Origin of the sequence: Bradyrhizobium sp., assembly GCF_022844465.1 — a bacterium.
In the GTDB taxonomy this organism is placed as follows: Bacteria; Pseudomonadota; Alphaproteobacteria; order Rhizobiales; family Xanthobacteraceae; genus Bradyrhizobium.
In genome coordinates this window covers 1-57,671 of the sequence record NZ_JALHLP010000013.1, presented here as the reverse complement: position 1 = coordinate 57,671, position 57,671 = coordinate 1, and the positions used below count along the sequence as shown (strand labels likewise).

The window sequence follows — 57,671 nt, the reverse complement described above, 5'->3', positions numbered from 1 at the left end:
GGCTTTTCGCACTACGACGCTGCGTTTGCGGCCATTTCGCATATCCTCGAGCAAGGGTACCGGCGCACGGGTTTTCTCGGCGCGCGGATGGACCCCCGCGTGCAGCGGCGGTTCGACGGCTATCGCGACGCCATGAAAGCGGCCTTCCTGTTTGACCCCAATCTTGTCGTCACCACCTCCATGCCAACCGCGGTGACGCTCGGCGGGGCGCTGTTTGCCGATCTCCTTGCTAAAGCGCCCGACATCGACGCTGTGTTCTGCGTCAACGACGACCTGGCCCTTGGTGTCCTGTTCGAATGCCAGCGCCGCCAGATATCGGTCCCGCGCGACCTCGCCATCGTCGGCTTCAACGACCTGGAATTCATGGCTGCCGCCGTCCCCTCGCTCACCAGCGTGCGCACCAATCGGTATGAGATGGGCCGGCATGCTGTCACCATGGTGATCGATGCGATCGAGGGCCGCCGCCCGGAGCAACCGGTGCTCGATCTCGGCTTCCAGCTGATGGTGCGCGAGAGCTCGACGCCGCACGGGGCATAACCACTCGCTTCCACGGTGACGCGACCCGCGTCAAAAAATGGTAGCGCTATCTTCCGGGGCGACTTAGGATCGGGCCGGCTGTTTGAGCATGGTGCGATCGCTGCCGTGATTTCAGCCGCCGGTAGTTTGCAGTGCGGGAGGATCCAATGAAAAAAAACGACAACAAGGTTGCCAGCAATGGCAAGGGTCGGAGACTTCGTTCCCTCGAATGGTTCAACAATCCACACAACCCCGGAATGACCGCGCTCTATCTTGAGCGTTACCTCAACTACGGATTGACCCGCGAAGAATTGCAGTCCGGCAAGCCCATCATCGGCATCGCGCAGACCGGCAACGACCTGTCGCCGTGCAACCGGCATCACCTGGAACTGGCGCACCGGGTGCGCGAAGGCATCCGCGCCGCCGGCGGCATCGCGATGGAATTTCCGATGCATCCGATCCAGGAAACCGGAAAGCGCCCGACCGCAGCGCTCGACCGCAATCTCGCCTATCTCGGTCTGGTCGAAATCCTGTTCGGCTACCCGCTCGATGGCGTGGTTCTGACCACCGGCTGCGACAAGACCACACCAGCCTGCCTGATGGCAGCGGCGACAGTCAATTTGCCTGCCATCGTGCTCTCCGGCGGCCCGATGCTGAACGGCTGGCATCAGGGCCAGCGCACCGGTTCAGGCACGGTGGTCTGGAAGTCCAGGGAAAGGCTGGTCGCGGGCGAGATCGACTACGAAGAGTTCATGAACATCGTGGCCTCCTCTGCCCCCTCGGTCGGCCACTGCAACACCATGGGCACCGCCTCCACCATGAATTCGCTTGCGGAAGCGCTCGGCATGTCGCTGCCCGGCTGCGCGGCGATCCCCGCGCCCTATCGCGAGCGCGGCCAGATCGCCTACGAAACCGGAAAGCGGATCGTCGAGATGGTCTGGGAGGATCTGAAGCCCTCCGACATCCTGACCCGCAAGGCATTCGAGAACTGCATCGTGGTCAATTCGGCGATCGGCGGCTCCACCAATGCGCCGATCCACATCAACGCGCTGGCGCGGCATATCGGCGTCGAGCTTTCGATCGACGACTGGCAGAAGCACGGCCACGACGTTCCACTGCTCGTCAACATGCAACCCGCCGGCTTCTATCTCGGCGAGGAGTATCATCGCGCCGGCGGCGTTCCGGCGGTTGTGCGCGAGCTGATGGCGCACAAGCGCATCCATGCCGACGTCATGACCGTCAACGGCCGCACCATGGGCGAGAACTGCCGCGAGGCGGCGAAGCCCGACGGCGACGTGATCTGGACCTACGACAAGCCGCTGGTGAAAGACGCCGGCTTCCTGGTGCTGCGCGGCAATCTGTTTGATTCCGCGATCATGAAAACCAGCGTGATCTCGAAGGAATTCCGCGACCGCTACTTGATCAATCCCAGGGATCCGAACGCGTTCGAGGGGCGCGCCATCGTGTTCGAAGGACCCGAGGATTATCACGACCGGCTCGACGACCCTTCGCTTGGCATCGACGAGCATTGTATTCTGTTCATCCGTGGCGTCGGGCCGATCGGCTATCCCGGCGGCGCCGAAGTCGTGAACATGCAACCGCCGGCGGCGCTGATCAAACGCGGTATCCTGTCGCTGCCCTGCATCGGCGACGGCCGACAATCTGGCACGTCAGGTTCGCCGTCGATCCTCAACGCTTCGCCGGAAGCCGCCGCTGACGGCGGACTTGCGATCCTCAAGACCGGCGACAAGGTTCGCATCGACCTCAACAAGGGAACCGCGAACATCCTGATCCCGGATGCGGAATTGCGCCAACGCCACGACGAGCTGAAGGCGAAAGGTGGCTTCCCCTACCCGGCCAACCAGACGCCCTGGCAGGAGCTGTATCGCTCCACGGTCGGCCAGCAGTCCACCGGCGCCTGCATGGAACTCGCCACGCGCTACCAGGACATTGCCGGTCGGGTCGGGGTAGCGCGCGACAATCATTGAGCCACGGTCATTCCGGGGCGCGACGCAGTCGCCAACCCGGAATCCATACTCCCGATCGTGGCGATGGATTCCGGGTTCGTGCTTCGCACGCTCCGGAATGACGAAAGAAACGAGGAGAGAAAACATGTCAGACCGCCTGAAGGGCAAGCGCGCTTTCGTCACTGCGGCCGCAGTTGGGATAGGCCGAGCCTGTGCGGTGGCGTTCGCACGCGAAGGCGCGCACGTGTTCGCCACCGACATCGACGAAACCAGGCTCGCCGCTCTCAAGGGCGAAGGGATCGCGGAAGTGGCAAGGCTCGACGCCCGTGACAGCGCTGCCGTCGCCGCCATGGCCAAGCGTGCCGGCAAGACCGACATCCTGCTCAACGCCGCCGGCTTCGTACACCACGGCTCGGTGCTTGATTGCTCGGACGAGGACTGGGATTTTTCGTTCGACCTCAACGTCAAGTCGATGCACCGCACGATCCGTTCGTTCCTGCCGGGCATGCTGGAAGGCGGCGGCGGTTCGATCGTGAACATTTCTTCCGCCGCCGGCGTGTTCAAGGCCGCGCCCAACCGCTACGTCTATGGCGCCACCAAGGCCGCGGTCGCCGCACTGACGCGGGCGGTCGCGATCGACTTCATCACCAAAGGCGTGCGCTGCAACTGCATCTGCCCCGGCACCATCGAGACCCCTTCGATGCTCGATCGCGCCGCCGCCGCCGGCCCCAACGGGCGCGAAATGTTCATCGCCCGGCAGCCGATGGGCCGGCTCGGCACGGCCGAGGAGATCGCTGCGCTTGCCGTCTACCTCGCCAGCGACGAAAGCACGTTCACCACGGGTGTCGCCCACATCATTGACGGCGGCTGGACGCTTTAGCTTGGGAGAAATGCCATGAACAAGATCGACCTGAACGGCCGTTGCGCCGTCGTCACCGGCGGGGCTCAGGGGTTCGGCCGCGCGATCACCGAGCGCTTCGTCGCCTCGGGCGCGAAGGTCGCGATCTGGGACCACGACCTGCCATTTGCGGAACGGACCGCCAAGGAAATCGGCGCTGGTGTCTCGGCCTTCAATGTCGACGTCTCCGACCTCGCCGCGGTCGAGAAGACCCGCGACGAAACGCTGAAGGCGTTCGGCAAGATCGACATCCTGGTCAACAACGCCGGCATCGCCGGCGTCAACAAGACGGTGTGGGAGACCGACCTCGATGAATGGCGCAAAGTGCTGCGCATCAATCTCGACGGTCCCTTCATCTGCTGCAAGGCGGTGGTGCCGGCGATGCTGAAGCAGAAATACGGCCGCATCGTCAACATCGCCTCGATCGCCGGCAAGGAAGGCAACCCCAACGCCGCGCATTATTCGGCCTCGAAGGCCGGACTGATCGCGCTGACCAAGTCGCTCGGCAAGGAACTTGCGCAACACGACATTCTCGTCAACGCGGTGACACCTGCGGCAGCACGGACCGCGATCTTCGACCAGATGACGCAGACCCATATCGACTTCATGCTGTCGAAGATTCCGAAGGGTCGCTTTGTGCTGGTGGAAGAACTCGCGGCGATGGTCGCTTGGCTGGCGTCGGAGGATTGCGCGTTCTCGACGGGCGCGGTGTTCGACATTTCCGGCGGTCGGGCGACCTATTGAGATGGGCGAAATCCGGGAAGGCGGATGCCTCTGCGGCGCGGTCCGCTTCAGGGCCGAGGGCGAACCAGCCAATGTTCGTATCTGCCATTGCCGTATTTGCCAGAAGGCCATGGGCTCGCCGTTCTTTGCCCGCGCGCTGTTCGACCAGCGGGCGCTTGCGGTGGAGGGCGAGACCGCGCGCTACCCATCCTCGCCGGCGCTGGACCGGGAGTTCTGCAAGAATTGCGGAACGCGGCTGTTTTCCCGGCGGACCAACGGGACCATGGTCGGCGTCGCGCTGGCCGTCTTCGACGACCGCAATGCCTTTGCGCCGACCGAGCACATCTGGGTGTCGGAAAAGATGGCGTGGGTTCGGCTCGACGACGGCTTGCCCCAATATCGGGAGTCGATTCCGTAACCCGGATGGAGCGCCAGCGAAATCTGGGCTAAGGTGCCGCTTGAACCGGAGCGGACCGCTTGAACATCACGCTATACGGCATCTCGGTCTGGATTCTCCCGCTCCTCATCGCCATCACCTTCCACGAGGCCGCCCACGCCTTTGTGGCCTACCGGCTCGGCGACAGCACCGCCTGGCAGCTCGGCCGCGTCAGTTTCAACCCCTTCAAGCACATCGATCCGTTTGGCACCGTGCTTCTGCCGGGCCTGTTGCTGCTGGCGGGTTCCCCGTTCCTGTTCGGCTACGCCAAGCCGGTTCCGGTCAACTTCCGGAACCTGCGCCATCCCCGGCTCGACATGGTTTGGGTGGCGTTGGCCGGACCCGCCACCAATATCATCCTGGCGGTGGTCACCGCCCTCGCATTCCATGCCCTGCCGCTGGTGCCGGCAGAGGCCGCCAAATGGACCGCGGACAATCTCAAGAACGCGTTCCACATCAATATCGTGCTGGCGATCTTCAACATGCTGCCGATCCCGCCCTTGGACGGTGGCCGGGTAGCGGTCGGGCTGCTGCCGCGGGTGCTGGCCTACCCGCTGTCGCGGCTGGAGCCCTGGGGTATGCTGATCTTGATTGCGCTCCTGATCCTGCTCCCGGTCGTCGGCGCGCAACTTGGCCTGAATCTCGATGTTATCTCGACGATACTGCGGACACTGACCGGCTATGTGATCGACGCGCTTCTCTTCATCACCGGCAATGCTTAGTCTCACGTAAAGAGGGATAGGACAGAAAGGAATCGGCTACGGGCCATGGTGATCAAAGCCGCCGATATGTTGATCGCACGACGCGCCGATACCCGCGCGAGGGCGGATTTTGCGACCTGGAAGATGCTGGCCAAGCTCAACGGCGCCTCCGCCCTGCCCGCCGAGGCGCAGGACTTTCTCGCCAGCTACAAGCAAATGCTCGCGAACATGACGGATGCGGACGCTTCCGAGGCGACCATTCAGCTGATGTACAAGCGCTATTATGCGGAGATGGGCGGCACCGGCGCGCCACCCGAAATTCATTCACGCTCGGGCGAGACGAGCCCTGATAACGGTAACGTCACCGCCTTCCGCCGACCGCCGGCCCATCCCAAGCCGGCGACATCAGGACCGCCGGCCAAACCACGGCTGCCGGTGGCGATGATCTTCATCTGCCTTACCGTGGTCTATGTCAGCATCCGCTATTTCTGGCGCTGACGCCGCCCCTTCGTCCACCCAACCATCTTCCGGCGAATTCACCGCGAGGCGGAATATCGTGGATGATATTGATTTTCCGGCATGACTAGGCGGTCGACGCCCCGCCGGGCATAATGCGAATGTCAATTTTGCCGATATCCAAGAATCGAACGACCAAAAGCATCCCGGGAGGAAACATGAAGCGATCCATTGCAGCCTTGATCATGACGACAAGCCTGGTGCTTGCCACCGGCGCCTTTGCGCAATCGCTTGAGAAGGTCGTCAAGGTCGGGAGTTTGGGCGACCAATCCGGCCTCTACGCCGATATCGGTGGTCCCGGTTCGGTCGTCGCCGCGCAAATGGCGATCGAGGATTCCGGACTTCTCGCCAAGGGCTGGAAGATCGACCTGATCTCCGCCGATCACCAGAACAAACCCGACATCGGCAGCAACATCGGCAAGCAGTGGATCGACGTCGACAAGGTCGACGTGTTCGTCGATCTCGCCAGTTCCGGCGTGGGCCTCGCCATTTCCAACCTCGCCAGAGAGAAGAATGTCGTCAACCTGAACTCGGGCTCGGCGACCTCAGACCTCACGGGCTCGCAGTGCTCGCCAAACACCGTTCATTGGGTCTACGACACCTGGATGCTCGCCAACGGCACCGGCAAGGCGCTGGTGAAGTCCGGCGGCGACAGCTGGTTCTTTCTCACCGCGGACTACGCGTTCGGTCACGCGCTCGAGCGCGACACCGCAGCCGTCGTGACCGCCAATAACGGCAAGGTGCTCGGCGGCGTCAGGCACCCGCTCAACAATTCCGACTTCTCGTCCTTCCTGCTGCAGGCGCAGAGCTCGAAGGCCAAGATCATCGGGCTCGCCAACGCCGGCGGCGACACCACCAACGCGATCAAGCAGGCGGCTGAGTTCGGCATCGTCGCCGGCGGGCAGAAGCTCGCGGGCATGCTGCTGTTCATCACCGACGTCCATTCGCTCGGGCTGAAGGTCGCGCAGGGGCTGAACTTCACCGAGACGTTCTACTGGGACATGAACGACCAGACCCGCGCCTTCACCAAGCGTTTCAACGAGAAGCACAAGAAGAGTCCGCCGACCATGATCCAGGCCGGTATCTATTCCTCGCTGATCCACTACTTCAAGGCGCTGGAAGCGCTCGGCGGCAATCCCCGCGACGGCCGCGCCGTGGTCGCCAAGATGAAGGAAATGCCGACCGACGATCCGTTGTTCGGCAAGGGCTCGATCCGCGCCGACGGCCGCAAGATCCACCCAGCCTATCTTTTCGAGGTGAAGAAGCCCGCGGATTCAAAGTATCCGTGGGATTATTACAACCTCGTCGCCACCATCCCCGCGGCGGAAGCCTTCATCCCGCTCGACAAGAGCGCATGCCCGATGCTGAAGAAGAGCTGATCGAAGCCGGTCAGCTCCTGCCCTTGACGCGGAAGATCACCGGCAGGGTGAAGCTCAACCCTTCATCGGCGATCAAGGGCGGCGGCGCCGGCACCGGGTCGGCGCGATGCACCATCGCCAGCGCCGCCGCGTCAAACGCGGCGTCGCCGGATCCCTTTTCGACGCTGGTCGAGAGCACGCGGCCCATCCGGTCGAGGGTGAAGCGAACGTGGATCTCGGCGGATTTGTGCGCGCGTTCCGCCGGGTAGCGCTTGTGCTTGTCCAGATGGGCAACCAGTTCCTTCTGCCAGGTCGCGCGCAGGCGGCCCGCGGGATCTCCTGCGCCGACCGCCGGTGCCGTCGAGCGCTGCCGCTGCGGAAAGGCGTCCGAACTCGGCGTTGCGGTCGCCTCGGCGGCCACCGACGCGATGGAAGCGGTCGTCTGCACCGCTGCGGGCTTTGGATCATCTTCCCTTGGCTTTTTCGACTCGTCCGGCGTCACGGTCCGGTCGGCTTGATCCGTTTCGGTGGGCTTGTCCTGCGGCAGCTCGGTTTCCTTGACCTCCGCCTTCTGCTCGGCAAGCTGGGGCGACGCCATCGAGGCATCGCTCTCGGGGCCCGGCGGCAGCTCGGCGGTTTCGCGCCGCACCGAGGCCAGCTCGATCCCGATTTCGATCGCCGGCGCACCGAGCGCATCTTCGGATTCGACGCTTCGCAAATGCGCGATCGCCAGCGCCGCGCCGCCGACATGCAACGCAAGCGCGGTCAGCGCGGCGAACACCCACAGCCGCCGCGACGGCCTGATTTCGTCAATCCCGGTCACGGCTTTACCGCCGACGCATCCGGCACGCCCTCGAGCGCGACCAGCTTGATCCTGGAATAGCCGCCGGCGCGCAGAATCTCGAGAACCGCCATCAGTTCGCCATAGGGCACGGCGCGATCGGCGCGCAGGAAGATGTGGCGATCCCTGCCGCCGTCAGCCATCGCGTCGAGTGAGCGCACCAGATCGACCCGCTTGACCAGGTCTTCCCCGATCGCGACCGCCAGGTCCGGTTTGATGCTGACATAGGTCGGCTTGTCCGGCTTCTTCTGCGGGGTCGCCGTCGATGTCGGCAGATCGATCGGCAGGTCGACGGTGGACAATGGCGCCGCCACCATGAAGATGATCAGGAGCACCAGCATGACGTCGATGAACGGCGTGACGTTGATCTCGTGCGATTCCGCGAAATCGCCGTCGTCATCAAGGCCAGTGTCTGTGATCGACGCGCCCATCGCCTACTCCGCCGCCATGCGTGAATGGGTATCACCGACATGGGTTCGGTCGAGGTCACGCGACAGCAGCCGTCCGGCGGCGCCGGAGGCGCGGCCGACCAGTTCCAGGTAGCCCCTGGTGACGCGCGTGAAGTGATTGTAGATGATCACGGCGGGAATGGCCGCGACCAGGCCGATGGCGGTGGCGAGCAGCGCCTCGGCGATGCCGGGCGCCACCACCGCCAGATTCGTGGTCTGCGATTTCGAAATGCCGATAAAGCTGTTCATGATGCCCCAGACGGTGCCGAACAGCCCGACAAAGGGCGACGTCGCGCCGATCGTCGCCAGCAGGCCCATCCCGAGCCGGATTCGGCGCGCTTCGGCGCGCACGATCTCGGCAAAGCTCGAAGCGGCGCGCTCCTTGATCCCGGCGTCGCTGGAAATTCCCGCCGAAAGCCGCGCCTCGCGCTTCGCCGCCGCCAGCAAGGACGACAGCACATCGCCCCCGGCCCCCAGCGCGCGTTGCGCGTCCGACAGCGACCTCGCGTCGGCGATCGCCGCCAGCCCGGCGCGCAGCCGCCGCCGAACCACCGACAATTCGATCATCTTGGCAATGAAGACGGTCCAGGTCAGGAGCGAAGCAAAGGCGAGACCGATCATCACCGCCTTGACCACCACGTCGGCCGACATGAACATCGACCACGGCGACAATTCGCGGAGTTCGCCGGTGGCGGCCCTTGGCGATCTTGCCTCGCGCTCGGCCGGCGCGGCGGGCGCATTGGTCGCCTCAGCCGGCGTGGGGGCAGCGCGCTCGACGGCGGCCGCTGGCGGCGCCGCGTTTTGCTGCGCCGGCGACGGCGAAACCGGCGACAGGATCGCCAGCGCCGAGATCATCGCAAAGGTCGCGCGGCGAAGTGAACGGTTCATGGATCGGCCCGGTGACGAACGAGGTTAAGGTCAATGCAGGTCAATTTGACCGTTTGGGGGCCTGTCGCCCTATCCGCGCCGCCAAGGTCGCGACTCGACGCGTCGAGATCGATCAGACCGGGTCGCGCGGGACAACCGGTATCATGCCCCGCAGCCGGAAAAAAGCCGCCATCCGCGTCCTTCGCGCCGGCGGTTTCAGATGTCAGACGGTGCGCGCCAGGGCCGAAACGCCCCTTCCTTCCGTGCTTGCCAAGGCCCGGACCGAGCGAGTAGAACGGCGCACCGGTGACAGCGGAGCAAGATCCCGCTGCAGCGGATTGCCCGGACAATTCGATAACATGTTGATGTCGCGGAGCAATTCTTGGGGAATGGTGTAACGGTAGCACAACAGACTCTGACTCTGTTTGTCTAGGTTCGAATCCTAGTTCCCCAGCCAAACACCCCACCGCTGCAGCAACTCTTATGAAACGGGCGTTTCTTGCAAGGGTCAAGGAGGCCTTTCACCCCCGTCTTTCACCCCTCTCCGTCCTGTCTGAATAGGCTTGTCTGCAAACCCTCAATCCGGATGCAGCCACTCTGTCACGAAGCTTATAGCGACGTGTGTGAAGTCCCTCAGGCCAGTTGTTCAGGACCGCCCATTGCAGCCCTCGAACTTGCACAACCATCGAACAAGCAGCTCGGCCTCACTCCCGCTTACCGAGGCACCTCGATCCAGCTCTCGAAATATCTTCGCGACCGGACCCTCCAAGGCATCGCCAAATGCTTCTGACGCGTTGACGAGCCGCCGCTCTAGTTCGCTCGGGACTTTTGGCGGTGAAGGCGTGCCGCAGACCAATATTCCATGGATTGGTGATGCGAAGTTCCCGAGCGAGTTTTGATGCCGGGTATGCTATCGAGCAGTATGGGACAGACACCCGACACAGACGAACCGGTAGTTGAAGCGAAACCAGGCAATCAACCTGAGGATTTGACCGGACGTGCACTCCAACTACGTATTCGGCAGCAGGAGTTGCTCGCCGAACTTGGGGTCCTGGCCCTGCAGCGTACGAGCTTCACCGATCTGCTCGATCACACTGCGCGCATGACGGCCGAAGGCCTGGACGCCCAGTATTGCAAGATCCTGGAGTACGTTCCGGCAGACAAGCGTTTGCTTGTTCGCGCAGGCGTCGGCTGGGGTGAGGGTGTGGTTGGCAACGCGACCGTCGGAGCCGATTTGGGTTCACCGGCTGGCTACGCCCTTCACACCGGTAAGCCCGTGATTTCCAACCATCTCGAAAACGAAGAACGATTTCGAACTCCGGAACTGCTCGCCGAACACGGAATCCGACGAGCCATGAATGTCATTTTGCAAGGCGATGGCTCGCCATTTGGAGTGCTCGAAGTCGATAGCCAGCTTGAAGGAGAGTTTGGCGAGAATGACATCGCTTTCCTGCAAGGTGCGGCGAATATCCTTGGTATGGCGATCGAGCATCAGCAGTACGAGCGCAAACTGCAAGCTGCACTGGAGCGTCATCAAATCTTGCTCAAGGAGGTCAACCACCGTGTCAAGAACAGCCTTCAAGTTGTGTCGAGCATGCTTCACCTACAGGCGAATACCGTTGGTGATCCCGCATTGAGCGAACGGCTCATGGAAGCATCCACCCGAATCTTGGCAGTCGGCCGCGCTTACAATCGCCTCGCGTACAATGCCGACTATGAGAACATAGAATTGGTCGCGTATCTGCGGGAAGTCGTCGAAGATTTGGAGGCGGCAGTTGCGCCCTGCAAGATCCAATTTGATACACCCAGGGAAATCCAGTTCGCGGCAGACCGCGCCATCCTTGTCGCGTTGATTGTCAACGAGCTGATCTTGAACGCCGGTAGACATGCCTATGTCGATTCCGCGGATGGGGTGATCCGCCTACAACTCGCTCTAAGCGACGACAAAACGATCGCGATTTCGGTTAGCGATGACGGAGTTGGATTACCCACCGACTTTGACCCGGCTCTCACCAAGCGGCTGGGTACTCGCATTGTTCGAGCGTTGGCAGGTCAGCTGGGGGGCGAACTGACGAGGCAACAGTCGACTGGAGGCACCCATCTAACGCTCGTCGTGCCGTTACATGTCGTGGCCAATTGAACGCGCGAGACGATGGACGACGTAAGTCGGCCCGCACTCCTTGTCGCCTCTTGACCCAATACGAGCGATTGATCGACATGTATGAGTAAATGAATCGCCGGTGGATCACCGCGCGTTCGCCGGCGCGTGCGCGTGCCACAGATCGGCGCGCCAGTGCAGCACGATCGCCAGCATCAAGGCGAGGCCGGCCGCCGCGTAGAGCGTTGCGGTGGTGGCGAAGCCGACCTCGTCGATCAGGCTGCCGGCCGCCAGAAGGCCGAGCGGCAGGCCGTAGATCACCATCATCCGGACGCCCATCACTCGGCCGCGGAAACTCTCGCTCGCGGTCCGCATCAGGATGACCGCGATCGAGATCATGGCGAGGCTTTGCGAAAAGCCCGCCACCACCAGGCAGGCGATCGCGGTCGGCATCGTCTGCATCTGGGCGAACACCAGCAAGGTGACGTACCAGACGACAATGGCGCCGATCATCAGCCGCGCCATCCTGACATCGCGGACCAGGCTCAAGACGATCGAGCCGGCCAGCGAACCGATCGCAAAGCTCGCCGACAGGTATCCGAGCCCGGTCTGGTTGGTGCCGTAGATCGCCTTGGCGATATAGGGTAGCAGGCCGTTGGAGATCGGGTACGCGGTCAGGTTGGCGAGGAACGCCACCCACAGCGCGGCTTGCATGCGCGGGGTGGTCCAGACATAGGCGACGCCCTCGGTGAGGTCGCGCAGCGGCGAGCGCCGCATCGCTTCCTGCACGGCCTCACTTGCGGGTTCCGGCGTGGCCGGCGCCGTCACGCAGAGCGTCAGCGCGGTCGAGGCGACATAGAGGCAGACGATCGCCACATAGGCCGGACCCATTCCCAGTGCTGCGAACAATCCGGCGCCGCTCAGCGCGCCGGCGATGCGCGCGGTGTCCATGGTGGTCCGGGAAATGCTAATCGCTCCGATCAACGCGTCGCGCGGCATGATGGTCGCCACCAGCGCGCCGCGCACGCCAAGATCGGATGGCCGGACGATTCCCATGAACGCCGCGACGATCAGGACATAGACGGGAGCGAGGTGGCCCGACAGCACCAGCGCCATCAGCACGGCCGCCAGCACCGCGTAGCTGGCGCGCATCATCGCCAGCAGATCGCGGTGGCCGATGCGATCACCGACGACGCCGAACATCGGCGCGACCAGCGTACCGACATAGCCAAGCGAAGCAAACAAGGTGAGCAGCAGGACCGACCCGGTCTCGACCAGCACGTACCAGCCAAGAATCAGCGTCTCCATCTCGAAAGCCCACGAGGTGAGCAGATCGGCAGGCCATTGAAAACGGTAATTCCTGACACGGAACGGAGCGAGCGCGGAAGGCCGCGCGGGGTCGCTCAAGACGCGCTGTCGCGGTGCATCGCGTACCACCCTGCCCTGTTTCTTGTTCTTGCCTCAACGTCGATAGCAAGCCGCGTCCGGCGTTTCAAGCAGCCGACACCGCCTTGCCGCCATGCGCGCGCAACAGCCCGCGAACCTCGACGGACGGCACCGCCGGGCTGAACAGGTATCCCTGCATCTCGGTGCAGCCGAGGACTTGCAACAGGCTCCGCTGCTGCTCGGTCTCCACCCCTTCGGCCGTCGTCGTCATGTCGCTGGCGGCCGCGATGCTGACCACCGCCTGGACGATCGACGACGAGGCGGCGGAACCGGCGAGATCCCGGATGAAGGAGCGATCGATCTTGATCTTGTCGAACGGAAAACGGTGCAGATAGCTGAGTGAGGAATAGCCGGTGCCGAAATCGTCCAGCGCAATCCGGACGCCGAGCTCGCGCAACTGGTGCAGCACGACCAGCGCGGCTTCGTCGTCGCGAATGAGCACAGCCTCGGTGACCTCAAGCTCCAGCCTGTTTGCGGGGAGTCCGGAACTGGCGAGCGCCGCGGCCACATTGAGCGCCAGGGTCTGGCTCCTGAACTGAACCGGCGAGACATTGACGGCGATACGGACATGATCCGGCCAGTTCACCGCCTCGGCGCACGCGGTGGCGAGCACCCATTGCCCAAGCTGATTGATGAGACCGGTCTCTTCCGCAACCGGAATGAACTCGGCAGGCGAAATTATGCCGCGTTCGGGGTGCCGCCATCGCAGCAGCGCCTCGCAGCAACTGACATTGCCGTTCGCGATATCGCCATCCTCGATGGCGATCACCGGCTGATAATAGACTTCGAGACCACCCTCGCTGATCGCCTGACGCAGTTCGAGTTCGAGGCCTCGCCGCGCCCTGGCCCGTTCATCCATGCCGGCTTCGAAGAACCGGTAGGTCCGCCGTCCGTCACCCTTGGCGCCGTACAGCGCGAGGTCTGCGTTGCGCAAAAGCTGGTCGAGGTCCAGACCGTCGCCGGGGGCCAGCGCGATACCGATGCTGGCGTCGGTCGTGATCAGATGCCCCAGGCACTCGAAAGGATGCCTGATGGCAAAATGAATTTCCTCCACCAGCCGGGTGGCTTCCGACGAATTCCTAATGGCGGTTTGAATCACGGCGAACTCGTCGCCGCCGAGCCGGGCCGCCACGTCGGTCTCTTTCAGGCAACCGCGCAGGCGGCCGGCAACACCTCTCAGAAGCTCGTCTCCGACCGGATGACCGAGGGCGTCGTTGATGTCCTTGAATTCGTCGATGTCGATGTAATGGACGGCTAGTTGTTCGCCCGGCCTCATCGCATCCAGCGCCTGCTGGAGCCGCGCGCGGAACAGGACCCGGTTGGGCAGGTCCGTCAGCGCATCGTAATGCGCCAAATACGCGATCTTCTCGTCAGCGCGCGTGCGCTCGGTGATGTCCTCGATGGTGGCGACCCAGCCCCCGCTGTTCAGCGGACGGTTGATGATCTCGATAGCGCGGCCGCCCGGCGCCTCCGTGAGCTGGCGCGTGCCTTTCCCGAGCGACACGTTGCGGATGATCGTTTCGCAGAATTCGTCGACGTCGCCGTCGAACGATCCGGTTTCCTTCCGATGCGCGATCAGCTGGTGCAGGGTGCAGCCGGGCTTGGCCACATCCGGCGACAGGCCGAACATGTCGAGATAGGGCTGGTTGCAAATGATCACCCGCGCGGATGAATCATAGAGAATGAGACCTTGCGGGATATTGTTCACGGCAATCGAGAGCTGACGCCGCTCGGCCCCCACCCGCTGCGAGGTCTGGCGATGGCGTCGCAGCAGCAGGCCGGCGACGACGGCCAGGCCGGCAACGGCCGCCAGCAGCAGGCGCTCGCGAAGGCTCCATCCCGAGGTGGCGATGCCAGCCGCGACCGCCGCCGCGAGCGGGGCAGAACACAAGGCAAACATCCGGATCGGGCCGGCCTTTTCAGCAGGGCCGGCAGAACCGCTCGGAAACCGATGGCCTTTGTCGATACTCACCCTGATGCCTTCGGCACGCGTCTGAACAATTGCAAGCGGATGCAAACCTGCGATCCGGCCGCGGTCAGATTATCGTTACGCAGTACAAATGGAGGGCGCGTTACAACTTTCGGTTAGCATCCGGTTACCGCACGCACTCTCCGACCGGTACTCCACCCTTGACCGGAAGTCGTCGGGCCGGCTGACCGGCCTTCCTTCGGGTTGGTAAACGAATCATGAATTGAAGCCCTGCGCCGCAGGCCTCCGTGGATGCGAAAAAGCCCTGATTTTCCTCGGTAACTCTCCCATGCCGTGACCGGTCAGTATCTGTTGCCCAATGACTCATGACCCGGGCAGCGCAGATTTAGCCGATGCGAAGACCCGCCGGCTTAACCGTTTCGCCAGTGGCGGCTGCGCATAATGCGGTCAGACCCACATTCATGACATTCAGGTTCAGCACCGTGGCATCCTTTGGACGTGTGATTTCGGTGCGCGGTTCCCTCGCACGGGTTGGACTTCTGGCGCCCGCCGACACCGCCATCCCGGAAGTGAGCGCCACCGTCGGCCGCTTCATCAGCATTCGCTGCGCCACCTCGACCATCGTCGCCATGATCACCGAGGTGTCCTGCGAGGACCGGCCAGGTTCGTACGTCGCGACCGCCTCAGTCGACCTGCTTGGCGAGATTTCCGGTGGCGAACGTCCCAAGTTCCAGCGCGGCGTCACCAACTATCCGACCATCGGCGACGCCGTCGATCTCATCACCAACCAGGATCTTCGAACCGTCTACGCGCCGAACGGTTCCGACCAGATCAATGTCGGAAACCTGCAGCAGGACCGGTCCGTGATCGCCTATGTCGACGTCGAGGAGATGCTTTCCAAGCACTTCGCGATCCTCGGCTCCACCGGCGTCGGCAAGTCGACCAGCGTGTCATTGCTCTTGAACGAGATTCTCCTGGCGCGGCCGAACTTGCGGGTTTTCCTGCTCGACGTTCACAACGAGTATGGCCGCTGCTTCGGCGACCGCGCGCTGGTGCTCAATCCGCGCAATCTGAAACTGCCGTTCTGGCTGTTCAATTTCGAAGAGATCGTCGACGTGCTGTTCGGCGGCCGCCCCGGCGTGGCCGAGGAACTCGACATTCTTTCCGAGGTCATTCCGATGGCCAAGGGCCTCTACAGCCAGCACCAGAACGGTGACCGGCTGGGATTGAAGCGGGTCGAATCCAGAACCGGCTATACTGTCGATACACCGGTACCGTATCGGCTGGTCGACCTGATTTCCCTGATCGACGAACGGATGGGGAAACTGGAGAACCGTTCCTCGCGCATCACCTATCACAAGCTGATTTCGCGCATCGAAACCGTGCGGAACGACCCGCGATACACGTTCATGTTCGACAACGCCAATGTCGGCGGCGACACCATGGCGGAAGTGATCAGCCACCTTTTCCGCCTGCCCGCCAACGGCCGGCCGATGACCATCATGCAGCTCGCCGGCTTCCCCGTCGAAGTCGTCGATTCCGTGGTGTCGGTGCTATGCCGCATGGCGTTCGATTTCGGGCTGTGGAGCGACGGCGTCTCGCCGCTGTTGTTCGTGTGCGAAGAGGCACACCGCTACGCCTCCGCCGATCGAACCATCGGTTTCGGTCCCACCCGCAAGGCGGTCTCGCGTATCGCCAAGGAAGGCCGCAAATATGGCGTCTATCTCGGCCTCGTTACCCAGCGCCCGGCCGAACTCGACGCTACCATCATCTCGCAGTGCAGTACCCTTTTTGCGATGCGCCTTGCCAACGAGCGCGACCAGGCGCTGTTGCGCTCGGCGGTATCGGACGCCGCGGCGAACCTGCTGTCGTTCGTGCCCTCGCTCGGCACCCGCGAGGTGCTGGCCTTCGGCGAAGGCGTGGCGCTGCCGACGCGCCTGCGCTTCAAGGAGGTTCCGGTGCATCAGCTGCCGCGCAGCGAAGCCACGATCGCGACCGTTACTTCGGTCGCCGCCGGCCATGACATGCATTTTGTCTCCGCGGTGCTGGACCGCTGGCGAGGCGCCACCTCGCACCGCGACGCGCCGAGCGATCCGTCCGCCGGCGAGCGAGCGGCTCCGCGCGTTATGACGCCGGTGGAGGCGCCGATGCTGCAGCCCTCAATGGGGTTGGATCCCGATCGTTTCTCGCTCCTGAAGAAACCGCTCCGCTAAGGACCGATGTTTGATACGGTTGCCCGCGCAGCCGGTATCCACCCGAGCCTAAAACGGGATATGGTTTCGGCCACGCCGCAGCGCGCGGCTCAGCCGGGACCCTGTCATGACCAAGCCTGTCGCCACGCGATTTCCAACGCCTTCCCTCGACCAGCTACCGGATGACATCCGCACGCGCATCCTCGCCGTGCAGGAGAAGTCCGGCTTCGTTCCCAACGTCTTCCTGACGCTGGCCTCCCGCCCTGACGAGTTTCGCGCGTTCTTTGCCTATCACGACGCCTTGATGGAAAAGGACGGCGGCCTGACCAAGGCCGAGCGCGAGATGATCGTGGTGGCGACATCGAGCGCCAACCAGTGCCATTATTGCGTGATCGCGCATGGCGCGATCCTGCGCATCCGGGCCAAGAATCCGCAGATCGCCGACCAGATCGCGGTCAACTACCGCAAGGCCGATATCACGCCGCGGCAACGCGCCATGCTCGATTTCGCCATGAAGGTGAGTCAGGCGGCCAACGAGGTTTCCGAAAGCGACTTTGCCGCGATCGCGGGCCACGGCTTCAGCAACGACGACATCTGGGACATCGCCGCGATCGCGGCGTTCTTCGCGCTGTCAAACCGGATCGCCAACGTTACCGCCATGCGCCCGAACGACGAGTTCTACCTGATGGGACGGCTGCCGAAACCGGCGTGAAGCCGCGGAATCCATGCGGTTCCCTGGCGCCGCAGCGTCGGACGCCTTCCCGCGGCCTGCAACATTTCATGTTGGAACCAATGCCATCGTGTTAAAATCAGCCAGACTATTTTTTGCGGCGGATCAACAGCGGTGAAACCCCAGCGACCTACCAACTCGGACGGCGAGCACGTCGTGGTCAGTTTTCGCCCGCGTACCTCCGCGCAATCGCCGGGCCGGCAGGCTCAACCCGAGACGCCCGGCGCGAAACCCGCGGCGAATGATCTGTCCAGCTACGAGCTTCCCCGCGACGAGCCCGACGACTTCCGCCACCGGATGCTCGCCAACATTGCCGCACTCGCGTTCACGGTGGCTTTGACCGCAATCGGCATCTGGCTTGCGGTAAGCATCGCCGATCTCCGCAAGACCCAGGACTGCGTGCTGATGGGCCGCCGCGACTGCGCCAGGATTTCGGTGATGCCGCAGGGTTAGCAAGCTCCGGCGCGACCGACCGGCGCAATTTTCGAGAACTGCGCGGGACGGTCCGCGATTCGGCGCCAGCGTCTGCCGTCCTGTGACGATGCGGCAGACGCTGTCGGTAGCTCAAGTGTCGATGTTACGACTTCAGGAAACGAGTTCCTTTCCGTAGGGGAGGTATTCGATCTTCCCCGCGCCGAGATCGTAGCGCGCGGCGACGACCTTGACCTTTCCGCGCTTGATGAGACCGGCCACGATCTTGCTCTTGCCGGCGATCTGGGCTGCCGTGCGTCTGGCGCTTTCGCGCACCGCGTTATCGATGAAATCGCCCGGCTTGCCCCTGACCGCCATGGCCGCCGGCGCAATCGCCCGCACCATCGGCCCGATTGAGCCCGGAAACGCCGCGCGCTTGCTCACCATGTCGCAAGCCGCCGCCACCGCGCCGCAACGCTCGTGACTAAGCACCACTATCAGGGGGACGCCGAGCACGGCGGCACCGTATTCGATCGTACCACGAAAAGCTCGCCGACATTCAGGCCACCAAACAGAAGTTCCGGCGGCACGCGGCTGTCGGCGCAGCTGACGACGGTGGCCCACGGTGCTTGCGAGGCGGCAACGCCGCCACGGCGCTTCGCAAGATCGGCCACGCACACCTCTGGCGCCTTTACATATTTTTCATTGCCGGATTTCAGGTTCGCGAGCGCCTGATCGGCGGTCACCAACGTCGTCGCGCCGGCTGCAGCAAAGGCTTGACCCGCCCCGAAAAGAACGGGGCCGCCGCGAGTCCCAAGCCCGCTAGCGCAAGAAATTTTCGTCGGCCGATCATCGTCCGCCGTTCACAGATTTCGCACATGGTAATTCTACCCCCTTGTTGGTCAATTTCCCCAAGAAACAGTCTAATAAACGGAGGAACTCTTGGCAGGCGGCGAGACTGCCGGACACCAGTTAGTGTCGATTCTTCCCACTCCGCTCAAAACCCGCCCTGGCTCTCGATGGGCTGGCGCGCGACCGCGCCCGGACGGTGGCGACAGCGCAAGGCAGATCGGCTTTACGGTCGACCAATTCTCGCGCTGAATCCATCGCCCCCGGAACGGCCGCTCCATTGAACTCAGCCCCCCGCTCCGATATACGGGCATTCGACTCCGGCCGAGGGAACAGGGCCTTCCGGGGCAGCGCCCCCGCCTCCTCGCGCCGTTCTAGATTATCTCCAATATATCAAAGGCTTAATGATGTCCTCCACATACGATCAGATCGCCAACATTATCGCTGAGACCTGCGACATTCCACGCGACACGATCAAGCCGGAGAGCCACGCCATCGACGACCTCGGCATCGACAGCCTGGATTTCCTGGACATCGCCTTTGCCATCGACAAGGCGTTCGGGATCAAGATGCCGCTTGAAAAATGGACCCAGGAAGTCAACGACGGCAAGGCCACGACCGAACAGTATTTCGTCCTGCAAAATCTCGCCGATCGCATCGACGAACTGGTCGCCGCCAAGAACGCAGGCACGGGCGCCTAGCCGCCCGCCATGCAACTCGATTATTTCCAGCTCATTGATCGCATCATCGACCTCAATATCGGCGAGAAGAAGATTACGGTTGAGGCGCAGGTTCCGATGGCGCACACTATCTTCGAGGGGCACTTCCCCGGTTTTCCGGTCATGCCCGGGGTGTTGCTGACCGAAGCCATGGCGCAGAGCTCCGGCTGGCTGTTGCTCGCCGTCCTGAAATTCGAGCGCATGCCATTCCTGGCTATCGTGAAGGAAGCCAAGATGCGGGGGTTCGTCAGTCCCGGTCAGTTGCTGACGATCGATGCCACGGTCGAGCACGAGGGGTCCGGCTATGCGGTCACCAAGGCAAAGGCCAGGGTCGGCAAGGAGCTAAAGTGCAGCGCCGAGATAACTTTCGGCCTTTCCCCCTTCCCCGACCCGGCCTTTCGCGGGCACATGGACGCGATGGCCCGCAAGATCGGCTTCCCCCTGCAGGCGATGGCGCATGACTGAGCCCATATCGTCGTCCGCCAGGGAAGTCTGGATCACCGGCATCGGTATCGTCTCTTCTCTCGGCGAAGGGCTGGATGCGCATTGGGAGGCGCTGAGCGCCAGGCGCATCAACATCGACGACAAGCGCTTCGCGCCCTACATCGTCCATCCACTGGCGCCACTGTCCTTCGACGCCCAGATCCCGAAAAAGGGCGATCAGCGGCAGATGGAGGCCTGGCAGCGCATTGGCACTTACGCTGCGGGGCTCGCGCTGGATTCCGCCGGCGTCAAGGGTGACAAGGAAATTCTCGCCCGGATGGACATGATCGTCGCCGCCGGCGGCGGCGAGCGCGACCTCGCGGTCGATCTGGCGATCATGAATGCCGACGCCAGGGGCAATTCCAGCCCCGGCTTTCTCAACGAACGGCTGATGAACGATCTGCGACCGACGCTTTTCCTGGCGCAGCTTTCCAACCTGCTCGCCGGCAACATCGCCATCGTCCACGGCGTATGCGGAACCTCCCGCACCTTCATGGGCGAAGAGGCCGCCAGCATCGACGCGGCGCGGATCGCGCTGGCGCGCATCCAATCCGGGCAGAGTGACATCGCGCTGGTCGGCGCGGCCCACAACGGAGAACGCTCCGATCTCCTCGTCCTCTATGAATTCGGCGACTACAATCTGACCGGGAAATTTGCGCCGGTGTGGCAACGCGAGGGCAACGGTGGCTTCGCACTCGGCTCCGCCGGCTGTTTCCTGGTGATGGAATCCCGCGAGCACGCCGAGGCCCGCGGCGCCAAGCCTTATGCCAGGCTCGCCAAGGTGGTCGCCGACCGAGCGCAACGCAAACAGCCGGGCGCGGTGACGAAATCGCTGGAAGCGTTGTGGCGGAAGCTCGACATCACCGGCGAGCGCGGCAACCTGATCACGGGTGCGACCGGCGCCGAGCCGGTGACGTCCGAAGAAAAGGTCTTTCTGCGCCAGCACCCCGGCTTTGCCGTGCGCGCCACCGGGACAATGTTCGGCCACACGCTGGAAACCCAGTTTCCGCTCGGGCTGGCCCTAGCTTCGCTATCGATCAGCCGCGGCGCGCTGTTTCCGCCCAACGATCCCACCGGCATCGAGGTTAAACAATCGGGTAGTCCGGATCAGATCGTCGTCATCGGAGCGGGCCACTGGCAAGGCGAAGGCATGGCCCTGGTCGAGGCCATCACGTAGAGCGTCTGAAATGGATATCGCGCCGTTTACGCGGAGCCATGTCAGGCGATGGAGCAAAGCGCGGCGTTCACTCGCTGCGCGGGAGCCACGGGGGAAACATGTCAGCACCACGCGATAAGTTCGGCAGGCCGATCGTCGTCGTCACCGGCATGGGCGTGGTGACGTCGCTCGGCGCCGGCAAAACCGACAACTGGACCCGGCTGACCGCAGGGGAATCCGGCATCCGGACCGTGACCCGGTTCCCGATCGACGGGCTGAAATCCACCATGGCGGGAACGGTCGATTTCGTCACCGTCGATCCGTTCTCGTCGACCGGCCTGACCGAGCGGCTGGCGGAGATCGCAACCGAGGAAGCGCTCGATCAGGCTGGCATCGGGGCCAAGGCCGATTTCCCCGGCCCGCTGTTTCTGGCGGTTGCGCCGGTCGAGGTGGAGTGGCCGCAACGGCTCGAACTCGGTCGCGCGATCGGAAAGACCGAGTTCGGCTACGACGACATACTGCGCGTCAGCGGCGGCGGCCGGTTCGCGAAATATCACCATCGCTTCATGTTCGGTTCGGTGGCGAGCCATCTGGCCGATATATTCGGCACCAAGGGATCGCCGATCTCGCTATCGACCGCGTGCGCGTCCGGCGCGACCTCGATCCAGCTAGGCGTCGAGGCGATCCGCCGTGGCGATGCCGACGCGGCGCTGTGTGTGGCAACCGACGGCTCGGTCAATCCGGAAGCGGTGGTGCGCTTCTCGCTGTTATCTGCCCTGTCGACGCAGAATGATCCGCCACAGGCCGCTTCAAAGCCGTTCTCGAAGAACCGCGACGGCTTTGTGATGGCGGAGGGCGCCGGCGCGATGGTGCTGGAAAGCTACGATTCCGCGATGGCGCGCGGCGCCGCCATTCTCGGCGTGGTCGCCGGCTGCGGCGAGCTGACCGACTCGTTCCATCGCACCCGGTCGAGCCCGGACGGCAAGCCGATCATCGGTTGCATGCGCAAGACGCTGGCCGATGCCGGCCTCGAGCCGGAACAGATCGACCACATCAACGCCCACGGCACCGCGACGCCCGAGAACGACAAGATGGAGTACAACACCACCGCGGTGGTATTCGGCGATCATTTGCCGAAGATACCGGTGTCCTCCAACAAGTCGATGGTTGGGCATACGATTTCCGCAGCCGGCGCGGTCGAGGCGATCTTCTCGCTGCTGACGCTGGAGCATCAGCGGATTCCGCCGACCATCAATTACGAGATTCCGGATCCAGCCATTCTGTTCGACGTGGTCGCCAACAAGGCGCGCGATGCCCGCGTCACCGCTGTCATGTCAAACTCGTTCGGTTTCGGCGGCCAGAACGCCTCGCTGATCCTCACCCGCGAACCGGTCTAGAGCATGATCCGGAAAAGTGTGCAGCGGTTTTCCGAAAAGATCATGCTCAAACAAAGAGCTAAAGCGCGATGATGATTCATTCCAATCTCATCGCGCTTTAGGCCGGCGCCCCAGCAAAAATGAACCGCCTGCTCCTGCGCACCAAGGCGCGCGTTCGCGACGCCGCCAAACCGCTAGCCGAAGCCGCCGTCGGCGCGCTGACCATCGCGTTGTTGCGCACGACCCGTTACTTCGACCCGATCAAGACTGCGAATTTCTTTGGCCGCGTCACCCGCTTCATCGGCCGACGGCTGCGCGAGGACCGGATCGGTCGTGAAAATCTCAAGGCGGCCTTTCCGGAGAAGTCGCCCGAGGAGATTGAAACCATACTGTCGGGCGTCTGGGACAATCTCGGCCGCATCGGCGCCGAGTTCGCCCATCTTGACCACATCTGGGACTATGACGTCGATCATCCCGATAGACCCAGCCGCGTCGAGTTCGGCGCACGAACGAAGCAACTTTTCGATTCCCTGCGGGACGACGGCAAGCCCGCCATCATCTTCGCGAGCCATCTCGGCAATTGGGAGATTCCCGCGCTCGGCGCCGTTGCCCACGGCCTGGATTGCGCCATCCTTTTCCGGCGGCCGAACATCGAATCCGCCGACCGCGCCATCCAGCGTATCCGCGCCGTCAAGATGGGCACGCTGGTGCCGGCTGGCCGCGAGGCGCCGCTGAAGCTGGCGGAGGCGCTGCAAAACGGTCAGCACGTCGCGATGCTGGTCGATCAGTACATGGGCAATGGCGTCGAGGTGACTTTCTTTGGCCGCAAGACCAGGGCCAATCCGACCCTGGCGCGGCTGTTGCGGCAGGTCGAATGTCCCGTGCATGGCGTGCGCATCATCCGCCTGCCCAACCACCGGTTCCGCGCCGAACTGTCCGAAGAGGTCAAGCCGGTGCGCGACGCTTCCGGCCAGATCGACATCCAGGGCATGATGCAGGCGGTCACGTCGGTGATCGAAGGCTGGGTGCGCGAATATCCGGAGCAGTGGCTCTGGCTTCACCGAAGGTGGCGGTGAGTCCAAGTCGTCATTCCGGGGCGATGCGAAGCATCGAACCCGGAATCTCGAGATTCCCCGGTGCGCAATTGCGCGCCTGAGGTCTGGTCCTTCGGACCATCCCGGAATGACCCACACGCATCACTTCCCCGTCTTCACCCTGGTCCAGAGCCGGTTGATGATGCGCTGCGTGGCGGGGTCGCGGGCGTGGATTACGAACAGCTTCTTCTGCGTCGCCTCGTCAGGATAAATGTTCCGGTCGTTGATGATTTCCGGGTTGATCAATTTCTGGCTCGCCAGATTGCCGTTGGCGTAGGAGAGGAAATTGGAGTTCTTCGCCGCGACGTCCGGGCGGTAGAGGTAGTTTATCAGCTCATAAGCCTCCGCGACGTTCTTCGCATCGGCGGGAATCGCGAGATTGTCGAAGAACATCTGGGCGCCTTCTTTCGGGATGGTGTAGCCGATTTCGATACCATTGTTGGCCTCCGCCGCCCGGCTGCGCGCCTGCATGACGTCGCCCGACCATCCCACCACGAAGCAAATTTCTCCCGACGCCAGCGCGCCCAGATATTCCGAGGAATGAAACTTGCGGACGTGAGGCCTGATCTTTCCGACGAGGTCGGCGGCCCTGTCCAGATCAGCCTGCGTGGTCGAGTTCGGGTCGATCCCGAGATAGCTCAGCGCGGCGGGAAGAATGTCGTCGGCGGAATCCAGCATGTGGATGCCGCAATCCCTGAACTTCGCCAGGTTCTCCGGCTTGAACACGATGTCCCAGCTGTCGATTTTCGCACCAGGTCCGAGGACTTTCTCGGCCGCCTTGACGTTATAGCCGATGCCAGTCGTACCCCACATGTAGTTGGCGCCGTAGCTGTTGCCGGGGTCGTAGACGGCGAGCTGGCTCGTCACTGCCGGCCAGGCGTTGCCGAGGTTGGGCAGCTTCGATTTGTCGAGCTTGAGGAAGACCTTTGCCGTGATCTGGCGCTGCAGGAAATAGCCGGTGGGAACCACGACGTCGTAACCCGACTTTCCCGCCAGCAGCCGGGTCTCCAGCGTCTCGTTGGCGTCGAAGGTGTCGTAGACCACCTTGATGCCGGTCTCCCTGGTGAAATCCTCCAGTACCCCCGGCGCCATGTAGTTCGACCAGTTGTAGAAATTGACCTTGCGCTCTTCGGCCCGCGCCGGCGCAAGCGTCAGCGCCAAAGCGATCACGCCAATCAGGCAAAGCGTGGCTCGGTACCCGTCGCGCATCTATCTACCTCTTGCGTCGATGCACCGCGTCCGACAAACGCTCGAGCGCGGTATCCAGCGTTTCGTCCTTTTTCGAAAAGCAGAACCGCACCACCGACGTCACCGCATCCTGTTCGTAGAACGCCGACACCGGGATCGCGGCCACCTTGTACTCGTTCACGATGCGATGGCAGAACGCCACGTCGGATTCGTTGAGGCCAAGCGGCGCGAGATCGACGGTGAGGAAATAAGTGCCCTGCGATTTCAGCACCGGAAAGCCGATGCGCTCGAGCCCGCTGGTGAGACGGTCCCGGCTCCGCGCCAGATCCTTGCGCATCCCGTGAAAATATTCCGCGGGCTTGCCGAGACCGTAGGCGACGGCGGCCTGCAGATTGGGGGCGGTCGTAAACGTCAGGAACTGGTGCACCTTGGCGGCGACCCGCAACAGCGGCGGCGCGGCGCAGACAAAGCCGATCTTCCATCCCGTCAGCGAGAATATCTTGCCGGCGCTGCCGACCTTGATCGTGCGGTCGCGCATGCCGGGAATCGTGATCAGCGGGATATGCTCACGGCCGTCGAAGACCACATGCTCCCAGACCTCGTCGCAGATTGCGACCGTGTCGAACTGCTGGCAGAACCGCGCCAGCAATTCCAGGTCTTCGCGGGGATAGACCACGGCGGCCGGATTGAGCGGGTTGTTGAACAGCACCGCTTTGGTCTTATGGTTGAAGACGCTTGCCAGCATCTCCTCGTCCAACCGCCAGTGCGGCGGCTCCAGCCGCAGCAACCGCGGAATCCCGCCGGCCTGTCGGATGATCGGCAGATAGCTGTCATAGACCGGCTGGAACACGACGACTTCGTCGCCGGGCTCGACGACGGCCAGAATCGATGCCGTCAGCGCCTCGGTGCCGCCCGAGGTCACCATCACCTCGGTCATCGGATCGAGGATGAGGTTGTGCCAGCGGCCGTAATGGTCCGCGATCGCCGTCCGCAGTTCCGGAATGCCCATCATCGACGGGTACTGGTTGTAGCCGTTCAGCGAGGCATCGGCCGCAGCCCGCCGGATGTCCTCCGGCCCGGGATCGTCAGGAAAGCCCTGGCCGAGATTGATGGCGTTGTTGTCGCGTGCGGCCTGCGACATCGCCTCGAAAACGGTAACGGGAAGGTCGGCAAAGACCTTGTTCATGGAGGTCATGGGAAAATCAGCCGCCGGCCCTGGTTTGAAATCCCGCGGCCTTCCAGCCGATGATGCCGCCCGCCAGATGCTTGTCATAGGCAAGCCCCGCCGCCTGCGCCGCCAGCGACGCCGTCACCGAGCGCTTGCCGGAGCGGCAGGCAAAGACCACCTGCTTGCCCCTGGGGTCGGGAATGGCGGCGGGGTCGAACGTCGAGAGCGGAACGACCACGCTGTCCGGATAGGCTTCCACAGCCACCTCGTTGGGCTCGCGCACGTCGACGAGCAGATAGCGTCCCTCCGCCATCCCCTTCGATACGTCTTCCGGCGTCAAATCGTGCACCTGATGGTCCGCCACGCAGTATCCTCCCGACAACGGCTGCGGGGCTCCGCTCAGCCCAAGCGAGCGCCAAAGTCGCCCCTGGCGCGGCGAAAATCAAGCACCACAAACGGTTTAAACGGCCGCCAAAGACCAGGCCCCCGCGGAAGGCATTGCTCCTCCCGCCCGCGTTTTCGGGTCAGAGGTTTTCGATCTGTATTGGGGCAAGGGTCGGCGTCAGCGTTTCCTGGGTTGGCAACCGGACACAAAGGGAATCTACTCGTCCTATCACCGCCCCGCCTTCGGCTTCCATCGGTGACTGAGAGTGTCGTGCTCCCGCCCGTTTCGGAGAGCCACCATGCCCAGAATCCAGCGCAACCAGGCCAAATCGCCGTTGCACGCGCCACAGTAAGGCAGCCCCAGTTGGCGGCCTCATTCGGATTTCTCTGGTGGCAGACGGGTGTGATCTACCAGATCTACCCGCGCTCCTTTCAGGATACCAACGCCGACGGCGTCGGCGATCTCAAGGGAATCGAGAGCAGGCTCGACTATCTCGCCAGCCTTGGCGTCGACGCCATCTGGATCTCACCGATCTATCCCTCGCCGATGGCTGACTTCGGCTATGACGTCGCCGACTACTGCGACATCGATGCGCGCTTCGGCGGGCTTGCCGATTTCGACAGTCTGCTTGCGCAAGCCCATGCGCGCGGGCTCAGGCTTCTGCTCGACTTCGTGCCCAACCATACATCCGACCGGCATCCCTGGTTCGTCGAGAGCCGCGCCTCGCGCAACAATCCGAAACGGGACTGGTACATCTGGCGCGATCCCGCGCCGGATGGCTGGCCGCCCAACAACTGGATCAGCGATTTCGGCGGCCCGGCATGGGAATGGGACGAGGCCACCCGCCAGTATTACTATCACGCGTTCCTGAAGCAGCAGCCGGACCTCAACTGGCGCAATCCGGCCGTGCGGGCGGCGATGTACGACGTGATGCGCTTCTGGTTCGACCGGGGCGTGGATGGTCTGCGCATCGACGTGCTGTGGCACCTGGTCAAGGCGGCCGACTTCCCGGACAATCCGCCCAACCCCGCCTGGCAGCCGGCGCTGGGCGATATGCACCGCGTGCTCCAGCTGCATTCGACCGACCAGCCCGAGGTGCACGCGATCGCCGCCGACATGCGCGCCATCGCCGACAGTTATGGTTCCGGTGGGCGGGGCGATCGCGTGCTAATCGGCGAGATCTATTTGCCGGTCGACCGGCTGCTGCACTATTACGGCCGGGAACGGGCAGAGGTGCACCTGCCCTTCAACTTCCAGCTCATTGATGCACCGTGGCAGGCGCGCGCCCTCGCGACGCTGATCGCCGACTATGAGGCAGCGCTTCCACCAGACGCCTGGCCGAACTGGGTGCTCGGCAACCACGACCGGCCACGCGTCGCAGCCAGGCTTGGGCAGGCCCAGGCCGGCGTCGCAGCGATGCTGCTGCTGACGCTCCGCGGCACGCCCACCCTCTATTACGCAGACGAATTGGGCTTGAGCGATGTCGCGATCCCGCCGGCACAGGTTCAGGACCCGCGCGGGCTGCGCGAGCCCACCCTCGCGCTCGGCCGCGATCCGGTCCGCACCCCGATGCCGTGGGACGGCAGCGAAAATGCCGGCTTCACCGCGGCCAGGCCGTGGCTGCCGCTCCATGCCGACTGGCCGGTTCGTAACGTCGCGCGGATGGCGCAAGAGCCTCATTCAATCCTGGCGCTTTATCGCCGGTTGCTGGCCGCGAGGCGCGCGCATCCGGCGTTGGCGATCGGCGACTTTGCGCTGCTGGACGCGGAGGGCGATATCCTCGCCTATCAGCGCCGGTTCGGCGCCGAGCGGTTGATCGTGGCGCTCAATCTCGGGGGAAACTTGCAGCGCCTGGAGTTACCCGACTGGGCGAGCGATTGCCGGGTGCTCTTGTCCACGCTCGCCCACGCGGCGCTGGTCGAAGACCGCGCCGTGCTACTACGGGCGGACGAGGGCGTGATCCTGATGGCCAATAACCAAAACAGCGAAGGATAATCGCGTGCGTATCGCCATGCTGGCTCCGATCTCCTGGCGCACGCCGCCGCGCCATTATGGTCCATGGGAGCTGGTGACGAGCCTGTTGACCGAGGCGCTGGTGGCGCGCGGCATCGACGTCACCTTGTTCGCCACGAAGGATAGCCGGACGGCGGGCAAACTGGCTGGCGTCTGCCCAGCGGCGTATTCCGAGGACCCCAGGATCGACGCCAAGGTATGGGAGATGCTCCACGTCGCCCATGTCTTTGAGCGCGCCGGTGAGTTCGACCTCATTCACAATCAGGCCGATTTCGTGCCGCTCGCATTCTCGCGCCTGGTCGAGACTCCTGTCGTCACGACGATCCACGGCTTCTCCTCGGAACGCATCCTGCCCGCCTTCAAGGCCTACGAGGATCGCGTCCATTATGTCGCAATCAGCGATGCCGATCGCCATCCGGACCTGCGCTATGCCTCGACAATCCACCACGGCATTCGGCTGGAGGACTTTCCCTTCGACCCGCGCGGCAGCGAAGACCTGCTGTTCTTCGGCCGCATCCACCCGGACAAGGGCGCGGCCGAGGCGATTGCGGCGGCAGGCCGCGCAGGTCGGCGGCTGATCATGGCCGGCATCGTCCAGGACCAGGACTATCACAACGAGCAGGTCGTGCCCGCGCTGGACGAGCGTACCGTCGTCTATCGCGGCCCGGTGGGCGGAGCGGTCCGGACGAAGCTTCTGGGCTCGGCGCGCGCGCTGCTCCACCTGATCAATTTCGACGAGCCGTTCGGACTATCGGTGGTGGAGGCGCTCGCCTGCGGCACGCCGGTGATCGCCTGCAACCGCGGATCAATGCCCGAGCTGGTCGATGATGGCGTGACCGGCTTTCTGGTCGACAACGTCGATGAAGCCGTCGATGCGATCGGCCGTATCGGCGAAATCGATCGCGCCGCATGCCGGGCGGCGGTGTCCGAACGATTTACGGTCGGGCGGATGGCTGATCGATATCTGGACCTGTACCGATCGCTCCTCAACTGAGGACCTGCTTGGCCTTCATGGGCCTACGATCGGGATTGACCCAAAGCCTAAATCGTAACCTGAGTCCCTACTTCGACCACCCGTCCCGTCGGGATCTGGAAATAGTCGGTGGCGTCGTTGGCGGAGCGGCTCATCGCGATGAACAGATGGTCTTGCCATTGCGGCATGCCAGACTGCGCCGAGGGCTTGAGCGAACGCCGCGACACGAAGAACGACGTCGCCATGATGTCGAACTGCCAGCCGAGCTTGCGCGCGATCGCCAGCGCCTTGGGGACGTTCGGCGATTCCATGAACCCGAACCGCAGCCGCACGGTGGCGAACTTCTCGCTGATGGATTCCATCCTGACGCGGTCGGCCGGGTCGACCCGCGGCGTCTCCGCGGTTTCGATCGTGAGGATGACGTTGTGTTCGTGCAGCACCTTGTTGTGTTTGAGGTTATGCATCAGCGCGGTCGGCACGAAGCTCGGGTCGGAGGTCAGAAACACCGCCGTACCCTTGACGATGTGAGGTGGACGCTTTTCGAGGCTCTTGACCAGGTCGATCAGCGGCACCTCGATGCGCCGGGTCTTGGCGACCAGGATCGCCGCGCCCCGGCGCCAGGTCCAGATCATCACCGCGACGACGACGCCGAACAGCAGCGGCACCCAGGCGCCGTCGAGCAGCTTCAGGAGGTTTGCGGCAAAGAAGCTCATGTCGACGATCACCAGCGGCAGGATCACGGCCGCCGCGGTCGCCGCGCGCCAGTTCCACAACTTCCAGATCACGACGAATCCCATGATGCCGTCTACCACCATGGTGGTGGAGACGGCGATGCCGTAGGCCGAGGCAAGACCGCTCGAGGTGCGGAACAGCAGCACCAGCAGCACGACCCCGACCAATAGCAGCCGGTTGACGCGCGGTAGGTAGATCTGACCGGCATGGGTCTCCGAGGTGTAGCGAACCTCAAACCGCGGCAACAGGCCGAGTTGCACCGCCTGGCGAACCAGCGAATAGGCGCCCGTTATCACCGCCTGGCTCGCGATCACGGTGGCCGCTGTCGCCAGCACCACCAGCGGCAGCACCAGTATTTCGGGGGCCAGCCGGTAGAACGGGTTTTGGATTGCCGACGGATCGGACAACACCAGCGCGCCCTGGCCGAAATAGTTGATCAGAAGCGCCGGTAACACCAGATAGAACCATCCGGCCTGGATCGGCTTGCGCCCGAAATGGCCGAGGTCCGCATACAGCGCCTCGCCGCCGGTCACGGCAAGGAACACCAGTCCCATCGTCACCAGTCCGATCATTCCGTGAGAAAGCATGAACTGGATGGCGTACCAGGGATTGATCGCCGCCAGGACCGTGGGGTCGTCGCTGATGTGGACGAGGCCCAACGTCGTCAGCGTCAGAAACCAGACCACCATCACCGGCCCAAACAGCGAGGCCACCCGCGCGGTACCGCTGCTCTGCACCGAGAACAGCACGACGAGAATGAAGATCGTCAGCGGCACGACATAATGTTCGAGCGCGGGCGTGACGAGCTTGAGACCTTCGACGGCCGACAGCACAGAGATCGCCGGCGTGATCATGGAATCGCCGATGAACATCGAGGCGCCGACCACGCCGAGCGCCAGCAGGGGCCAGCTTCGCCGGCCCAGCGCCCGCTGACCCAGCGCCATCAGGGAGAGCGTGCCGCCCTCGCCGTTGTTGTCGGCGCGCAGCAACAGCAGAACGTATTTGGCCGTCACGACGATGAACAGCGACCACAGGATCAGCGAAAGTACACCGAGCACGATGGCGCGCGATACCGGCTGCCCGGCCGCGGCGTGCGAGACGGCCTCGCGGAACGCGTAGAGCGGCGAGGTGCCGATATCGCCGAACACAACGCCGATGCTTCCCAGCGCCAGGGCCCAAAAACCCGAGGTGGCCTGCCCCTCATGGGCTTCGGTGGATGGGGCGCTGCCAGTCATGACGCAGAAGGAACGCTTTCACGGGTGAATTGATCCGGCGGCTATCGACGCTTCCGCGCTGACTGTCAATCATCGACCGTGCATTGCACCCCATGCGCGACGAGACTGGGACAAACCGGCCACAACGCCGATGGTACTATGGTAGGCCTATTGCATCACGGCTTCAAGCCGGGCGGCAGTGGCGGGTTTTCGCGCATCAACGTGATGGTCACCCGGCGGTTTGCCGGCAGGGTGGGATCATCGGGAAACAGCGGCTGGCTGTCGGCCTTGCCGGAAACCGCAAACACGTTCGACGGTCGCAACCCCTCGCGCTCGAGAATCTGGCGCACCACGTTGGCGCGGTCGGCCGAAAGGTCGAAGGCGCCGTACTCGCTGCGATTGGGTACAAAGCCGGCTGAGGTGTGGCCGACGATCGAGAGACGAAGCGGCGTCGCCTTGAGCGGGCCGGCCAGCCTTTGAATCAGCCGCTTGGTCCGGTCGTACGGCACCTTGGAGCCATCGGCGAACATCGAGCGGCCGTCCTGGTCGACGATCTCGAGATTGAGGCCCTCTTTGGTTTCCTCAAAAATGATGTGCTTGGACATTTCGGTCAGTTCCGGCATGTCCTGCAATGCCTGACGCAGCGAAGCTGAGGCGAGCGCAAACTCCCGATCGACCTTCTGGCGGAGGCCCTCGTCGCGTTTGCTGTCCTTCACCTCAGGGGCCGGGTGAGGAGAGGAATCCTCCGGCGAAACATGCTCCAGATGCTTCAGCATCGGCCGCGTCGGCAGGCCATCGGATTCGACGATTCCGGAATGTCTGCTCTCGGTCTGCACACCGAACGCTTCGCGCATCGAGCCGGCGACGATCTTCAGCTTGTTCTGATCCTGGCTGGAGAACGCAACCAGCATCACGAAGAACGCCAGCAGCAGCGCCATCAGATCGGCAAAAGTGACGAACCAGCCGTGACCGCCGTGCGCCTCTTCGCGTTTTTTCTTGGCCATGTTCTATGTCCGCGCCTGGATTCCGCTCTCGATCAGGCCGGAACCAGGTCGCCCTCCTCCTGGCGGTGTTTTTCGGGGAGATAGGCCAACAGCATTTCGCGGACCAACGTCGGGCTCTTGGAATCCCGGATCATCAGGATGCCGTCGATGATCAGGGTGCGGTTGGTTTCTTCGTCGAGAAGCTTGCCGTGCAGCTTGTCGGCGATCGGCAGGCAGATCAGGTTTGCCACCACCGCGCCGTAAAGCGTCGCCAGCAGAGCCACCGCCATGAAGGGACCGAGCTTGGAGGGGTCCGACATGTTGGAGAACATCTGCACCATGCCGAGCAGGGTGCCGATCATGCCGAACGCCGGGGCGCAGTCGCCGATGGCGCGGTAGATCTTCGAACCCTCGTTGAGGTGCATCAGGAAGTTATCGCGATCACGCTCCATGTTGTCGCGGATGAATTCGAGGTCATAGCCGTCGGCGACGTAGCGGATCCCCTTGGCCAGAAACGGTTCGTCGGTCTCGACCTTCTCCAGGCCGACCGGCCCCTGCTTGCGGGCGATTTCCGCGATGCGGGCAAGCTCGTCGACCAGGTCGCGCGCCGTCAGGCGGCTCATGGTGAAGGCGAATTTGGCCCCCAGTGGCATGCCGTGCAGGATCGCGCTGAGCGGGAACCGGATCAACGTCGCCGCAAACGAGCCGCCGAAGATGATGATGACGGCATGGATGTCGTAGAACATCCGGAAGTCGCCACCCATCAGGATCAGAGTCGATATGACGATGCCGCCCACAACCAGGCCGATGAGCGTGGTGATATCCATTCTGAACTCCGACGCGTAGGCGAACCACCGACCGTCCTGGCCGGTGCGCGGTCGATGCGGAGCCGCGCAACATCGACCCTACGACCCCGCAATTAAAGAGGCGTAAAGGATAAACCGGCGTATGGCCGTAGATTTGCGAGGAACGGCGCATTGCCATCCGGCACCGGCGCCCTTGGGCGGGATGGTCGCCACCCGATCTCAATCTTTTGCTAACGATTGAGGTATGCGGAAGCTTCCCGATACGCGGGGCGAACCTGACCGGACTTACTGGGCCTGGGCGCCGATCCCGGCGGCCTTGATGATCGGCCACCACTTATCAATCTCGGCCTTCTGGAACGCGGCCAGTCCCTCCGGCGTCTGCTGGGCGCGCGGGGCGACGTCGAGCCCGAGCTCCGTGAAGCGCTTCTGGATGGCGGGATCGGCGAGCGCCTCGACGGTCGCGGCATTGAGCCGGGCGATGACGTCCTTCGGCGTTGCCTTTGGCGCCCAGAAGCCGAACCAGCCGGACATGTAAAGTCCGGGCACGCCGGTCTCGTCCGCGGTCGGAATATCAGGCATCGAGGCCGAGCGCGCGGCCGAAAGGATCTTGCCGGCGCGGATTTGCGGCAGCGCCACCGCGCCCTGCACCACCAGCAGATCCACCGTGCCGGAAATCAGGTCGGTCATGGCGGGACCGGCGCCGCGATAGGGAATGAATTGCACCTTCTGCCCGGTCAGGCTCTCGAACATCACGCCGGTGACGTTCGCCGCAGCGTTCTGGTTGACGAAGTTGATCTTGCCGGGATTGGCCTTCATCCACGTCACGAGTTCGGCGAGGCTGTTGGCCGGAAGGTCGTTCTTGGCGACCAGCAGCTGGGGATTGTGGGAAATCAGCGCGATCGGCTCAAAATCCTTCTCGAGGTCGTAGTCGAGCTTGTAGATGATGCTGCCGACATGGGTGTCCCACTGGCCGATGTCGAAGGTGTATCCGTCTGGCGCCGCGCGCGCCACCCGCCCGACCGCGATGCTGCCGCCGGCGCCGCCGACATTTTCGATCACGACCGACTGTCTAAGCGACGCGCGCATCCGCTCGGCCATGATCCGCGCGGCGGTGTCGGTCGAGCCACCAGGCGGGAACGGCACCACCAGCGTGATCGGGCGCAATGGATAGGTTTGCGCCTGCGCAAGGCCAGCCAGCATCAACCACGCCAGTGTCGCCCACAATCCCCTTATGGCGCGCCTGCCCCTTCCCTTTTCATCGCCCCCTCAGTGGATCTCCGCCGAACGCTTCAAGGCCGCCTTGAGCTTTTCGAGCGTGAAATCGGGGCTGCGGGCGATTTCCAGGATCGGCGTTTCGCGCCGGCCGCAGAGTTCGGCGGCGTCAGGGATTTTCGCAGCGATATCGACCGGGATGACGATGGCGCCGTGCTGGTCGGCGTGGATGAGATCGTCGGAGTGAACGGTCATGCCGGCTACGCGCACTTCGCCGCCAAAACTTTCCGCATGGACCCAGGCGTGCGACGGTCCGATCGACCCCGCCAGCGCCTGGAAGCCCGGCGCCCATTGCGGGATGTCGCGGATCGAGCCGTCGGTGATGACGCCAAGACAACCGAGCGCCTTGTGGACGTTGCTTTGCACCTCGCCCCAGAACGCGCCGTAGCCGACGTCGGCGCCGTCGATGTCCTGGATCACGGTGATGCGCGGTCCGAATCCGGTGCCGACATATTCGTAGTAGGCGATGCGGCGGCGGGACTGCTCGTCGGCCGGCAGGGTGGATTTGAGAACCGAGCGGATCGTGACGGTACGGGCGTAGCCGACCATCGGCGGCAGACCGGGAAACGGACAGACCAGGGGCTTGGTGGTGTAGCCGATCAGGCGGCGCTCCGGCGCCACGATCTCCATCGCATTGCAGATCGTAGGGGTATCGTAGCGCGCCAACGCTTCGAGGACGGAAGCGGGCAGCGGGGCGGTCATGGCCTTGTTCACGGCGTTCTCTCCTGATCTTTCTTGGTCGGCTGGTTCTGAGCAGCCGTTCTCCGATAAGCCTATAGCCGAGATTGGGCCGAAACCCAACTCGGCGCCCGCTCACGCCAGGCAAGACTGATGAGAAGAATGTGGAGATCAGTTCAGCCGCGTCGGCCGCTCATTCTCGGGTTCACCGGCCGCCGGCGAAAATGGCGGCGGCACATCTGACGGCGCGCCGGCCTCCGCCGGCAGCGCCGCGGCGGCGTTGCGCTCATGGGCGCGATACGACTTCCAGCCCCAGGGCAGGCTCAGCAGATAGAGAACCGAGCCGATCGACAGAATATGCCAGGGATAGCCGATCAACAGCGCGATGAAGAACACGACCGAGACGAACACCGGCAGCACCATCTCCGGCGGCACGCGCATCGGCGTCGTCTTGCCGGAAAAAACCGGCAGGCGCGAGACCATCAGGAACGCGATCAGGAGCGTGTAGAGCCCGGTCAGCGCCGCCGGCGGTTTCGCCAGGCCGAGAAACGCGAGATAGACCGGCAACAGCGCCAGGATCGCGCCGGCAGGCGCCGGCACGCCGGTAAAGTAATTGGCCGCGAACGCAGGCTTGTTCGGGTCGTCAATCGAGGCGTTGAAGCGCGCCAGCCGCAGGCCGCCCGCAATCGCAAACACCATCGCCGCGATCCAGCCGACATTGGCGAGATCGTGCAACTGCCAGAAATAGAGGATCAGGCCGGGCGCCACGCCGAAATTGACGAAGTCCGCCAGGCTGTCGAGCTCGGCGCCGAATTTCGACTGGCCCTTGATCATGCGCGCGACGCGGCCGTCGACCCCGTCGAGCACGGCCGCGAATACGATGGCGGCTACTGCAAGCTCCATCCGCCCTTCGGTTGACAGCCGGATCGCCGTCAGCCCGGCGCAGATCGCCAGCAAGGTGATGACGTTGGGCACCAGCATCCGCACCGGGATCGGGCGAAACCGGCGGCGGCGTTGTTCGGGCGCTTTGGGATCGATGGGCGTCATTGCTCGCCAGTATATAGCAAGCCCGGGCCCGCTCCGCCATTGGGCGGAACCCGGCCCTTCGAATGGTTAATCCGCGCGGTAGGTGCGTCCCGGATCGCTGGCGCTGAAATCGGCCAGGATCGTCTCGCCCGCAACCGCGGTCTGGCCCTCGGACACCAGCGCCCTTACGCCTTCAGGCAAATATACGTCCAGTCGCGAGCCGAAACGGATCAGGCCGAACCGCTCGCCGGCGCCGATCGACTGGCCCTCGCGCGCGAACGACACGATCCGCCGCGCCACCAGGCCGGCGATCTGGACCACCCCGATCCGGCCGTTCGGCGTCGAGATGACCAGCGAGTTGCGCTCGTTGTCCTCGCTGGCCTTGTCGAGCTCGGCATTGATGAAGGCGCCCGGCCGGTACACGATACGATCGATGCGGCCCGACACCGGACTGCGGTTCACGTGACAGTTGAACACGCTCATGAACACCGAGACGCGTGGCAGCGGCCGATCGCCGAGACCGAGTTCGGCCGGCGGCAGCACCTGGGCGATCATCGAGACGCGCCCGTCGGCGGGCGAGACCACGATACCATCGCGCACCGGCGTCACCCGGACGGGATCGCGAAAGAACAGTGCGCACCAGACCGTCAGCAGCGTTCCAATCCAGCCCAAAGGCGTCCAGATCCAGAACAGAATCAGGCTGACCAGCGCAAAGCCGCCGATGAAGGGATAGCCCTCGGGATGGATTGGCGGAATCTGCGCGCGGATCGAATTGGCAATCGACATCAAGGCTCACTGTTATCTGTTGTTTCGCCCGGTACCCGCTTCCGGGAGCCGGACCTGGATTACTCCGCGGCGCTTGCCAACGGGTCTTTGGGTTGCTCATTGAGCTGATCGTTGACCGGCGGCGGGACGCGGTTCGGTGCCTCGTTGTCGTCGGCGATCTGCGCGAGCTTCTCCCGCGCCTCCTCTGCCTCGCGCTGCCGGTTCCACATACTGGCATAAAGTCCGCCGGAAGCCAAAAGCCCGGCGTGGGTACCGCGCTCGGCGATGCGCCCTTGATCCAGCACGATAATTTCATCGGCGCCGACAATGGTAGAGAGCCGATGCGCGATCACCAGCGAGGTGCGGCCGCGCGAGACGCGTTCGAGCGCCTCCTGGATTTCATGCTCGGTGTGGCTGTCCAGCGCCGAGGTGGCTTCATCGAGCACAAGGATCGGCGGCGCCTTGAGCACCGTGCGCGCGATCGCCACCCGCTGCTTTTCGCCGCCCGAAAGCTTCAGCCCGCGCTCGCCGACCTGGGTTTCGTAGCCCTTCGGGGACATCCGGATGAAGCTGTCGATCTGCGCCAGTTGCGCCGCCTGCTCCACATCGGCGTCGCTGGCGTCCCAGCGGCCGTAACGGATGTTGTAGCGGATGGTGTCGTTGAACAGCACGGTGTCCTGCGGCACCATGCCTATCGAGGCGCGCAGGCTCGCCTGGGTAACGTTCCTGATGTCCTGGCCGTCGATCAAGATCTTGCCGCCGGAGACGTCGTAGAGCCGGAACAGCAGCCGCGAAATCGTCGACTTGCCGGCGCCGGAGGGGCCAACGATCGCAACCGTCTTGCCGGCGGGGACCTCGAAGCTGAGGCCCTTGAGGATCGGCCGCTCCGGATCATAGGAAAACCGCACCTCGTCGAAGCGCACATTGCCCGAGCTCACGATCAGCGGTAGCGCGCCGGGGACATCCTTGATCTCCGGATTGCGCGACAGCACGCCGAACATCTTCTCGATGTCGATGATCGCCTGCTTGATCTCGCGATAGACCATGCCCATGAAGTTCAGGGGCTGGTAAAGCTGGATCATCATGGCGTTGACCATGACGAAATCGCCGATCGTGTTGGTGCCGTTGCGGACGCCGAGCGCGCACATCACCATGGTCGCGGTGAGGCCGAAGGTGAAGATGACCGCCTGCCCGGTGTTGAGCACCGCGAGCGAGGTATATGTCTTGACGCTGTTGTGCTCGTAGCGCTCCATCGAGCGATCGTAGCGCTCGGCCTCGCGCCTCTCCGCACTGAAGTATTTCACCGTCTCGTAGTTGAGCAGCGAATCGATCGCCTTGGTGTTGGCCTCGGTGTCGGAATCGTTCATCTTGCGGCGGATCTCGATCCGCCATTCGGTCGCGACATAGGTGTAGTACATGTAGATCACGACCGTGATCGCGGTAACCAGCACGTAGCGCCAGTCGAACTGCCACAGCAGCACCGCCATCAGCAGCGAGACCTCGACGATGGTCGGGACCAGTTGCAGGATCACCATCCGCACGATGACTTCGATGCCGGAACGGCCGCGCTCCAGCACGCGCGTCAAGCCGCCGGTCTTGCGCTCGAGATGAAAGCGCAGCGACAGCTCGTGCATGTGAACAAAGGTGATGTAGGCGAGCTTGCGCACCGCATGCATCGCAACGCGGGCAAAGATGCCGTCGCGCCATTGCGTCAGCACCGCCATCAGCACACGCACTGCGCCGTAGCTTGCAGTCATGAGCAGCGGCGAGGCGATCAGCCACAACATCCAGTTCGACGGCTCGATCGGCGCGGAGCCCGCGCCGTTCAGCGCGTCGACCGCCCATTTGAAGGTGAACGGCACCGACAGCGTCGCGAGCTTCGCAAGCAGCAGAAGCAGCATCGACCAGACGACGCGCATCTTGAGGTCGACGCGGTCGCCGGGCCAGATATAGGGCCATAGATGCACCAGCGTTCCGACCAGCGTCGCCTTTTCGGGGGAGGCGCCGTCGGCTGGACCGGCAGGCGGGGGCGAATCGGGATGGGCCATTATTGTGGCCGCCCCGGGGAAAGGCCGGCGCTCCGGTTCAACATCAGGGATTTCAGGGTGATCTGCATATGTCCGTCATATAAAGCGTTTGACCGTTCCGTACAGCCTTGAAAGACAAATCTTTCCCCGGTTGACGGTGTTTCGGGCCTGTTCCTATGCGCAGAGCGACGCCACCACACTTGAGGTTTTCTGTTTGCAATGCCACATGGACGGCATGAATGAAATCAAGACTGTCTGTGTCTATTGCGGCTCCGGCCCCGGTTCCAGCCCCCGTTTCGTCGAGGCCGCGCATGCGCTCGGTAAGGCCTTCGCCGAGAACAACATTCGTCTCGTCTATGGCGGCGGATCGGTCGGGTTGATGGGCGCCGTCGCCAAATCGACACTGGATCATGGCGGTTCGGTCACCGGCATCATCCCGGATTTTCTCAAGACCCGCGAACGGGCGTTGACGCGCGTTCAGGAAATGATCGTCACGCCGGACATGCACGAACGAAAACGGCTGATGTTCGAGCACTCCGACGCTTTCGTGGCGCTGCCCGGCGGGATCGGTACGCTGGAGGAACTGGTCGAGCAAATGACCTGGCAACAGCTTGGCCAGCACTCAAAGCCGGTCCTGCTCGCCAACATCGACGGCTTCTGGGAGCCGCTGCTGGCGCTGTTCGCGCACATGCGCGCCACCGAATTCATCCGCCCGTCGCTGAACGTCGAGATTCTCAAGGCCGAGCGGATCGAGGACGTCCTGCCGCGCCTGCGCGCCGCCGCCGCCCGCGCGCCCGAAGGCACCAGGGAATTGACTCCGGAACTGGCGAGCAAGCTTTAGGTCGTCGGCGGTTCACGCCGCCAGAAACGTGACCGCCTCGATGCGGTTGCCGTCGGGATCAATGACGGAGACGGAGATGTGGTCGATCAGGTGATGGCCCCTCAGCCGTCATTCCGGGGCGATGCGAAGCATCGAACCCGGAATCTCGAGATTCCGGGTCTGGTCCTTCGGACCATCCCGGAATGACTAATCCACCTCACGTCGGCGCGCCTGACTTCACCAGCTTGTAGATCACCGAATCCATCAACGCCTGGAACGAGGCGTCGATGATGTTGGGCGACACGCCGATCGTGGTCCAGCTCTCGCCGCTCTCGTCCTCGCTCTCGATCAGCACCCGCGTCACCGCTTCGGTGCCGCCATTGAGGATACGCACGCGGTAGTCGATCAGTTTCAGGCCCTCGATGTAGGTCTGATATTTGCCGAGGTCCTTGCGCAAGGCCACGTCAAGTGCGTTGACGGGGCCGTTGCCTTCCGCCGCCGAGATCAGCCGCTCGCCGGCGACGTCGACCTTGACCACCGCCAGCGCCACCGTGACGCGCTGGCCGTTGGCGTTGTAGCGCTGCTCGACGCTGACGTCGAACTGCTCGACCTTGAAGTATTCCGGCACCCGGCCGAGCGTGCGCCGCGCCAGCAGGTCGAACGAGGCGTTGGCGGATTCATAGGCGTACCCCGCCGCTTCGCGCTCCTTCAGCTCCTCCACCAGGCGCGCCAGCTTCGGATCGTTCTTTTCGTAGTTGATGCCGGCGCGGTCGAGTTCGGCCATCACGTTGGATCGTCCGGCCTGATCCGACACCAGCACCTTGCGGCGGTTGCCGACCAATTCAGGCGAGACGTGCTCATAGGTGTGCGGGTCCTTCATGACCGCGGAGGCATGAATGCCGGTCTTGGTGACGAAGGCGCTTTCGCCGACATAGGCCGCGTGGCGGTTCGGCGCGCGGTTGAGCATGGCGTCGAGCGTGCGCGACACTTTCATCAGCGTCGCCATCTTTTCCGAGGTGACGCCGATCTCGAAGGCGTCGACGAACTCGCGCTTCAGGCGCAGGGTCGGGATCAGCGAACAGAGATTGGCGTTGCCGCAACGCTCGCCGAGCCCGTTCAGCGTGCCCTGGATCTGGCGCGCGCCGGCACGCACCGCGGCCAACGAATTGGCCACCGCCTGCTCGGTGTCATTGTGGGCGTGGATGCCGACGTGAGAGCCGGGGATATGTTGTATGACGGTGGCGACAATGGACTCGACCTCGTGCGGCATCGCGCCGCCATTGGTGTCGCACAGCACCACCCAGCGCGCGCCGGACTCGTAGGCCGCCTTCGCACAGGCCAGCGCGTAGTCGGCATTCTCCTTATAGCCGTCGAAGAAGTGCTCGCAATCGACCATCACCTCGCGGCCCGCGGCCCTTGCCGCGCCGACGCTGTCGCGGATCGAGGCAAGGTTCTCCTCGTTGGTGGTTTCGAGCGCCACCCGCACCTGATAGGCGCTGGCCTTGGCGACAAAGCAGATCGCATCCGCTTTGGCCTCGATCAGCGCCGCAAGGCCAGGATCGTTCGACGCCGAACGGCCCGGACGGCGGGTCATGCCGAAGGCGGTGAATTTGGCGTGGGCGAACTTCGGCTTCTCGGCGAAAAATTCGGTGTCGGTTGGATTGGCGCCGGGATAGCCGCCCTCGACATAGTCGATGCCGAGTTCATCCAGCATCCGCGCGATGATACGCTTGTCGTGCAGGGTAAAGTCGACCCCGTTGGTCTGCGCGCCGTCGCGCAGCGTGGTGTCGAAGAGATAAAGGCGTTCGCGGCTCATGAAGGGCCTCCCGGCACGGCCGCGTCAGCCAGCGCCTTCTGCATCGTGGTGTTGGCGAGCCATTCGCCATTGATGGTGACGGTGTTGCGCTGGGTGGCGACGAAGCCGCGCTTCCTGAACACGGGCTCGGCGGTGTCGCTGGCGTCCACCGTCAGGCTTTTGGCGCCGCGCGCAGCGGCAAGCTTTTCCAGCGCCTCGACCAGCATCGACGCTATCCCCTGCCCGGCGACGCTGGGATGCACGTAAAGCATGTCGATGTGGTCGGCGCCTTTCAGCGAGGCGAAGCCGACCGGCGCGCTCTGCATCGTGGCAATCAGCGTGAGCTGGCCGGCAAGTCTCGCGCCGAACGCTTCTTCATCATCGGCGGCCGCCGCCCAGGCTTCCTGCTGCGCCTCGCTGTAGTCCTCGCCGGTCAGCCCCTCGATGGCGGCAACGAAGATCGCCGCCAGCATCGGCGTGTCCGCCGGCAGATACGGCCGTAGGCCGGGTTTGGGCAATGCCTGTCCCATCGCGTCAAAACGCTCCGAGCAGCCGCAAGGCGAGCACCACCGCGCCGACGATCAGCGCCCATTTGATGAAGATGTAGTAGCGCCAGTGTTTCGGGAACGGCGTGTCGGGCTTGGTCATCGCGCGATCTCCCAGGTTGTAACAGGATTGCCGTCGGCGTCCTTGCCGTCCTTGAGCACAACGCCCATTGCGGCGAGTTCGTCGCGGATGCGGTCGGATTCCTTGAAATCCTTGCGCGCCCGCGCTGCGGTGCGGTCCGCAATCAGTCCGCCTACCTGTTGCGTATCGACGCCGCTTGCCTGCTGCTTGCGTCGCTTCCATGCCTCAGCACTCATCGAGAGGAATCCTAGCAGCCGAAGCGACGCCACGAATTCGCCGCGTTCGCGCTCGCCACCGGACGCAGCTGCGTTCCGCAGGCCATGCAGGACGGCCATGGCCTGCGCCGTATTGAGGTCGTCATACAGCGCTTCGATCAAGGCCGGCGACGCTTGACCGGCGTCGGCGTCGGCTGCAATTGCGTACCAATCGTCCAGCGTCTTCGCACTCTCTTCCGCGCTCTTCCTGGCCCAATCGAGCGGCGATCGGTAATGCGTCCTGAGCATACTCAGGCGCAGCACCTCGCCCGGCCAATCGGCCAGCATCTCGCGGATCGTGAAGAAGTTGCCGAGCGACTTCGACATCTTCTCGCTCTCGAGCTGCAGGAATCCGTTGTGCATCCAGACATTCGCCATCCGGTCGGAATGAAACGCGCAGCAGGTTTGTGCGATTTCGTTCTCATGGTGCGGAAACACCAGATCGATGCCGCCACCGTGAATGTCGAATTTCTCGCCGAGATGCTTCCAGGCCATCGCCGAGCATTCGATGTGCCAGCCGGGGCGGCCTTCCGTCTTGATGCCCGATGGCGACGGCCATGACGGCTCGCCCGGCTTCGACGGCTTCCACAACACGAAGTCGGTGTCGTCGCGCTTGTAGGGGGCAACGTCAACGCGAGCGCCGGCAATCATTTCGTCGAGTGGGCGCTTCGACAATGCGCCATAGCGCGGCATCACCGTATCAGCCGCGTTCATCGCCTGCGGCGAGAACAGCGCGTGGTCCTCGGCGATATAGGCGAAGCCGCCGGCGACCAGCTTCTCGATGATCGCCCGCATTTCCGGAATATGTTCGGTCGCACGCGGCTGCACGGTCGGCGGCAAGCAGCCCAGCGCGGTAACGTCGTCCTGGTACTGCTGGTAGGTCAGCTCCGTGACCTTGCGGATCGCCTCGTTCAGCGGCAGGCCCGGATGATCGCGCGCGGCGCGGTCATTGATCTTGTCGTCGACGTCGGTGACGTTGCGAGCATAGGTCACATGTGCTGCGCCGTACCGATGGCGCAGCACGCGGAACAATACGTCGAACACGATCGCGGCACGACCGTTGCCGATATGGGCGAAGTCGTAAACCGTCGGTCCGCAGACATACATGCGGACGTTGTTTGGATCGAGCGGCACAAACGGCCGCTTCTCCTTCGTCAACGTATCGTAGAGGCGCAGTTCCATGGAAAACCCATCCGTGGCGGCCGGGCGTCCAATGATCTCGGTTGGGAGAAAAGACGGCCTCAGCCAGCGAATCGCTAGCTAATAATCTCGCGGCAAATGCTTGAGATGGCGAGGCGGTCGTTCATGTTTCCAGCATGGCGGCATCAGGGGGACGGCGTCAAGGCCCGATTCGGGTGGATATCGCCGCGCCTCGTGGTTAACCCTTGTGTCGCGATCACCCGCCAGCCAGCACCAGCCGGACGCCTTTCGTCCCCCTGATCGGGCAGGGTTTGCCACACCCCCGCCCCGGAAACGACGTGACGCTGCCCCGAGAAGCGGGTATTGAATGCAACCTTGGCCGCACGACGCCGCCTTGACCGTGACGATCGGTTTTTTTGTAGCCGCGCGGTTCACTTTTAATGGCCGGATATGCTGCGAATACCCAACGCTCCCCTCGCCCATTGGATATTGACCTCGGTCGTGCTGCTCGGCATCGCGACCTCGGCCAGCCCTGCTTACGCGCAGATGAACCCCGGCGCGCCGCCGCCAGGCGCGCAGGCCAATCCGGTCTGCGTCCGGCTGGAGGGGCAATTGACGGCGATCGACCGGGGTGCTGGCACCGGCGACCCCGCCAAGGATGAACAGATCCGCCGCTATCAGGACGCCCAGGCCAAGCAGCAGGCCGAACTTGATCGCGTGACGCTGCAGGCCAAGCGGATGGGCTGCGAAAGCACCGGATTTTTCTCGCTTTTCAACGGCCAGTCGGCGCAATGCGCGCCGGTGAACAACCAGATCCAGCAGATGCGCAGCAATCTCGACCAGATCACGACCAGCCTGGAGCGGCTGCGCAGCGGCGGCATCGGCGGCGCCGACCGCGAAAACCAGCGCCGCTCGGTGCTGGCGGCGCTCGCGCAAAACAATTGCGGCCCGCAATACGCGGCGGCGGCGCGCGGGCCCGGCAATTTCATCGACAGCCTGTTCGGCAACAACAACCAGCTGCCGCCTCCCAGCGCCGACCTGGGCCCACCCTCCGGCACCTTCCGTACCGTTTGCGTCCGCACCTGCGACGGCGCTTACTTCCCGGTATCCTTCGCCACCTATCAGGCGCGATTCCAGGACGACGAGAAGACCTGCCGGGCGCTGTGCCCGGCCACCGAAGCCGCGCTGTTCACCTATCGCAATCCAGGTGAGGACATCAACCAGGCGGTCTCGATCACGGGACAGCCCTATTCGTCGCTGCCGAACGCCTTCAAGTTCCGCACCGAGTTCAACGCGGCCTGCGCCTGCAAGGCGGCGGGCCAGACCTGGTCGGAGGCTCTGAAGTCGGTCGACGACAGGGCTTCGGTCGAGCAGGGCGACATCATCGTCACCGAGGAAAGCGCCAAGCGGATGCAGCAGCGCGCGCAGCCCAAGGCGCTGCCCCCGCCGCCGGCCAAAAAGGGCGCCACGCCCGCCACTGCCAACGCACCGCCGGCCGAGACAACCGCCGTGGCCGATGACAAGGACAAGCCGATCCGCACCGTCGGCCCGACCTTCATCCAGCCGAAGCAATAGCGGCCGCTATCCCTCGAACGCCTCAGCCGACGCGCGGCCGGCGCGGGCGACCAGCCCGTCGTCGGGCTCGGTCAACGCCTTGCCATCGTCGCGGAAGCGGTTGGTGATGGGGTAGCGGCGGTCGCGGCCAAAATTCTTTTCCGTCACCTTGACACCCGGTGCGGCCTGCCGGCGCTTGTATTCGGCGACGTTGAGCAGCCGGTCGATCCGCGTCACCACCTCGGCCGGGAAACCGGCTGCAATGATCGCGGCGAGCGGCTCCTCCCGCTCGACCAGCCGCTCGAGGATGGCGTCCAGAATGTCGTAGGGCGGCAGCGAATCCTGATCGGTCTGGTTCTCGCGCAGTTCCGCCGTCGGCGGCCGCGTGATGATGTTGACCGGGATCACCTCGCCCGCAGGCCCCAGCGCGCCATCCGGCTTCCACTGGTTGCGCAGGCTCGACAAGCGGAACACTTCGGTTTTGTAGATGTCCTTGATCGGGTTGAAGCCGCCGTTCATGTCGCCATAGATGGTGGCGTAGCCGACCGACATTTCCGACTTGTTGCCTGTCGTGACCACCATCGCGCCGGTCTTGTTGGAAATCGCCATCAACAGCGTGCCGCGGGTGCGCGCCTGCAGATTTTCCTCGGTGATGTCGCGCGGCAGGCCGGCGAAGGGTTTTGACAGGATCTTTTCGAAGCCGTTGACGGCGTCGGCGATCGGCAGCACCTCGTAGGCAAAGCCGAGCGCCTTGGCGAGCCTGGCGGCATCGTCGAGCGAGACCTGGGCGGTAAAACGAAACGGCAGCATCACGCCACGAACCCGCTCGGCGCCGAGCGCATCGACCGCGATCGCCGCGCACAGCGCCGAATCGATGCCGCCGGAGACGCCGAGCAGCACGCCCGGAAAGCCGTTCTTGCGGACGTAGTCACGCAGGCCGAGCACGCAGGCGGCATAATCCGCCTTGTCACCCTCGATCAGCGGCGCGACCGGCCCGGTGCAGCGCCAGCCGCCGGCACCCCTGCTCCAGTTCAGCGTCACGATGCTCTCGTCGAAGGCGGGCAGTTGCGCCGCCACCGACAGATCGGCATTGAGCGCAAACGACGCACCATCGAACACCAGTTCGTCCTGGCCGCCGACCTGGTTCAGATAGACCATCGGCAAGCCGCTTTCGGTGACGCGGGCGACCGCGACCGACAGCCGCACATCGTTCTTGTCGCGCGCATAGGGCGAGCCGTTCGGCACCACCAGGATTTCCGCACCGGTCTCGGCCAGGCACTCGACGACGTTCTCGTATTCCTCTGATTCCTCGAGCCAGATGTCCTCGCAGATGGGAACGCCGACCCGGACCCCCTTGACCGTCACCGGCCCGGAAGCCGGACCGCGCGCAAACAACCGCTTCTCGTCGAACACGCCGTAATTCGGCAGGTTCGCCTTGAAGCGGAGCGCCGCAATGCGGCCCTGGTCGAGCAGCGCACAGGCATTGTAGAGCTTGCCGTCCTCGACCCAGGGCGTGCCGATCAGCATCGCCGGGCCGCCGCCGGCGCTCTCGCGCGCCAGCTGCTCGATGGCGGCGCGGCAGGCGGCCTGGAAGGCCGGCTTCAGCACCAGGTCTTCCGGCGGGTAGCCGGTGACGAACAGCTCCGGCAGCACCACGAGATCGGCGCCGTCGGCCTTCGCCCGGTCGCGTGCGGCGCGCGCCTTGGCGGCGTTGCCGGCGACGTCGCCGACGGTCGGGTTCAACTGCGCCAGCGTGATCTTGAAGGTCGGTTCAGTCATGGCAGCGATGTTGCCTTGCACAAGGACAAACTGCAATTGCTCGCTTTAGATCGCGCCCATGCGTTCGGCGAGGGCGAACAGCCAGAAAGCTCCGGCCATCAGTAGCGATACGCCGACTGCCGCCGATCCCATATCCTTAACCTGACCGATCTTCGGATCGTGATCGGTGGTCAGGCGGTCGGCGAGCTTCTCGATCGCGGTATTGACCAGTTCGACCACCAGCACGAAGGCGACCGCCGCGATCAGTTCGACGCGGCGCATGGCGGTGACGCCGACCAGCCAGGCCAGCGGCAGCGAAAGCGCAAGCGCGAATATCTCCTCGCGCACGGCCTGCTCGGAGCGGATCGCGAAGACGAGGCCGTTACGCGTGTTGATCGTGGCCCGCCAAAGTCGCAGCAAGTCAAAGTCCCGCCGCGGCTGGCATCGGCTTGTCCCTGACGCCACGCTCCTGCTTCAGGAGTTCGGCGATCAGGAAAGCAAGGTCGATCGATTGCTCGGCGTTGAGACGGGGGTCGCAGACCGTGTGATAGCGGTCGTTGAGGGCCTCGTCGGTGATGGCACGCGCGCCGCCGATGCATTCGGTGACGTCCTGCCCGGTCATTTCCAGGTGCACGCCGCCGGCATGGGTTCCCTCCGCGGCGTGGATGGCGAAGAACGACTTCACCTCCGACAATACGCGGTCGAACGGGCGGGTCTTGTAGCCCGAGGTCGAGGTGATGGTGTTGCCGTGCATGGGATCGCAGGACCAGACCACGACGCGCCCTTCCCGCTGCACCGCGCGGACCAGCCCCGGCAGATGTTCGCCGACCTTGTCGGCGCCGAAACGGTTGATCAGCGTCATCCGGCCCGGTTCATTGTCGGGATTGAGGACGTCGATCAGCTTCAGCAACTCATCCGGCTTCAGCGAGGGACCGCATTTCAGGCCGATCGGGTTCTTGATGCCGCGGAAATACTCGACATGGCCGTGGTCGAGCTGCCGGGTGCGGTCGCCGATCCAGATCATGTGGCCCGAGGTCGCGTACCAGTCGCCGGTGGTGGAATCGACCCGCGTGAAGGCCTGCTCATAACCCAGGAGCAGCGCCTCGTGGCTGGTGTAGAAATCGGTGGCGCGCAGCTCGGGGTGGCTTTCCAGGTCGAGGCCGCAGGCGCGCATGAAGTTCAGCGCGTCGGAAATGCGGTCCGCCAGTTCCTTGTAGCGCCGCGACTGCGGCGAATCCTTGAGGAAGCCGAGCATCCACTGGTGCACGCTGCCGAGATTGGCGAAGCCGCCGGTCGCGAACGCGCGCAGCAGGTTCAGCGTCGCCGCCGACTGCCGGTACGCCATCAACTGGCGCTGCGGATCGGGAGTACGCGCTTCCCGCGTGAACTCGATGTCGTTGATGATGTCGCCGCGGTAGCTCGGCAATTCAACGCCGCCGACCTTCTCGGTGTTCGAGGAGCGCGGCTTGGCGAATTGCCCGGCAATGCGGCCGACTTTCACCACCGGCAGCGCGCCGGCATAGGTGAGCACGACCGCCATCTGCAGCAGCACGCGGAAAAAATCGCGGATGTTGTTGGCGCCGTGCTCGGCAAAGCTCTCGGCGCAATCGCCGCCCTGCAGCAGGAAGGCTTCGCCGGCGGCGACCCGCGCCAGCGCCTTTTTCAGGTTGCGGGCTTCGCCGGCAAACACCAGCGGCGGAAAGGTGGCAAGCTGCGCCTCGACATCGGCCAATGCCTTGGCATCGGGATAATCGGGCATTTGCAGCACCGGCCGGGTGCGCCAGCTATCGGGTGTCCACCGCTCGGACATGGCGTCAACTCCTGAGCAAAAACCGCAACTTGCCCGCCTTCGCTAGAGCTTCGGTCGGGCCGGCAATGGGGTAGGCCCCGTCAAAGCCCCTCGCGTAGCTGGGCCGGCGGTTGTGAAGGCCGGTTTATACACAGGCCGCCGGCCCACCGCCAGTTAGATTTCCGGTAGTCTTGGCAAGCCCTTGCGGCGATATCCGAATCCGCCTTTGGTAGGGCCGCTCGAAAAAATCCCAAGAAGGAGCTGGCGGTGATCGGGCCGGGGCTGGACGACGTCTTCATCGACGACATCACGGTGCCTGCGACCGACGGCTATCCGCTGGGCGCGACGCTGTTTCTGCCGCGCGCCGCCAAGCGCCACGCCGTGCTGATCAACTCGGCGACCGCTGTGCCGCGCCGCCGCTATCGCGGCTTTGCCAGCTACCTCGCCACCCGCGGTTGCGCAGTGCTGACCTACGACTACCGTGGCACCGGCGACTCCCGGCCAAAGGCCATCGCCGGCTCCGACCAGCCGGCATCGCTGGTCGGCTTCAGGGCCTCGATGGCGGATTGGGCGGCGCGCGACGCCACCGCCGCGGTGGCGTGGATGCGCGAGCGCTACCAGGCGCTGCCGTTCGCCTATGTCGGACATTCCTTTGGCGGTCAGGCGCTCGGCCTGTTGCCGAACAACTCCGAGATTGACCGCGCGCTCTTCATTGCCGCGCAGGCCGGCTACTGGAGGCTGATGGCGACGCCGGAGCGCTACCGCGTCTACGCCCTGCTGAAGTTCGTCGGCGTTCCCCTGACCCGCGCGCTCGGCTACATGCCGGGCAAGGCCGGCCTCGGCATGGATCTGCCGAAGGATGCGTTCCTGCAATGGGTCGGCTGGGTCGCGAGCCCGCGCTATCTGTTCGACGACCCCACGCTGGCGGCGGTGCGGAATTTTCCGAACTACACGGGCGCGCTGCGCGCGCTGTGCATGTCCGACGACCCCTGGGCGACGCGGCCCGCGGTCGACCTGCTGTGTTCGGGCTTCACCTCGATCAGGCCGGAGATCGTCATGGTGGAGCCGGCCGATGCCGGCGCGCGCAAAATCGGCCACTTCGGCTTTTTCAGGAATGAGCATCGCAATACGCTGTGGCGCGGGGCCGCGGAATGGATTCAGGCGGGGGAGTAGCGGGTCTCGGCGCTGCGGGCGCAGCCGCTCCAATGTCGAAACAAGGATGTCGTCATCGCCCGGCTCGACTGGGCGATCCAGTACGCCGCGGCTTATCGGTCCTATCACTGACGTCTCTGGAATACTGGGTCGCCCGGTCGAGCCGGGCGACGACGACTGAATACGAGTTCGCGATCTCGCGGCATGTTTCGCCCGAGGTTTGCTGTTGCTCCTTGCCCCCTCGATGAAGAGGGCGCAGGGAAGACCGGGTGCGCGCTGCACCCGCGGTCTCGTGTGCATTGTGCACATAGAAAATGCGCACACGAGCATACAGGTCCAGCGGAGAGCATCCGGCCTTCCCTGCGCAGTGGATTGACGGCTTATAACGCGATCTCCCTGGAGAACGGCTCTTTTGCCTCCGCCCGCGAAAGGCCCTCGTTCAATCCGTCAGGCCGGCCTTGCGCATGCCCTGCAGAAACCGCTCCATCAGTTCGGGGGTCTGATAGGGAACGCTCGCCTTTATCCAGTCAATCGAGAGTTGCGGTTGCTCAAGCCGTGCTACGGCGAGAAATTCTTTGGCCTCGTCTACCCTGCCCATCTGCGCCAGGCTCGCGCAGCGCAAGCGCTGGGCGCCGTGAAAGCCCGGGCGCAGCCGAAGCAGTTGCTCCGAGGATCGACACGCCTCCGCGTACTGGCCGGCCAGGTAGCTGGCGACGGCAATGCCTCCGAGAAACATCGCGGTGTCGGGATCCAACGGGCTGAGCCGCATCGCTTCTCTGCCATGCGTGATGGCTTCATCGCTCAATCCCGCAAACGCCAGGCCATGGCTGAGATAGCCGTGGGCGGCCGCTGAACCCGGATTGAGACTGACCGCGCGCCGGAACGCCGCGATCGATTCTTCCGTACGTCGTTCCATCATCGCCCAGTAGCCGAACGCGATCTGTCCCCACGGATCGCAATCGTCAAGCGCGATCGCCCGCAGGGTGTGTTGACGGCCGGCGAGCAGGCCCTGGTCCCGGTCGATCCAGCCATTATGCGCGGCAAACACCAGGCAGAACCCGAGCAGGCTTCTTGCCGGCGCGTAGTCCGGATAGGCATCAACGGCACGACCAAGCGCCTCAACGGCGGCTTCATTATCCGTTCGCGTCAGCCGCCAGACATGCGTTTGCGCCCGCGCCACCAGCTCCCAGGCCCCGAGATCGCCCGGAGAACGCGCAAAGGCGCGAACGCCCTCCGCCGCCAGCAAGCGCGGCTCGATCGCGGCGACGACGCTTCGCGTGATCTCATCCTGAACCGCGAAGATCTCGCCCAGTTCGCGGTCATACTGCTCGGCCCAGTGATGGCCGCCGGTCGTCGCGTCCACCAACTGAGCGCTGATGCGTAGCCGCTGGCCGGCGCGGCGCACACTGCCTTCGAGCACGTAGCGTACACCCACCTCTTTCGCGACCTGCCGGACATCGACGGCACGGCCCTTGTATACAAATGTCGAATTGCGAGCGATGACGAACAGCCAGCGGATGCGGGACAGGCCGGTGATCAGGTCCTCGGAGATGCCGTCGGCGAAGTATTCCTGGTTGGGATCGCCACTCATGTTGGCAAACGGCAGCACGGCAATCGAGGGACGGTCGGGCAACGGCAGCGCATTGTTTCCGCCGGCCTCCACCGTCGTGGCGCTTGCGCTCGGATCGGCAACGCCGGCGTCGGTCGTCACCGGCAGCGCGAACAGATAGCCGCGCTTGGCGACGGTTTCGATGATCGCCTGGCCGTCGTCCTGCAACGCCTGCCGAACTTCCTTGATGCACTGGACCAGCGAATTTTGCGTGACGTTGACGTTCTGCCAGACGTGGTCGATCAACTCCTTCTTCGGAACGAGCCGGCCGGGATGCTGCGCCAGATACACCAGCACGTCGAAGGATTTTGGCCGCAATGGCACCGTGACGCCGCCGCGGCGCAGACAGGCCGACCTTCGATCGACCTGGAACGAACCAAAACGATAGCTCTGTGCTTCCACCATCTCTGCGAGATCGACCTGTGCCGGTTGGCCTGCGGCAGTTTAGACCATTTCATCACAATTTCACTGCTTCTTCACCGCCGCCGCGCCTGGGATGTGGGAGCGTCCGGGCGAGCCCTCGACCTCGGGGGCACGAGTCACGGAGAAGTTCGATGAAGCCAACATCACGGTTTTCCATCGCAGTCTGGATCAGCGGCGCCATCGCGCTGTTCGCCACGACCGCCGCCCGCGGCGACGTCATCATGGACTGGAACGCCAAGGCAGATGCCATCGCCATCGATAAGCAGCTACCAAACGCTCCCAACGCGCGCGGGCAGGCGATGCTTCATATCGCGATGTTCGAGGCGGTCAACGCCATCGACAGGCGCTATGCCCCCTACAAGCTCAACCTGTCCGCGGATCGGAGCGCATCCCGGGAAGCGGCCGCCGCTGCCGCCGCCTATGACGTGCTGCTGACGCTGCATCCCGACCGAAAATCCGACCTCGATGCAACGCTGGCCGCGTCGCTCGCCGGGATTGCGGGGAGCGAGGCGAAGTCGAAGGGTATCGAACTCGGAAAGCAAGCCGCCGCCGGGATCATCGCCTTGCGCGCCAGCGACGGCAGCAACACGCCGGAAAGCTATCGTCCCGTAACGACGCCGGGCGTCTATGTGCCGACGCCGACACCGATCGAATCCACGAGTTCGAAGATCATGCCGTTCGCGATGGCGAGCGGATCGCAATTCCGCCCCGGCCCGCCTCCCCCGCTGACCTCGGAGACCTGGACCCGCGACCTCAACGAGATTCGTGAGATCGGCGGCAGCGCCAGCCGCAAACGCACGGACGAACAGACGACGATCGCGCGCTTCTGGTTCTTCACCGGGCCGCGGACCTACAATCCCATCGTCCGCCAGATCGTATCAGCCAGGAAGATGGACCTGGTCGATTGCGCCCGCCTCTATGCCCTGACATCGATCGCCGGCACCGATGCCTTCATTGCCGTCTTCGACGCCAAGTACGCCTACAACCTCTGGCGTCCCGTCACCGCCATCCGCAACGCCGACCTCACCTCCAATCCCGCGACCCCGCGCGAGCCCTCGTGGCAACCGCTGGGAACGACTCCGATGCATCCGGAGTACCCGTGCGCGCATTGCATCGTCGCGTCAGCCGTTTCCACGGTGCTGCAGAATGTCGTCGGCAACGAGATCGGCGAGGTCACGCTGGCCAGCCCAACGGCGCCCGGCATCACCCGCAAATGGACGCGGCTGCAGGACTACAGCGACGAGGTATCCAACGCCCGCATCTACGCCGGTTTCCATTACCGCTTCTCGACCGAAACCGCCAAAGACATGGGCAAGAAGATCGGCGAACTGACGGCGGCGACGCTGATGCCCGGCGCCGTCGCCGATGCACAAAGGAAGCGCTGATCGGCGGAATGATAATCGAGGTCTGACAAGAACGTCGTGTTGACGACCTCGAATTCAGACCCGAACCACTCGTCGATCAACTTTGTTCGCGTCGCCCGGCGTGATGCCGCATCCAGAACATGGCATTGCGCCGGGCGGTGATCGATGCTCGATATCTTGAGCAGCGTTTCAAAACTGGCCTGCCGATCCTCACGGTTGGCGACTTCGGCATAATAGATCGTGTGGTCGAGTTTACCCAGGGCCCAACAGAACTGGACGCGATCCTGGTCGGTCTTGCGCGGGTGACGATAGGCACGAAGGTCTTCCTAGATTACGCGGGAAATATCGTTTCATCACCGGCACCTCGTTTTCGCGGACGGTAATGCGATCTGCAGCGCGTCGATGTGAATTGCATTACAGGCAGGCTCGGTTGATCGCTTTTCAGGACTCACTTTGCCGTGATCTTGCCCGAGCGGATCACGCCTGCGTACTTTTCAGTTTCGTATCCACTGGGAAGCTGGTGGCAGCCGGACTCGGCATCGCCCTGGTGCCGTCGACCATGCAGAGCGTGCGCATTGCCGGGGTCGTTTACCGCCTGCAGGGCGTTGCTCCAAAAGCGTTTCTTGGACTGGCCTCCCGACGCGGCGACTCATCGCCGGTGGTCAAACAATTTGTGAGCATGGTTCGAACGATTGCAAAGCTCACTCCGGCAAGCTTGTGAACGGGGTGGAACGCGATCAGGCTTGAGCGCAGCGGTTATCCGGACAGCTAACGCCTTGCCTTTCACTCGGGCTTGAAGCCCGAGGCCTTGACCACCGGCCCCCACAATTCGGAATCGGTTTTCTGAATCCTTACGAATTCCTCGGCCGAAGTACCTGTTGTCCGGACGCCCAGCGGCGCCAGACGTTTGCTGAATTCGGGGTTGCGGACCGCTTCGACCACGGCCTGATTCAGCTGCGATACGACTTTCACGGGCGTCTTGGCCGGGGCATAGACACCATACCAGCCTTCACCGCGGATCGCGTAGCCGCTTTCGGTGAAGGTCGGCACCTCGGGCAGCGCCGTCGAACGCTCCCGACCCGACGTCGCGAGGACTCGGATGCGCCCGGCCTTATGGGCCTCCACCAAATCCTGCGTTGAAGTGAAGTGCAGGGGTAGGTGACCGCCGATGAGGTCGGTGATGGCCTGGGGGTTGCCTTTGTAAGCGACGTGGCGAAGATCGACGCCGGCATGGCGGGCGAACAGCACCGCAAAGAAGTGCGGCAGGGATCCCGCAGCCGGCGTTCCGTAGGTGGCCTGCGCCGGATTGGCCTTCAGCCAGTCAACCAGTTCCCGGAGGTTTCCGGCGGGTACACTGGCGCCAACCGCCACGCCAAGGTCGAATGTGCCGACCTGGGAGATCGGCTGGAAATCGCGCAGGGGATCGTACGCGAGGTTGTCATAGACGTGCGGGAAAAGCGCCATCGGCGCCATCGGCGTGAACAGCAACACGGTGCCGTCGGCCGGGGCGTCCTTGACCGACTGGACGCCGAGGCGTCCAGCCGCGCCGGGCTTGTTCTCGACGATGACCGTCCGGTTGAGCCGCGTGCGTATGGAATCGGCGATCATGCGCGCGGCCGTATCACCAACGCCGCCGGCAGGATACGGGTTAACGATTCGGATCGGAGATTCGCCGATTTGCGCGGCGGCAGGTCCTGCCAGGACCAGGCCGAGGGTGGCTGCCAATGCCATTCGGATCATGTGCATGGACGTCTCCAACTGAAATATCGCCGCTATCGTCTTGACCGATCCAACCTCCCTCCCGATGATCCATAAGGGAAGTCTTGTTTTCCTTATATGGCGATAGAATCCATTGATGGAGGCTTACGTGGACTTGGACTGGAGCATTGCCCTCGATGGACGCATCAAGCTTCGCAACCTTCATGTGCTCCAGGCCGCCGCCGAAACGGGCAGCATGGCCAAGGCGGCAGCCTATCTGGCGATAACACAGCCCGCCGTTTCATATGCGATTTCCGAGCTAGAGCAGGCCATGGGCGTGCCATTGCTCGATCGCACCTCGCAGGGCGTGTCCCCGACCGTTTACGGACTGGCGCTGCTGGCCCGCAGCACCATCGTGTTCAACGAGTTGCGACACGGCATCAGCGAGATCGCCTCACTTGCCGACCCCGAGGTCGGAGAGTTGCGAATCGGCACCACGCCGCCAATGTCAGCGGTCGCCTCGGCCGTGTTCAATCGTCTGGCGCCGCGCTATCCCCGCATGCGGTTCGAGCTCAGCGTGGCCGGAACCGACGTGCTTCTCCGCCAGTTGCGCCAACGCGATGTCGAAATCGTCATCAGCCGGCTTGCGCCTTCGGTTCGCGACGACGATCTGAGGATCGAGACGCTGTTTCATGACGAGCTGGCCGTCATCTGCAGCAGAAACAACAAGTGGGCGCGGCAACGAAATGTCTCTCTGGCAGATCTTGTGCCTGAAGCGTGGGTCCTCCCTCCCCCGACCGGGTTCCTGACGCAGGTCATGCGCGCCGCCTTCGAAGCGCAGGGCCTCGAATTTCCGCGCGCGACCGTCACGACGTCTTCCACCTATGCTATGAGCGTCCTGGTCGGCAACGGCGATTTTCTCGCCATCCATCCCAACACGATGCTGACGACGCCCGACAAACACCCGCAGTTGACTTCCGTCGACGTGCGGCTGCCAACAACGCGCGGAGCGATCGGCCTGATCGCATTGAAGGATCGTTCGCTGAGCCCGGTGGCCGGGCTGTTCGTCCAATCGGCCGTTCCGATCGGCAAGGCGATCCAGCCGAAGCGGACGACCCGCGTCACCCGCAAGTAATGCTCCCGCGTCAGACGATCTTCTGCGCCTTCAGCTTTTCGAGCCTGGCGTCGTCATAACCGATCGTCGCCAGAACCTCCTTCGTGTCGGCGCCGAGCAGCGGCGGGGCGCGATACTCGGTCACCGGCGTATCCGAGAACGTGATCGCGTTGCGGATCAGCGACAGCGCGGGCTCGAACGGATGATCGACCTTGACCTGCATGCCCCGGGCGCGGACATGCGGATCGGAAAACACCTGCGCGAAATCATTGATCGGGCCCGAGGGCACGCCGGCCTGTTCCAGCGCTTCCAGCCAGTGCGCCACCGGCTGCTTCAGGAACAATCCGGCGAAGATCGCCATGATCTCCTTGCCGTGGACGACGCGGTCGTTGTTCCTGAGAAACCGCGGGTCGCTGGAAAGCTCTGGCGCGCCGAGCACGGCGCAGGTGCGCACGAACTGGCCGTCATTGCCGACCACCAGCATCAGTTCGCCGTCGGTGCAGCGGAACACGCCGGCCGGCATGCCGCCATTGCCCCAGGTGCCGCGGCGCGGCGGGGTTTGGCCGTTGACGAGGAAGATCTGGGCGTAATGCGACAGCGAGGCGATCACGGTGTCGAACAGGCAGACATCGACATGCTGGCCCGCCCCGCCATTGGCCTTGCGGTGATAGAGCGCCGCCAGGATGCCGATCGAGGAATTCATCCCGGTCATGTAATCGACGATGGAGGGGCCGACCTTCATCGGGCCCGCGCCGGGCTCGCCGTCGAGATGGCCGGTGACACTCATCAGCCCGCCCATCGCCTGCAGGATCGCGTCGTAGCCGGCGCGCGGCGCGTAGGGTCCGGTCTGGCCGAAGCCGGTGACCGAGCAATAGACGATGCCGGGATTGATCGCCTTGATCGACTGGTAATCCAGCCGGTAGCGCTTGAGGTCCCCGACCTTGTAGTTCTCCATCATCACGTCGCAGGATTTCGCCAGTTCGCGGACGATGTCCTGGCCTTCGGCGGTGGCGATATTGACGGTGACCGACTTCTTGTTGCGGTTGGCGCAGAGATAGAATGAGTTGTTGTTGTTTTGCTTTCCGTCGGGGTCGGCGAGATAGGGCGGACCGAAGGCGCGGGCGTCGTCGCCGCCGCCGGGACGCTCGATCTTGATCACCTCGGCGCCGAGATCGGCCAGCATCTGCGCCGACAGGGGTCCGGCGAGCACGCGCGTCAGGTCGAGAATCCTGATGCCCTGAAGTGGCAGAGCCGACATGGACGTCCTCCGGTTCTTTCTTGGCGTTGCGGCGCGGTGCCCCGGGCGCGGTGCCAAGCCGATACACTATTTTGCCGCGCCGAGCCCTGCGTCTGGGTCATGCGGGTATCCGGGACCGGGCGGGAGCACCGTTTTCTGCGCGTGCGCAATGTTTGAGCGGCCCGAGACATAGGTGACATTTCGTACCGGACACATGGGTTACACTTTTCGCTTTTTTGCAAGCGGGAGGTGTGTGGATGCCGTGGAAAGCGAGTTCGGTCATGGAAGAACGCCTGCGTTTTGTTGCCCGCCTGCTGGACGGGGAGGCGATGACGGACCTCTGCCGGGAGT

Annotated in this window: 50 protein-coding genes, 1 tRNA gene and 2 pseudogenes (1 of these 53 running past the window's edge); 27 read left to right on the top strand and 26 right to left on the bottom strand. The window is 63.8% G+C overall.

The window, feature by feature from the left end; genetic code table 11:
• The 8 genes from Q0D31_RS18060 to Q0D31_RS18025 form a co-directional block, all read left to right on the top strand.
• Positions 1–537, top strand: partial view of a LacI family DNA-binding transcriptional regulator gene (locus Q0D31_RS18060; RefSeq protein WP_291853991.1) — the 3' portion only. Its footprint begins 495 nt before the window's first position; only the last 537 of its 1,032 coding nucleotides appear in the window; its start codon lies beyond the left edge, outside the window; its stop codon occupies positions 535–537.
• Between the two features lie 146 nt (positions 538–683).
• Positions 684–2,504 carry an IlvD/Edd family dehydratase gene (locus tag Q0D31_RS18055; protein ID WP_291853989.1) on the top strand — a complete coding sequence of 607 codons (1,821 nt, stop codon included), beginning with the start codon at positions 684–686 and terminating at the stop codon, positions 2,502–2,504.
• Positions 2,505–2,628: 124 nt separating this feature from the next.
• Positions 2,629–3,363, top strand: coding sequence for an SDR family oxidoreductase (locus Q0D31_RS18050; RefSeq protein WP_291853987.1), 735 nt, complete (start codon positions 2,629–2,631; stop codon positions 3,361–3,363).
• A 15-nt stretch (positions 3,364–3,378) separates the two neighbouring features.
• Positions 3,379–4,125, top strand: a complete 747-nt coding sequence (locus tag Q0D31_RS18045; RefSeq protein ID WP_291853985.1) for an SDR family NAD(P)-dependent oxidoreductase — start codon at positions 3,379–3,381, stop codon at positions 4,123–4,125.
• A 1-nt stretch (position 4,126) separates the two neighbouring features.
• Positions 4,127–4,522: a GFA family protein gene (locus Q0D31_RS18040; protein WP_291853983.1), complete on the top strand. Its 396-nt coding sequence runs from the start codon at positions 4,127–4,129 to the stop codon at positions 4,520–4,522.
• 59 nt (positions 4,523–4,581) lie between these two features.
• On the top strand, positions 4,582–5,262 hold the full coding sequence (locus tag Q0D31_RS18035; protein WP_291853981.1) for a site-2 protease family protein: 681 nt from the start codon (positions 4,582–4,584) through the stop codon (positions 5,260–5,262).
• A 45-nt stretch (positions 5,263–5,307) separates the two neighbouring features.
• Positions 5,308–5,739, top strand: coding sequence for a hypothetical protein (locus Q0D31_RS18030; protein WP_291853979.1), 432 nt, complete (start codon positions 5,308–5,310; stop codon positions 5,737–5,739).
• Between the two features lie 176 nt (positions 5,740–5,915).
• Entirely contained in the window at positions 5,916–7,136 is a 1,221-nt protein-coding gene (locus Q0D31_RS18025) for an ABC transporter substrate-binding protein (protein WP_291853977.1), read from the top strand.
• Positions 7,137–7,146: 10 nt separating this feature from the next.
• Here Q0D31_RS18025 and Q0D31_RS18020 read toward each other — a convergent pair whose 3' ends face one another.
• The 3 genes from Q0D31_RS18020 to exbB are packed head-to-tail and all read right to left on the bottom strand — an operon-like array spanning position 7,147 to position 9,293.
• Positions 7,147–7,938: a TonB family protein gene (locus Q0D31_RS18020; protein ID WP_291853975.1), complete on the bottom strand. Its 792-nt coding sequence runs from the start codon at positions 7,936–7,938 to the stop codon at positions 7,147–7,149.
• Complete coding sequence (gene exbD / locus Q0D31_RS18015) at positions 7,935–8,387, bottom strand: TonB system transport protein ExbD (RefSeq protein ID WP_291853973.1); 453 nt, start codon at positions 8,385–8,387, stop codon at positions 7,935–7,937. The genes Q0D31_RS18020 and exbD overlap by 4 nt, the downstream gene beginning before the upstream one ends.
• Before the next feature lie 3 nt (positions 8,388–8,390).
• On the bottom strand, positions 8,391–9,293 hold the full coding sequence (gene exbB / locus Q0D31_RS18010) for a tonB-system energizer ExbB (RefSeq protein ID WP_291853971.1): 903 nt from the start codon (positions 9,291–9,293) through the stop codon (positions 8,391–8,393).
• 362 nt (positions 9,294–9,655) lie between these two features.
• Here exbB and Q0D31_RS18005 point away from each other — a divergent pair.
• A tRNA-Gln gene (locus Q0D31_RS18005) sits at positions 9,656–9,729 on the top strand.
• A 465-nt stretch (positions 9,730–10,194) separates the two neighbouring features.
• Positions 10,195–11,412, top strand: a complete 1,218-nt coding sequence (locus Q0D31_RS18000; protein WP_291853969.1) for a histidine kinase dimerization/phosphoacceptor domain -containing protein — start codon at positions 10,195–10,197, stop codon at positions 11,410–11,412.
• 105 nt (positions 11,413–11,517) lie between these two features.
• Here the strand turns inward: Q0D31_RS18000 and Q0D31_RS17995 are convergent, their stop codons facing one another.
• A complete protein-coding gene (locus tag Q0D31_RS17995; protein WP_291853967.1) occupies positions 11,518–12,777 on the bottom strand; it encodes an MFS transporter in 1,260 nt (419 codons plus the stop codon).
• Between the two features lie 85 nt (positions 12,778–12,862).
• Positions 12,863–14,635: pseudogene (locus tag Q0D31_RS17990) on the bottom strand (EAL domain-containing protein); the annotation flags it as partial.
• Positions 14,636–15,207: 572 nt separating this feature from the next.
• Here Q0D31_RS17990 and Q0D31_RS17985 point away from each other — a divergent pair.
• The 3 genes from Q0D31_RS17985 to Q0D31_RS17975 all read left to right on the top strand — a co-directional run bounded on the left by Q0D31_RS17985 (position 15,208) and on the right by Q0D31_RS17975 (position 18,121).
• The gene (locus Q0D31_RS17985) at positions 15,208–16,959 is read left to right on the top strand and encodes a DUF87 domain-containing protein (protein WP_291853965.1); all 1,752 of its coding nucleotides are present in this window, start codon (positions 15,208–15,210) and stop codon (positions 16,957–16,959) included.
• Between the two features lie 106 nt (positions 16,960–17,065).
• Positions 17,066–17,650 (top strand): peroxidase-related enzyme, encoded by a 585-nt coding sequence (locus Q0D31_RS17980; protein WP_291853963.1) that lies wholly within the window; start codon positions 17,066–17,068, stop codon positions 17,648–17,650.
• A 132-nt stretch (positions 17,651–17,782) separates the two neighbouring features.
• Positions 17,783–18,121 carry a hypothetical protein gene (locus Q0D31_RS17975; RefSeq protein ID WP_291853961.1) on the top strand — a complete coding sequence of 113 codons (339 nt, stop codon included), beginning with the start codon at positions 17,783–17,785 and terminating at the stop codon, positions 18,119–18,121.
• A gap of 132 nt (positions 18,122–18,253) precedes the next feature.
• Here the strand turns inward: Q0D31_RS17975 and Q0D31_RS17970 are convergent.
• A pseudogene (locus Q0D31_RS17970) lies at positions 18,254–18,669 on the bottom strand (carbonic anhydrase).
• Between the two features lie 666 nt (positions 18,670–19,335).
• Between Q0D31_RS17970 and Q0D31_RS17965 the strand changes: the two are divergent.
• From Q0D31_RS17965 to Q0D31_RS17945, 5 genes are all read left to right on the top strand, one after another.
• A complete protein-coding gene (locus Q0D31_RS17965; protein ID WP_074832091.1) occupies positions 19,336–19,629 on the top strand; it encodes an acyl carrier protein in 294 nt (97 codons plus the stop codon).
• A gap of 9 nt (positions 19,630–19,638) precedes the next feature.
• The gene (locus Q0D31_RS17960) at positions 19,639–20,112 is read left to right on the top strand and encodes a 3-hydroxyacyl-ACP dehydratase FabZ family protein (RefSeq protein WP_291853953.1); all 474 of its coding nucleotides are present in this window, start codon (positions 19,639–19,641) and stop codon (positions 20,110–20,112) included.
• Positions 20,105–21,307 (top strand): beta-ketoacyl-ACP synthase, encoded by a 1,203-nt coding sequence (locus tag Q0D31_RS17955; protein ID WP_291853951.1) that lies wholly within the window; start codon positions 20,105–20,107, stop codon positions 21,305–21,307. The genes Q0D31_RS17960 and Q0D31_RS17955 overlap by 8 nt, the downstream gene beginning before the upstream one ends.
• 98 nt (positions 21,308–21,405) lie before the next feature.
• Positions 21,406–22,683, top strand: a complete 1,278-nt coding sequence (locus Q0D31_RS17950; RefSeq protein ID WP_291853949.1) for a beta-ketoacyl-ACP synthase — start codon at positions 21,406–21,408, stop codon at positions 22,681–22,683.
• 119 nt (positions 22,684–22,802) lie between these two features.
• On the top strand, positions 22,803–23,738 hold the full coding sequence (locus tag Q0D31_RS17945) for a lipid A biosynthesis lauroyl acyltransferase (protein WP_291853946.1): 936 nt from the start codon (positions 22,803–22,805) through the stop codon (positions 23,736–23,738).
• Between the two features lie 120 nt (positions 23,739–23,858).
• Here the strand turns inward: Q0D31_RS17945 and Q0D31_RS17940 are convergent, their stop codons facing one another.
• Genes Q0D31_RS17940 through Q0D31_RS17930 form a run of 3 tightly spaced genes read right to left on the bottom strand, consistent with a single transcriptional unit; the run spans position 23,859 to position 26,425 of the window.
• Positions 23,859–24,965, bottom strand: coding sequence for a polyamine ABC transporter substrate-binding protein (locus Q0D31_RS17940; RefSeq protein ID WP_291853944.1), 1,107 nt, complete (start codon positions 24,963–24,965; stop codon positions 23,859–23,861).
• A gap of 4 nt (positions 24,966–24,969) precedes the next feature.
• Complete coding sequence (locus Q0D31_RS17935; RefSeq protein ID WP_291853942.1) at positions 24,970–26,139, bottom strand: aminotransferase; 1,170 nt, start codon at positions 26,137–26,139, stop codon at positions 24,970–24,972.
• A gap of 7 nt (positions 26,140–26,146) precedes the next feature.
• Positions 26,147–26,425 carry a rhodanese-like domain-containing protein gene (locus Q0D31_RS17930; RefSeq protein ID WP_291854111.1) on the bottom strand — a complete coding sequence of 93 codons (279 nt, stop codon included), beginning with the start codon at positions 26,423–26,425 and terminating at the stop codon, positions 26,147–26,149.
• Positions 26,426–26,860: 435 nt separating this feature from the next.
• On the opposite strand from Q0D31_RS17930, the gene Q0D31_RS17925 reads away from it, so the two are divergent.
• Both Q0D31_RS17925 and Q0D31_RS17920 read left to right on the top strand, forming a co-directional pair.
• Positions 26,861–28,492: an alpha-amylase family glycosyl hydrolase gene (locus Q0D31_RS17925; protein ID WP_291854109.1), complete on the top strand. Its 1,632-nt coding sequence runs from the start codon at positions 26,861–26,863 to the stop codon at positions 28,490–28,492.
• 85 nt (positions 28,493–28,577) lie between these two features.
• Entirely contained in the window at positions 28,578–29,504 is a 927-nt protein-coding gene (locus tag Q0D31_RS17920) for a glycosyltransferase family 4 protein (protein ID WP_291853941.1), read from the top strand.
• Positions 29,505–29,551: 47 nt separating this feature from the next.
• Here the strand turns inward: Q0D31_RS17920 and Q0D31_RS17915 are convergent, their stop codons facing one another.
• The 8 genes from Q0D31_RS17915 to Q0D31_RS17880 form a co-directional block, all read right to left on the bottom strand.
• Positions 29,552–31,450, bottom strand: coding sequence for a potassium transporter Kup (locus tag Q0D31_RS17915; RefSeq protein WP_291853939.1), 1,899 nt, complete (start codon positions 31,448–31,450; stop codon positions 29,552–29,554).
• Between the two features lie 155 nt (positions 31,451–31,605).
• Complete coding sequence (locus Q0D31_RS17910; protein ID WP_291853904.1) at positions 31,606–32,433, bottom strand: flagellar motor protein MotB; 828 nt, start codon at positions 32,431–32,433, stop codon at positions 31,606–31,608.
• 32 nt (positions 32,434–32,465) lie between these two features.
• Positions 32,466–33,239, bottom strand: a complete 774-nt coding sequence (locus Q0D31_RS17905) for a MotA/TolQ/ExbB proton channel family protein (RefSeq protein ID WP_291853902.1) — start codon at positions 33,237–33,239, stop codon at positions 32,466–32,468.
• Positions 33,240–33,503: 264 nt separating this feature from the next.
• On the bottom strand, positions 33,504–34,418 hold the full coding sequence (locus tag Q0D31_RS17900) for a tripartite tricarboxylate transporter substrate-binding protein (protein ID WP_291853900.1): 915 nt from the start codon (positions 34,416–34,418) through the stop codon (positions 33,504–33,506).
• 66 nt (positions 34,419–34,484) lie between these two features.
• On the bottom strand, positions 34,485–35,192 hold the full coding sequence (locus Q0D31_RS17895; protein WP_291854107.1) for an RraA family protein: 708 nt from the start codon (positions 35,190–35,192) through the stop codon (positions 34,485–34,487).
• Positions 35,193–35,339: 147 nt separating this feature from the next.
• On the bottom strand, positions 35,340–36,215 hold the full coding sequence (locus tag Q0D31_RS17890) for a phosphatidylcholine/phosphatidylserine synthase (protein ID WP_291853898.1): 876 nt from the start codon (positions 36,213–36,215) through the stop codon (positions 35,340–35,342).
• Positions 36,216–36,281: 66 nt separating this feature from the next.
• Positions 36,282–36,980 (bottom strand): phosphatidylserine decarboxylase, encoded by a 699-nt coding sequence (locus Q0D31_RS17885; RefSeq protein WP_291853896.1) that lies wholly within the window; start codon positions 36,978–36,980, stop codon positions 36,282–36,284.
• A gap of 59 nt (positions 36,981–37,039) precedes the next feature.
• Positions 37,040–39,007, bottom strand: coding sequence for an ABC transporter ATP-binding protein/permease (locus Q0D31_RS17880; protein ID WP_291853894.1), 1,968 nt, complete (start codon positions 39,005–39,007; stop codon positions 37,040–37,042).
• Positions 39,008–39,221: 214 nt separating this feature from the next.
• Here Q0D31_RS17880 and Q0D31_RS17875 point away from each other — a divergent pair, with 214 nt between their 5' ends.
• Entirely contained in the window at positions 39,222–39,827 is a 606-nt protein-coding gene (locus Q0D31_RS17875; protein ID WP_291853892.1) for a TIGR00730 family Rossman fold protein, read from the top strand.
• A gap of 196 nt (positions 39,828–40,023) precedes the next feature.
• Here Q0D31_RS17875 and cimA read toward each other — a convergent pair whose 3' ends face one another.
• The 3 genes from cimA to cysS form a co-directional block, all read right to left on the bottom strand.
• Positions 40,024–41,622 carry a citramalate synthase gene (cimA, locus tag Q0D31_RS17870; RefSeq protein ID WP_291853890.1) on the bottom strand — a complete coding sequence of 533 codons (1,599 nt, stop codon included), beginning with the start codon at positions 41,620–41,622 and terminating at the stop codon, positions 40,024–40,026.
• A complete protein-coding gene (locus tag Q0D31_RS17865) occupies positions 41,619–42,131 on the bottom strand; it encodes a GNAT family N-acetyltransferase (RefSeq protein WP_291853888.1) in 513 nt (170 codons plus the stop codon). Before Q0D31_RS17865 ends, cimA begins: the two co-directional genes overlap by 4 nt.
• Before the next feature lie 114 nt (positions 42,132–42,245).
• The gene (gene cysS, locus Q0D31_RS17860; protein ID WP_291853886.1) at positions 42,246–43,664 is read right to left on the bottom strand and encodes a cysteine--tRNA ligase; all 1,419 of its coding nucleotides are present in this window, start codon (positions 43,662–43,664) and stop codon (positions 42,246–42,248) included.
• Positions 43,665–44,168: 504 nt separating this feature from the next.
• Here cysS and Q0D31_RS17855 point away from each other — a divergent pair.
• Entirely contained in the window at positions 44,169–45,197 is a 1,029-nt protein-coding gene (locus Q0D31_RS17855) for a DUF2865 domain-containing protein (protein ID WP_291854105.1), read from the top strand.
• 6 nt (positions 45,198–45,203) lie between these two features.
• Here Q0D31_RS17855 and Q0D31_RS17850 read toward each other — a convergent pair whose 3' ends face one another.
• From Q0D31_RS17850 to Q0D31_RS17840, 3 genes are read right to left on the bottom strand one after another with little or no spacing between them, the layout of a single operon-like run.
• Positions 45,204–46,955 (bottom strand): NAD+ synthase, encoded by a 1,752-nt coding sequence (locus Q0D31_RS17850; protein ID WP_291853884.1) that lies wholly within the window; start codon positions 46,953–46,955, stop codon positions 45,204–45,206.
• A gap of 45 nt (positions 46,956–47,000) precedes the next feature.
• Entirely contained in the window at positions 47,001–47,354 is a 354-nt protein-coding gene (locus Q0D31_RS17845) for a diacylglycerol kinase (protein ID WP_291853882.1), read from the bottom strand.
• A gap of 1 nt (position 47,355) precedes the next feature.
• The gene (locus Q0D31_RS17840) at positions 47,356–48,744 is read right to left on the bottom strand and encodes a class II 3-deoxy-7-phosphoheptulonate synthase (RefSeq protein ID WP_291853880.1); all 1,389 of its coding nucleotides are present in this window, start codon (positions 48,742–48,744) and stop codon (positions 47,356–47,358) included.
• A gap of 249 nt (positions 48,745–48,993) precedes the next feature.
• Between Q0D31_RS17840 and Q0D31_RS17835 the strand changes: the two genes are divergently transcribed.
• Entirely contained in the window at positions 48,994–49,896 is a 903-nt protein-coding gene (locus Q0D31_RS17835; RefSeq protein WP_291854103.1) for an alpha/beta fold hydrolase, read from the top strand.
• Positions 49,897–50,314: 418 nt separating this feature from the next.
• Here the strand turns inward: Q0D31_RS17835 and Q0D31_RS17830 are convergent, their stop codons facing one another.
• Positions 50,315–51,889 carry a winged helix-turn-helix domain-containing tetratricopeptide repeat protein gene (locus tag Q0D31_RS17830; protein WP_291853877.1) on the bottom strand — a complete coding sequence of 525 codons (1,575 nt, stop codon included), beginning with the start codon at positions 51,887–51,889 and terminating at the stop codon, positions 50,315–50,317.
• 149 nt (positions 51,890–52,038) lie between these two features.
• Here Q0D31_RS17830 and Q0D31_RS17825 point away from each other — a divergent pair, with 149 nt between their 5' ends.
• From Q0D31_RS17825 to Q0D31_RS17815, 3 genes are all read left to right on the top strand, one after another.
• Positions 52,039–53,292 carry a vanadium-dependent haloperoxidase gene (locus Q0D31_RS17825; RefSeq protein WP_291853876.1) on the top strand — a complete coding sequence of 418 codons (1,254 nt, stop codon included), beginning with the start codon at positions 52,039–52,041 and terminating at the stop codon, positions 53,290–53,292.
• Between the two features lie 119 nt (positions 53,293–53,411).
• Positions 53,412–53,654, top strand: coding sequence for a hypothetical protein (locus tag Q0D31_RS17820; protein ID WP_291853874.1), 243 nt, complete (start codon positions 53,412–53,414; stop codon positions 53,652–53,654).
• A gap of 47 nt (positions 53,655–53,701) precedes the next feature.
• A complete protein-coding gene (locus Q0D31_RS17815) occupies positions 53,702–53,992 on the top strand; it encodes a LysR substrate-binding domain-containing protein (protein WP_291853872.1) in 291 nt (96 codons plus the stop codon).
• Positions 53,993–54,054: 62 nt separating this feature from the next.
• Here Q0D31_RS17815 and Q0D31_RS17810 read toward each other — a convergent pair whose 3' ends face one another.
• Positions 54,055–55,017: a Bug family tripartite tricarboxylate transporter substrate binding protein gene (locus tag Q0D31_RS17810; protein ID WP_291853871.1), complete on the bottom strand. Its 963-nt coding sequence runs from the start codon at positions 55,015–55,017 to the stop codon at positions 54,055–54,057.
• Positions 55,018–55,138: 121 nt separating this feature from the next.
• On the opposite strand from Q0D31_RS17810, the gene Q0D31_RS17805 reads away from it, so the two are divergent.
• Entirely contained in the window at positions 55,139–56,104 is a 966-nt protein-coding gene (locus Q0D31_RS17805; RefSeq protein WP_291853870.1) for a LysR family transcriptional regulator, read from the top strand.
• 10 nt (positions 56,105–56,114) lie between these two features.
• On the opposite strand, the gene Q0D31_RS17800 is transcribed toward Q0D31_RS17805, so the two are convergent.
• Positions 56,115–57,341: a CaiB/BaiF CoA-transferase family protein gene (locus tag Q0D31_RS17800; protein WP_291853869.1), complete on the bottom strand. Its 1,227-nt coding sequence runs from the start codon at positions 57,339–57,341 to the stop codon at positions 56,115–56,117.
• Positions 57,342–57,671: the final 330 nt, after the last annotated feature.

Excerpts from the sequence above, each read along its gene's own strand:
- Q0D31_RS18055 (WP_291853989.1), top strand. The coding sequence starts at position 684 with ATGAAAAAAAACGACAACAAGGTTGCCAGCAATGGCAAGGGTCGGAGA.
- Q0D31_RS18050 (WP_291853987.1), top strand. The coding sequence starts at position 2,629 with ATGTCAGACCGCCTGAAGGGCAAGCGCGCTTTCGTCACTGCGGCCGCA.
- Q0D31_RS18045 (WP_291853985.1), top strand. The coding sequence starts at position 3,379 with ATGAACAAGATCGACCTGAACGGCCGTTGCGCCGTCGTCACCGGCGGG.
- Q0D31_RS18040 (WP_291853983.1), top strand. The coding sequence starts at position 4,127 with ATGGGCGAAATCCGGGAAGGCGGATGCCTCTGCGGCGCGGTCCGCTTC.
- Q0D31_RS18030 (WP_291853979.1), top strand. The coding sequence starts at position 5,308 with ATGGTGATCAAAGCCGCCGATATGTTGATCGCACGACGCGCCGATACC.
- Q0D31_RS18025 (WP_291853977.1), top strand. The coding sequence starts at position 5,916 with ATGAAGCGATCCATTGCAGCCTTGATCATGACGACAAGCCTGGTGCTT.
- exbD (WP_291853973.1), bottom strand. The coding sequence starts at position 8,387 with ATGGGCGCGTCGATCACAGACACTGGCCTTGATGACGACGGCGATTTC.
- exbB (WP_291853971.1), bottom strand. The coding sequence starts at position 9,293 with ATGAACCGTTCACTTCGCCGCGCGACCTTTGCGATGATCTCGGCGCTG.
- Q0D31_RS18000 (WP_291853969.1), top strand. The coding sequence starts at position 10,195 with ATGGGACAGACACCCGACACAGACGAACCGGTAGTTGAAGCGAAACCA.
- Q0D31_RS17985 (WP_291853965.1), top strand. The coding sequence starts at position 15,208 with ATGACATTCAGGTTCAGCACCGTGGCATCCTTTGGACGTGTGATTTCG.
- Q0D31_RS17980 (WP_291853963.1), top strand. The coding sequence starts at position 17,066 with ATGACCAAGCCTGTCGCCACGCGATTTCCAACGCCTTCCCTCGACCAG.
- Q0D31_RS17965 (WP_074832091.1), top strand. The coding sequence starts at position 19,336 with ATGTCCTCCACATACGATCAGATCGCCAACATTATCGCTGAGACCTGC.
- Q0D31_RS17960 (WP_291853953.1), top strand. The coding sequence starts at position 19,639 with ATGCAACTCGATTATTTCCAGCTCATTGATCGCATCATCGACCTCAAT.
- Q0D31_RS17955 (WP_291853951.1), top strand. The coding sequence starts at position 20,105 with ATGACTGAGCCCATATCGTCGTCCGCCAGGGAAGTCTGGATCACCGGC.
- Q0D31_RS17950 (WP_291853949.1), top strand. The coding sequence starts at position 21,406 with ATGTCAGCACCACGCGATAAGTTCGGCAGGCCGATCGTCGTCGTCACC.
- Q0D31_RS17945 (WP_291853946.1), top strand. The coding sequence starts at position 22,803 with ATGAACCGCCTGCTCCTGCGCACCAAGGCGCGCGTTCGCGACGCCGCC.
- Q0D31_RS17940 (WP_291853944.1), bottom strand. The coding sequence starts at position 24,965 with ATGCGCGACGGGTACCGAGCCACGCTTTGCCTGATTGGCGTGATCGCT.
- Q0D31_RS17935 (WP_291853942.1), bottom strand. The coding sequence starts at position 26,139 with ATGACCTCCATGAACAAGGTCTTTGCCGACCTTCCCGTTACCGTTTTC.
- Q0D31_RS17930 (WP_291854111.1), bottom strand. The coding sequence starts at position 26,425 with ATGGCGGAGGGACGCTATCTGCTCGTCGACGTGCGCGAGCCCAACGAG.
- Q0D31_RS17915 (WP_291853939.1), bottom strand. The coding sequence starts at position 31,450 with ATGACTGGCAGCGCCCCATCCACCGAAGCCCATGAGGGGCAGGCCACC.
- Q0D31_RS17910 (WP_291853904.1), bottom strand. The coding sequence starts at position 32,433 with ATGGCCAAGAAAAAACGCGAAGAGGCGCACGGCGGTCACGGCTGGTTC.
- Q0D31_RS17905 (WP_291853902.1), bottom strand. The coding sequence starts at position 33,239 with ATGGATATCACCACGCTCATCGGCCTGGTTGTGGGCGGCATCGTCATA.
- Q0D31_RS17900 (WP_291853900.1), bottom strand. The coding sequence starts at position 34,418 with ATGCTGGCTGGCCTTGCGCAGGCGCAAACCTATCCATTGCGCCCGATC.
- Q0D31_RS17895 (WP_291854107.1), bottom strand. The coding sequence starts at position 35,192 with ATGACCGCCCCGCTGCCCGCTTCCGTCCTCGAAGCGTTGGCGCGCTAC.
- Q0D31_RS17890 (WP_291853898.1), bottom strand. The coding sequence starts at position 36,215 with ATGACGCCCATCGATCCCAAAGCGCCCGAACAACGCCGCCGCCGGTTT.
- Q0D31_RS17885 (WP_291853896.1), bottom strand. The coding sequence starts at position 36,980 with ATGTCGATTGCCAATTCGATCCGCGCGCAGATTCCGCCAATCCATCCC.
- Q0D31_RS17880 (WP_291853894.1), bottom strand. The coding sequence starts at position 39,007 with ATGGCCCATCCCGATTCGCCCCCGCCTGCCGGTCCAGCCGACGGCGCC.
- Q0D31_RS17875 (WP_291853892.1), top strand. The coding sequence starts at position 39,222 with ATGAATGAAATCAAGACTGTCTGTGTCTATTGCGGCTCCGGCCCCGGT.
- cimA (WP_291853890.1), bottom strand. The coding sequence starts at position 41,622 with ATGAGCCGCGAACGCCTTTATCTCTTCGACACCACGCTGCGCGACGGC.
- Q0D31_RS17865 (WP_291853888.1), bottom strand. The coding sequence starts at position 42,131 with ATGGGACAGGCATTGCCCAAACCCGGCCTACGGCCGTATCTGCCGGCG.
- cysS (WP_291853886.1), bottom strand. The coding sequence starts at position 43,664 with ATGGAACTGCGCCTCTACGATACGTTGACGAAGGAGAAGCGGCCGTTT.
- Q0D31_RS17855 (WP_291854105.1), top strand. The coding sequence starts at position 44,169 with ATGAACCCCGGCGCGCCGCCGCCAGGCGCGCAGGCCAATCCGGTCTGC.
- Q0D31_RS17850 (WP_291853884.1), bottom strand. The coding sequence starts at position 46,955 with ATGACTGAACCGACCTTCAAGATCACGCTGGCGCAGTTGAACCCGACC.
- Q0D31_RS17840 (WP_291853880.1), bottom strand. The coding sequence starts at position 48,744 with ATGTCCGAGCGGTGGACACCCGATAGCTGGCGCACCCGGCCGGTGCTG.
- Q0D31_RS17830 (WP_291853877.1), bottom strand. The coding sequence starts at position 51,889 with ATGGTGGAAGCACAGAGCTATCGTTTTGGTTCGTTCCAGGTCGATCGA.
- Q0D31_RS17825 (WP_291853876.1), top strand. The coding sequence starts at position 52,039 with ATGAAGCCAACATCACGGTTTTCCATCGCAGTCTGGATCAGCGGCGCC.
- Q0D31_RS17820 (WP_291853874.1), top strand. The coding sequence starts at position 53,412 with ATGGCATTGCGCCGGGCGGTGATCGATGCTCGATATCTTGAGCAGCGT.
- Q0D31_RS17810 (WP_291853871.1), bottom strand. The coding sequence starts at position 55,017 with ATGCACATGATCCGAATGGCATTGGCAGCCACCCTCGGCCTGGTCCTG.
- Q0D31_RS17800 (WP_291853869.1), bottom strand. The coding sequence starts at position 57,341 with ATGTCGGCTCTGCCACTTCAGGGCATCAGGATTCTCGACCTGACGCGC.